This window comes from Pseudomonas sp. 7-41 (assembly GCF_021233075.1).
GTDB lineage: Bacteria > Pseudomonadota > Gammaproteobacteria > Pseudomonadales > Pseudomonadaceae > Aquipseudomonas > Aquipseudomonas veronii.
Genome location: NZ_CP089551.1, coordinates 4,754,814 through 4,811,531, shown reverse-complemented (window position 1 = coordinate 4,811,531; position 56,718 = coordinate 4,754,814). Strand labels below are relative to the sequence as shown.

The following is a 56,718-nucleotide window of genomic DNA, read 5'->3' as shown; positions in this document are numbered from 1 at the left end:
CGGCTCTGTGAGCAGTTCGGCCACCGCCGTGAGTGCCAGTTGGTAACCCAGCGCGCCCAACCCGGCGACCACGCCGGTGGCGGCTTTGGACACGTAGGAGTGATGCCGGAAGCTTTCGCGCTTCCAGATATTGCTCATGTGCGCTTCGATGATCGGGCCGTCGAACGCCAGCAGTGCATCGAGGATCGGCACCGAGCTGTAGCTCAGCCCGGCGGCGTTGATCACGATGGCGTCGGCGTTCAGGCGGGCCTCTTGAATCCAGTCCACCAGCACGCCTTCATGGTTGCTCTGGCGAAAGTCCAGGGTCAGGCCCAACTCCGCGGCGTGGCCCTGGCAACGCGCTTCGATGCTGGCGAAGCTGGCACTGCCGTAGGTGCCGTCCTTGCCCAGCCCATAGAGGTTAGCGTTGGGGCCATTGAGGAAGTACACGGTGTGGGGCATGAGGTTCTCCGGCTTATTCGGCGAGGTGCAGCACGAGGTGGGCGTCGGCCGCCTTCATACGCTCCAGTCGTCCGGCACCACGGCGATCACATCGATCTCCATCAACCACTCCGGTTGGCCGAGGCCGGAAATCACCAGCCCGGTGGAAATCGGGAACACGCCCTTGAGCCATTTGCCGACCTCCTGGTACACCGGCTCGCGGTAGCGCGGGTCGATCAGATAGGTGGTGGTCTTGACGATATGGGACAGGTCGGAACCCGCCTCCTCAAGCAGTTGCTTGACGTTTTTCATGGCCTGTTCGGCCTGGGCACGCGGGTCGCCGAGGCCGACCAGGTTGCCGTCGAAATCGGTGCCGATCTGGCCGCGCACATAGATGGTGTTACCAGCGCGCACGGCCTGGCACAGGTCGTTGTCCAGCGCCTGGTTGGGATAGGTCTGTTTGGTATTGAACATGCGGATACGGGTATGGGTGGGCATGGCGAGCGACTCGTCGGCAGCGGGATGCAATCAGCTTCACATCGGCGGTCGCCGGACGAAACCAGCATTTGTGCGGGGTAGTGCTTAGGAAAAACCGAAGCCCGTGCAGGTCATCGCCCTGCGCAGGGCCCGCGCCTATCCCGGCATGAACCCTGCAACGCGCTGGGCATACAGTCATTACCGAGGTACAGGCCTGATGCTCAGTCGTATCACTCAGCGCCAACTGGAATATTTCGTCGCGTCGGGCGAGGCCGGCAGCATCAGTGCCGCGGCTGAACGCATCCATGTTTCGTCGCCGTCGATCTCGGCGGCGATCACTCACATGGAGGCCGAGCTGGGCATCCAGCTGTTTATCCGGCATCACGCCCAGGGCATTTCGCTGACGGCCGTGGGGCGCCTGGTGATGCAAGAAGCCAAACAGATCCTGGAGCAGGTGAGCAACCTCTACACCATCGCCTCGGAGTCGTTGAACACCGTGCGCGGGCCGCTGCGCGTGGGTTGCCTGGAGTCGCTGGCGCCGATGATCACCCCCGAGCTGGTGTTTGGTTTCGGTCGTGCGTTTCCCGGTGTGCGCCTGACCCAGGCCGAAGGCAACCACGAGGAACTGCTGGAAAAACTGCGCAGTGGCGAGCTGGACATCGCCCTGACCTACGACCTGGTGACCAGCCCCGACATCGATTTCCAACCCCTGGCGCACCTGCCGCCGTATGTGATGGTCGGCGAGTACCACCCGCTGGCGAGTCTGTCGGCAGTCAGCATGCAGGACCTGGAGGCGTACCCGGTGGTGCTGCTCGACACGCCCTGGAGCCGCGACTATTTCCTCAGCCTGTTTATGCAGGCAGGCACCACGCCGAACATCATCATGCGCTCCACCAACCTCGAAACGGTGCGCGCCATGGTCGGCAACGGGATCGGTTATTCCTTCGCGAATGCGCGGCCCAAATCGAACCTGTCCCAGGACGGCAAACGCGTGATCCGCCTGCGCCTGGCGGGCGCGCACCGGCCGATGAAGCTGGGCTACGCCACGGCGAGCAACACCCAGCTGTCGCGTGTGGTGTCGGCGTTTGCCGAGCGCTGCCGCATGTTTGTGTCCGACCAGTACATCCCCGGCATGGCCCCGCCGAGCTTTTTTGACCCGCATGCGGTGCGCTCGCTCAGCAGTGTGAGCTGAATTTGCACCAAAAGGTGGCGTGTTCGGCGCGGTGAGTTCAGGCGCGCACCCTTTCGGTCAGGGCCTACAGCCTATCCAATGTGGGAGGGGGCTTGCCCCCGATTGCAGTGGGTCAGCTTGCTGATGTGTTGCTGATGCGCCGCTATCGGGGGCAAGCCCCCTCCCACATTGATTTTTGGTGGTTTCGAGGGTGGCGGCGGGCTGCGTAGGTTCTGCCTACCCAGTGGACCGGGTTTTACGAATTGACCCCAAGGGCCCGTCCCCACGACTCTGAATTCATTGACGCAGATCAACTTCTTTTTTGGGGCAGGGCAGCGCGACGATGACATTCGACTGGAATTATATGTTGGGTCTGCTGGGTGACGCCGAGTTCTGGCGCGCAACGTGGACGGTGATCAAGCTCAGCACCCTGACCTGGGTCTTGAGTATCGGTCTGGGCTTTCTGCTGGCGCTGGCCAAGCAATCCAGACATGGGCTGCTCAGCGTTCCTGCGCGTGGCTATATCTGGCTGTTCCGCAGCCTGCCGTTGTTGGTGCTGTTGATCTTTATCTACAACCTGCCGCAAGCGCTGCCCGGCACGTCGGCGATTCTGGCCGACCCGTTCTGGTCCGGCCTGTTGGCCCTGGTGATCTGCGAAACGGCGTATGTGGCCGAGATCCATCGCGGCGGTCTGCTCTCGATCCCCAAAGGCCAGGGCGAGGCAGCGCGGGCGTTGGGCTTGAAGTTTTTCGGCACCCAATGGCGCGTGGTGATCCCCCAGGCGGTGCGGGTGGCGCTGCCGTCTCTGGCCAACGAATACATCTCCATCGTCAAGCTCACCTCGCTGGTGTCGGTGATCTCGCTGACGGAAATCCTGATGGTCGGCCAGCGCCTGTATTCGCAGAACTTCCTGGTGATCGAAACCATGGCGGCGGTGGCGTTTTTCTACGTGTTTATCGTCACCGTGTTCGACTTCCTGCTCAAACGCCTGGAGCGCTTTCTCGACGTCAACCAACGCAATGTGTCGCGGGTTCCCGATGCGGCGGTGCTGGCGCTGGCCACGCAACAACGGGTTGCGCTGCAACGCCCGGCAACCACCGGGGCCCCGGCGCTGCAAGCCACGCGGCTGCACAAGGCCTACAACGACATCGAGGTGCTGGGCTCGGTCAACCTGCAGGTCCAACCCGGTGAAGTGGTGTCGGTGATCGGGCCGTCGGGGTCGGGCAAAACCACCTTGATTCGCCTGCTCAACGGCCTGGAGCAACTGGACAACGGCGAGATCAAGATCAACGGCCAGCCGTTCATCCACCTGAACAAAACCGGCGCGCAGAAACCGCAGTACGTCGAACACGCCGAGCATCGCCTGAACATCGGCATGGTGTTCCAGAGCTTCAACCTGTTCCCGCACTTGAGCGTGCTCGACAACCTGCTGATGGCGCCGAAATACCACGGCCTGGGGCGTACCGACGCGCTCAAGCAACAGGCCTACGCGCTGCTGCACAAGGTTGGCATGCTCGACCACGCCTGGAAGTACCCGCACCAACTCTCCGGCGGCCAGCAGCAACGCGTGGCCATCGCCCGCGCGTTGATGATGCGCCCGCAGATCATGCTGTTCGACGAGCCCACCTCGGCGCTCGACCCGGAGAAAGTCAACGAAGTGCTGCAAGTCATCGAAGCCTTGGCCGAGGAGGGCATCACCATGGTGATCGTCACCCACGAGATGAATTTCGCGTTCAAGGTCTCCGATCGGATCGTGTTCATGGAGAAGGGGCGTGTGGTCTGCGACGACACGCCTGCGGTATTGCGCAGCGGCCAGAACCCACGCGTGGAGGCGTTCCTCAAGGACGTCTCGCTGGCGTGACCCTCTAACGTTCAGGAAAAACAAAATGATCGAGCAACATCAAATCGAGCGGTTCCAGCGCGACGGCTACCTGGTGGTGGAAGGCGTGTTGTCGATGGACGAAGTGGCCGCGCTGCAGCACGACTTCGACCAATGGGTAGACGAAAGTCGCCGCCATGACCAGGGCTGGGGCACCACCGTGGATGGCCGCGCACGTTTCGATCTGGAGGGCGACCATCGCGCCGATCACCCGTCGCTGCGGCGGGTCAGTTCGCCCACCGAGATTTCCCCGGTGTATGAGCGCGTGGCGTTGCATTCACGCATGGCGGCGATTTCCGCGCAGTTGATCGGCGCCAGTGGCACGCGCTTTCACCACAGCAAGATCAACTCGAAGCTGCCCCGCACCGCGACCCAGGTGAAGTGGCACCAGGACTTTTTATTCACGCCCCACAGCAACGACGACATCATCACCGCCTTGCTGATGGTCAGCGAAGTGACCCCGCAAAACGGCCCGCTGAATGTGATCCCCGGCAGCCATAAAGGCCCGCTGTGGTCGCACTGGCAGAACCAGCGTTTCACCGGCGCGGTGGACGATGCCGTGGTCGCGCAACACTGTCGGCAACCGGTCGCCTGCTACGGCCCGGCCGGTTCCGTGTGCTTCATGCACACCCGGCTTTTGCATGCCTCCAGCCCTAACGAGACCGAACTGCCGCGCACCCTGTTCATCAGCGTCTACGCCGCTGAAGACGCGTTGCCATTCGGCGAAAACCCTCTGCCCAGCGCACATGCCGGCCTGCTGGTGGCCGGTGAAGAAAGTGGCTTGATACGTTCCACGGACAACCAACTGCGCTTGCCGCAGAAACCCCGTGGCGCGTCTTTCTTCGTGCAACAGGCCGGACAAGATTCTGCCACTGCCTAACCTCCCAACCCCCTTGCAGGTATTGACCATGACAGCGTTTCGTAAAAGTGTTCGTCCCCTTGCCGTGTGCCTGCTGGGCGCAGCGGTTGCGATGACCTCGTTGGCGGCTTCGGCGTTCCAGCAGGACGGCAAGATCATCGCCGGTTCCGATGTGACGTTCTTCCCCTATGAGTACATGGATAACAACAAGCCAGCGGGCTTCGATATCGAGTTCATGGACGGCCTGGGCAAGGTCATGGGGCGCAAGGTCGAGACCCTCGACACGCGTTTCCCCAATCTGATCACCGGCCTGCAGGCCGGGCGTTTCGATGTGACCAACTCGTCGATGTACATCACCGCCGAGCGGGTCAAGGTCATCGACATGATCCCCTACCTGAAAAGCGGCGAGTCGATCCTGACCCTCAAGGATAGTGCTTTCCAACCCAAGACCCCGGAAGAATTCTGCGGCCACAAGATCGGTTCCATGGGCGCTACGTCCTGGCTCGCGCAGATGAACAAACTGTCGGCCGAGTACTGCGTGGCCAAGGGCTTGAAGCCGATCCAGATCAGCGAGTACAGCACCGACCCGCAAACCACCCAGGCGTTGCTGGCCCATGCGGTCGAAGCGCAGATCACCGACGCGGCCGTGGCCCGTGGCGTGATCGACAAGCTGGGCAGCCGCGTGGTGATTTCCTCCGACGCCTTGATCTACCCGGTGCTGAACGGCTTCGGCGTGAAGAAGGGCAACGACACGGTGAAAAAAGCCTTGCTCGACGGCCTGGAGAAGTACCGCGCCACGCCGGAATACGCGGCCTTGCTCAAGAAGTACAACTTCGAGGCCCCCACCGATGCCGACCTTGCGGCGCTGATGCCCAAGTAAGCCTATTGCGCGGCCGCCGTCTTGCGGTCGCGCCCTGCGGAGACCGATCCATGGCGTTATCCCTCGAAGAACAGACGCGCATTGACCTGGCAGCGACCTTTCGCATCGTCGCCCACCTGGGTATGCACGAAGCGGTGGCCAACCACTTCAGCGCCGCCGTGTCGGCCGATGGCAAACAGTTTTTGCTCAACCCGAAGTGGAAGCACTTCTCGCGCATTCGCGCCAGCGACCTGCTGCTATTGAACGCCGATGACCCCAGCTGTGCCGACCACCCGAACGTGGATGCCACCGCCTGGTCGATCCACGGGCAGATCCACCGACTGCTGCCGCACACCCGCGCTGTGCTGCACCTGCACCCGGTCTACACCACGGCGGTGGCGTGCCTGGCCAAGCCGCACATCCCGGCGATCGACCAGAACACCGCGCGCTATTTCAACCGCGTGGCGGTCGACGAGCTCTACGGCGGCATGGCCGATACCGAAGCCGAAGGCGCGCGCCTGGTCGGCCTGCTCGACGGCAAGAGCCGCCTATTGATGGGCAACCACGGCGTGATGGTGACCGCTTCGTCCATCGGTGAAGCGTTCGACGATATCTGGACCCTGGAGCGCGCCTGCCAGATCCTCGTCACGGCGTGGTCCACCGGGCAGCCGTTGCGGGTGTTGTCCGATGAAGTGGCGGAAAAAACCGCGCGGGGCTGGGAAGGCATTACCGATTTCTCGTGCCAGCATTTTGAAGAAATGAAGCAAATGATGATCGATGCCGATGCGTCGGTGCTCGACTGAGGAAGCGCTATGACCTTTTCCGTTGTTGCCCGCTGTGCCGAGACGGGCCAGTTGGGGATCGCCATCAGTTCGTCGAGCATCGCCGTGGGCGCGCGTTGCCCGTGGCTGCGCCCCGGTGTGGGCGCGGTGGCGTCGCAGAACATCACTTTGCCGAGCCTGGGTCCGCAGATTCTCGACCTGCTGGAGCAGGGCATGACGCCGAGTGAAGCCGTGGCGGCAGTGTTCGCCGGGCAGGACCACCGCGACTATCGGCAGGTGACGGTGATCGATCGGCTGGGCCGCACCGCGCACTTCAGCGGCGCGCAGACTCTCGGCCTGCATGCCGCGCAGAGCGGCGAGCAATGTGTTGCGGCCGGGAACATGCTGGCTAATCCCGGTGTGATCGCCGCGATGGTCGGCGCGTTCGAAAACGCCTCGGGGCATCTGGCTGACCGGCTGCTCGCCGCGATGCACGCAGGCCAGGCCCTCGGCGGCGAAGCGGGGCCGGTGCATTCGGCGGCCCTGATGGTGGTCGACGATCTGCTCTGGCCCATCGTCAATCTGCGCGTGGACTGGGCCGATGCCGAGCCGATCGGCGCCCTCGATCAGTTGTGGCAGGCCTATCGCGGGCAACTGCAAGACTACCTCGACCGCGCCCTCCACCCGCACATCGCGCCGGGCTATGCGGTGCCGGGAGATGACCGATGAGCCACAGCCGTGACCTGCTGGCGCAACTGGTGCGCTTTGACACCACCAGCCGCGAATCCAACCTCGCGTTGATCGACTTCGTGCGTACTTATTTGCAGGGCCACGGCGTCGCCTGTGAACTGGTGTTCAACGAACACAAGAACAAGGCCAACCTGCTGGCGACCATCGGCCCGGCGGATGTGCCCGGCATCGTGTTGTCCGGGCATACCGATGGGGTGCCGGTGGACGGCCAGCGCTGGAGCGTGGCGCCGTTCGACCTCACCGAACAAGACGGCAAGTTGTACGGGCGTGGCACCGCCGACATGAAGGGCTATATCGCCTGTGTGTTGGCCTGTGTGCCGGCGCTGGTGCGGGCGTCGTTGCGCATGCCGGTGCATATCGCGCTGTCCTATGACGAGGAGGTGGGTTGCCTGGGCGTGCGTTCATTGATCGAACGGTTTCGCGCGCAGCCGGTCAAGCCGCTGTTGTGCGTGATCGGCGAGCCCACCGAGCTCAAGCCGGTGCTGGGGCACAAAGGCAAATTGGCCATGCGTTGCGATGTGCATGGCGCGGCGTGTCATTCGGCCTATGCGCCGTCGGGCGTCAACGCCATCGAATACGCGGCCTGCTTGATCCGGGAGCTGGTGCGGCTCGGTGAAGAACTCAAGGCGCCGCAACACCTGAACGCGGCGTTCGATCCGCCGTTTTCCACGGTGCAAACCGGGGTGATGAGCGGCGGCAAGGCGCTGAATATCGTGCCGCAGCAGTGCAGCTTCGATTTCGAAGTGCGCTCGCTGCCGGCCCAGGACCCGTGGCAGGTGGCGCACCAGTTACGGTTGTATGCCGAGCACACCCTGCTGCCGGCGATGCAGGCGGTGAGTGCGCAGTGCGCGATCGGTTTCAGTGAGTTGTCCAGCTATCCGGGGTTGGCGACTTCGTCGCAAAGCCAGGCCGCTGAGTGGGTCGCGCAGTTTTGCGGTTCGCGGGACTTCGGTACCGTCGCCTTCGGCAGCGAAGGCGGGTTGTTCGATCAGGCAGGGATTCCCACCGTGGTGTGCGGGCCGGGCAGCATGGAGCAGGGGCACAAGGCGGATGAATTCATCAGCCTGCAACAACTGGATGCCTGTGATCGAATGCTGGAGCGGGTGGTGGAGTTTGTGCGTCAATAGCCCTCGCACTGACACTCGTGGTGAAGAAGGGACCCCAGTTGAACGAACACACATTGTCCATGCGCCTGGAACGCGTGGCGGCGCATGTGCCGGCCGGGGCGCGGTTGGCGGATATCGGCTCCGACCATGGCTACCTGCCGGTGGCGTTGCTGCGCCGCGGCCTGATCGCGGCGGCGGTGGCGGGGGAGGTGGCCGCGACGCCATTCCAGGCCGCCGAACGCACCGTGCGTGAAAATGGCCTGGAGCGACATGTCAGCGTGCGCCTGGCCGATGGCCTGGCAGCCATCGAACCCGGCGACGCGATCAGTGCGATCAGCGTCTGCGGCATGGGCGGCGAGACCATCCGCGACATCCTCGACAGCGGCAAGGCCTGCCTCACCGGCCAGGAGCGCCTGATCCTGCAACCCAACGGCGGTGAACAACCGTTGCGCCAATGGCTGATGGACAACGGTTACCGCATCCTTGTCGAAGAGTTGTTGCGGGAAAACCGCTTCTACTACGAGATCATCGTCGCCGAGCGCGCCGAACCGCGGGTGTACAGTGCCGAGGAGTTGTACTTCGGCCCGCTGCACCTGCAGGCCCGCAGCCCGGACTTCCTGGCCAAGTGGCAACGCCTGCTGCGGCAAAAGCAGAAAACCCTGGCCGGTTTCGAACAGGCCCGCCAGGCGTTACCGCCGGCCAAGGTGCAAGAGGTCGCCCGGCAAGTGCAGTGGATCACCGCGTTGCTGGCGTGACCGCAGCGGGTTGATCGAACCCACTCGCTACGCGGTCGTTCCCGACGCTGAGTGCTTTCGCCCCATCTTCGCGCACGGCACACGATTTTTCGGGTGTCGCACCGCCTGTTCAGGGGGGCGCTCTCTGCGGCCCGTATCTTGCTTGAGCCTTCCCAATCAATGACATGGCACTTTGCTGTTAGTCATTTCAAGGCGTCACCCATCGTTGCCGCGTGTGGGTGGTTTTAGGGAGTAGTCGGCCATGCACAGTCTTTTGTCACCCGGTATCCGCCTGCTCGGACGTTTCGGCTTCGCACGCAAATTCCAGATTCTGTTCATTCTGTTCATTCTGCCCTTGGCCGGGAGCCTCTGGATGATCGGGCTGGACTATCGCGACAAACTCGCGGTGATTTCCAGCGAAAAGTCCGGCGTTTCTCAACTGTTGACCCTGGACGCGCTAGATGGCCAATTAACGGCCCAACGCAACCTGGCGTCGCGCTGGAAAGCGCTGGACCTGCTGCGTGAACCGACTCCTGCAGCCAAGGCGGCGATGGACCAGGTGGATGCGAACAACCCGCTCATCCTGCAAAGCCTGCAAGCCCTGGGCGACGCGCTCAAGAAACAGGGCGCGAGCGGCGATACCCTGGCCCGCTTCGATGCGTTGCAGGCAGCGGTCAAGGGGATGGATGTGCAATCCCTGCGCACCGTCGGCTGGTGGCCAGACGGCTACGACCGCTTCACCTCGGCGCTGAGCGCCATGCAAACCCTGCGTGAACAGATCACCCTCGACGCCGGCCTGATCCTCGACCCCTGGCTGGAGACTTACCTGCTGATGCAGATTTCCAGCCAGCACACGCCGGACCTGATCGAGCGTATCGGGCGCATGGCCAGTATTGGTCAGTCGTCCATCGCCTCGGGCCAGTTCACCTTGCAAAGCCGCTTGCAGATGCGCGACCTGCGCGGCCGTATCGGCGATGCGCGGGACCAGTTGATCAAGGCTGCGGCATCGCTCAAGGCCAAGCCATACGCCGGCCTGGAACCCTGGACCGCGCAGTACGACAACAGCCTGCAACAACTGGACAGCGAGCTCAAAGTGCTCGACGACGGCGTGTTTGGCGGCACCATCAAGCTCGACCCTGCCGGTTTCGAGCGCAGTGTCGACACCATGCTCGGCAGCCTGGGCGCGTTGCGCAAGCAGTCTCTCGGCTCGCTGGATGCGCGCCTGACCCATTACCACGACCGCTCCTTGCAGCAATTCATCCCCGTAGCGGCCATTTTCAGCCTGCTGGCCCTGGCGGCGCTGTACCTGTTCATGTGCCTGCAAGCCTCGATCCGCCGCAGTGCCAGCGGTATCACCACGCTGGCTGAGTCGTTGCGCGACGGCAACCTGTGTGTGGAAGTGGCTGTGGACGGTCGCGATGAGTTGGCGGCGATCAGCGCGGCGCTCAACGTGGCGGTGGTGCAACTGCGTACCAGCCTGCTGGGGGTCAATCACGAGACTCAGCAACTCGGGTCGGCGGTGCTTACGCTCAATTCGCAGTCGGGCAGTACCCTCAGCGACGTCGAAGACCAGCAACACCAGATCAGCCAGATCGCTGCGGCGGCGACGCAATTGGCCGCCACCTCCATGGGCGTCGCCAAAAGTTGTGAGCAAGCCTCCGGCAGTGCCCAACACACCCGCCGCATCGCTGAAGACAGCAGCCGCGACAGCCAGCGCACTACGGCGAGCATCCAGCAACTCAACCAGCGCCTGACCGACACCGCCAACGCCCTGGAGCAAGTGAGTCAACAGGGCCAGCAGATTCAGTCGGTGGTCGACACCATTCGAGGCATCGCCGAGCAAACCAACCTGTTGGCACTCAACGCCGCCATCGAAGCCGCGCGAGCTGGCGAACAGGGCCGGGGGTTTGCCGTGGTCGCCGATGAAGTGCGCAGCCTGTCGCAACGCACCCAGGCCTCCACCGCGCAAATCGCCGGCACCGTCGACAGCCTGCGCGCCACGGTCAGTCAGGCCGTCACACTGATGAGCGTCGCCTGTGCCCAGGCGCTGACCGACGCCGAATCCGTTACCGGGCTGGGCGCGCGGCTGGGCGAGATCGCCGGAGCCGTGCAGAACGTCACCGACACTCTGGCGCATATCGCGGCGGCGGTGGAAGAACAAGCGACGACGGCGGACGAGGTGAGCGGCAATATCCAGCAAGTGGATCAGGCGGCAGGGCGCTTGCTCGATGGCGCGCGGGCGGTGAATCAGGCAGCGGATACGTTGAGCAAGGGCAGTCGTGCGCTGAGTGACAACACCGCACGTTTCCGCCTGAGCTGAATAGGCCGCCGGGTGTAAGCCGGTCTAGTTTGTGTCCTGACTGGACTCTACTTCGAGTTTCAATCGGTCAGCCTTGCTGATGTATTTGTCCTTGGCTTTCGGCGCCAATTTGGCACTGGCCTTTTTCGCGTTGGCCTTTAATAGCTGATTGATCTTTTTACGACGGTTCATGTTGGTCTCACCCACCTGGTCAATTCTCGAATGATATCAGCTAAAAACAATGGGCCCGATTTTGACGGTGCGGTGTCATAAAATAGTGGCACAATGCCTCATTCTCAGGCATCGCAAGCACAAGGAGATGAGCCTTGCACCTATTGATCACTCGCGCCGCCTCACTCAGGGCCACGCTTCATCGCCCTGAACCCTTCAACCTGTTCACGCTGTTGCGCAGCGCTTCGGACGAGGTCCGCCTGCACTCTCGCTACCTGGCTTTTTTGCTCAACCCCAAGGGCGCCCACGCCGCGGGCGGGAAACTGCTGGAGCTGTGGCTCGCGGCGTTGAATATAGAAGGCTTCGATTGTCGCGCTGTCACGGTGGATGTCGAGTACCGCAATGTCGACATCCTGATCCGCAACGGCAAGCGCCAGGCGATCATCATTGAGAACAAGCTCAACGCCGAGGACCAGGACGCCCAGTTGCACCGTTACCTGGAAGCGCTCCAGGGCGAGGGCTACCAGACGTTCCCGCCGTTGTACCTCACCCTGGACGGGCGCGATGCCGACACGCGCAGTTGCCTGGGCATCGACTACCAACGCATCAGCTACGCCGCCGACATCCTGCCTTGGCTTGCGCAATGCCAACCTTGGGTGATCCGCGAAGCGGGCGTGCGAGAAAGCCTGCTGCAGTACATCGACCTCATCGCAAAACTGACTTTCCAGAACCAAGGACACGCCTACATGGACGCGCTCAAGCAGACGTTACGCCAGGACAACAACCTGCTCGTGGTCAAGGACCTGCAGAGAGCCTTCACCGAGACGCTCAAAGACCTGCAACTGGAACTCTGGCAAGCCGTTGCCAAGTGCGTCGAAGATAAATACCCCACGCTGCCCAAGCCCTCTGAAGCGCCCACTGCGGCGGTTATCGACCGTTACTACAGCGCGGCCAGGGATAACCGTTATTACGGCCTTCACTACGAGCTGGGCTTTATGGCGGGCTCGGTCTACATCGAGCTCAATCATCGCTTCTATTGTGGCTATTGCTGCGATGCCGAATCCCATCCTCGCGATTTCGGGCAACTGGAAATGTTGACGCTGTTGTTGGAGAACGATGGCGTCAGCGAAAATGGCTTGCTCTGGCGCTTCACCACCGAACTCAATATGAAACACCCCAGCGACGAGCACCTGATGACACTGCTTGCATCGGGGACGCGAGCGCAAGCGGCAGAGCGCATGGCAGACGACCTTTATGACCTCTGGTACAAGGCGCATGAACTCTACGGCGCAGCAGCGTCGGGCGCGGGCCGCATGGCGGTCGATCAGCCAGGCTAGGCTTGGGGCCGCGCCGCTGGACAGCTACTTGCCCTACTCAGACTCCTGAGCCTGGGTAGGGAAAAGAATTTTCAGGCGGGGGTTGACCACGTAATTTAATCCTGTATTATTTGCCTCCCGCTAACGAGCAGTTCGCTGCTGGTCTGGCTTAAGTAATTGATTTTGTTGATAAAATTAAAAGCTTTTAGGGTTGCTACTTCGAAGAGTGTGCTGTAGAGTGCGCTCCTCGGTTGAGACGAAAGATCTTAGCCAACCGCTCTTTAACAACTGAATCAAGCAATTCGTGTGGGTGCTTGTGGAGTCAGACTGATAGTCAACAAGATTATCAGCATCACAAGTTACTCCGCGAGAAATCAAAGATGTAACCAACGATTGCTGAGCCAAGTTTAGGGTTTCTTAAAAACCCAAAGATGTTTGAACTGAAGAGTTTGATCATGGCTCAGATTGAACGCTGGCGGCAGGCCTAACACATGCAAGTCGAGCGGTAGAGAGAAGCTTGCTTCTCTTGAGAGCGGCGGACGGGTGAGTAATGCCTAGGAATCTGCCTGGTAGTGGGGGATAACGTTCGGAAACGGACGCTAATACCGCATACGTCCTACGGGAGAAAGCAGGGGACCTTCGGGCCTTGCGCTATCAGATGAGCCTAGGTCGGATTAGCTAGTTGGTGAGGTAATGGCTCACCAAGGCGACGATCCGTAACTGGTCTGAGAGGATGATCAGTCACACTGGAACTGAGACACGGTCCAGACTCCTACGGGAGGCAGCAGTGGGGAATATTGGACAATGGGCGAAAGCCTGATCCAGCCATGCCGCGTGTGTGAAGAAGGTCTTCGGATTGTAAAGCACTTTAAGTTGGGAGGAAGGGCAGTTACCTAATACGTGATTGTTTTGACGTTACCGACAGAATAAGCACCGGCTAACTCTGTGCCAGCAGCCGCGGTAATACAGAGGGTGCAAGCGTTAATCGGAATTACTGGGCGTAAAGCGCGCGTAGGTGGTTAGTTAAGTTGGATGTGAAATCCCCGGGCTCAACCTGGGAACTGCATTCAAAACTGACTGACTAGAGTATGGTAGAGGGTGGTGGAATTTCCTGTGTAGCGGTGAAATGCGTAGATATAGGAAGGAACACCAGTGGCGAAGGCGACCACCTGGACTGATACTGACACTGAGGTGCGAAAGCGTGGGGAGCAAACAGGATTAGATACCCTGGTAGTCCACGCCGTAAACGATGTCAACTAGCCGTTGGGAGCCTTGAGCTCTTAGTGGCGCAGCTAACGCATTAAGTTGACCGCCTGGGGAGTACGGCCGCAAGGTTAAAACTCAAATGAATTGACGGGGGCCCGCACAAGCGGTGGAGCATGTGGTTTAATTCGAAGCAACGCGAAGAACCTTACCAGGCCTTGACATCCAATGAACTTTCTAGAGATAGATTGGTGCCTTCGGGAACATTGAGACAGGTGCTGCATGGCTGTCGTCAGCTCGTGTCGTGAGATGTTGGGTTAAGTCCCGTAACGAGCGCAACCCTTGTCCTTAGTTACCAGCACGTAATGGTGGGCACTCTAAGGAGACTGCCGGTGACAAACCGGAGGAAGGTGGGGATGACGTCAAGTCATCATGGCCCTTACGGCCTGGGCTACACACGTGCTACAATGGTCGGTACAGAGGGTTGCCAAGCCGCGAGGTGGAGCTAATCCCAGAAAACCGATCGTAGTCCGGATCGCAGTCTGCAACTCGACTGCGTGAAGTCGGAATCGCTAGTAATCGCGAATCAGAATGTCGCGGTGAATACGTTCCCGGGCCTTGTACACACCGCCCGTCACACCATGGGAGTGGGTTGCACCAGAAGTAGCTAGTCTAACCTTCGGGGGGACGGTTACCACGGTGTGATTCATGACTGGGGTGAAGTCGTAACAAGGTAGCCGTAGGGGAACCTGCGGCTGGATCACCTCCTTAATCGACGACATCAGCTGCTCCATAAGTTCCCACACGAATTGCTTGATTCATGCGTTTGTCAAAGTGCAGAGCTAAATATTCGAATCGAATAGTTAGCTCTGATCTTTTTCAGAACCGTTCTTTAAAAATTTGGGTATGTGATAGAAAGATAGACTGAACGTTACTTTCACTGGTAACGGATCAGGCTAAGGTAAAATTTGTGAGTTCTCTTAATTGAGAAATTCGAATTTTCGGCGAATGTCGTCTTCACAGTATAACCAGATTGCTTGGGGTTATATGGTCAAGTGAAGAAGCGCATACGGTGGATGCCTTGGCAGTCAGAGGCGATGAAAGACGTGGTAGCCTGCGAAAAGCTTCGGGGAGTCGGCAAACAGACTTTGATCCGGAGATGTCTGAATGGGGGAACCCAGCCATCATAAGATGGTTACCTTACACTGAATACATAGGTGTAAGGGGCGAACCAGGGGAACTGAAACATCTAAGTACCCTGAGGAAAAGAAATCAACCGAGATTCCCTTAGTAGTGGCGAGCGAACGGGGACTAGCCCTTAAGTGGCTTTGAGATTAGCGGAACGCTCTGGAAAGTGCGGCCATAGTGGGTGATAGCCCTGTACGCGAAAATCTCTTAGTCATGAAATCGAGTAGGACGGAGCACGAGAAACTTTGTCTGAATATGGGGGGACCATCCTCCAAGGCTAAATACTACTGACTGACCGATAGTGAACTAGTACCGTGAGGGAAAGGCGAAAAGAACCCCGGAGAGGGGAGTGAAATAGATCCTGAAACCGTATGCGTACAAGCAGTGGGAGCCTACTTTGTTAGGTGACTGCGTACCTTTTGTATAATGGGTCAGCGACTTATTTTCAGTGGCGAGCTTAACCGAATAGGGGAGGCGTAGCGAAAGCGAGTCTTAATAGGGCGTCTAGTCGCTGGGAATAGACCCGAAACCGGGCGATCTATCCATGGGCAGGTTGAAGGTTGGGTAACACTAACTGGAGGACCGAACCGACTACCGTTGAAAAGTTAGCGGATGACCTGTGGATCGGAGTGAAAGGCTAATCAAGCTCGGAGATAGCTGGTTCTCCTCGAAAGCTATTTAGGTAGCGCCTCATGTATCACTGTAGGGGGTAGAGCACTGTTTCGGCTAGGGGGTCATCCCGACTTACCAAACCGATGCAAACTCCGAATACCTACAAGTGCCGAGCATGGGAGACACACGGCGGGTGCTAACGTCCGTCGTGAAAAGGGAAACAACCCAGACCGTCAGCTAAGGTCCCAAAGTTATGGTTAAGTGGGAAACGATGTGGGAAGGCTTAGACAGCTAGGAGGTTGGCTTAGAAGCAGCCACCCTTTAAAGAAAGCGTAATAGCTCACTAGTCGAGTCGGCCTGCGCGGAAGATGTAACGGGGCTCAAACCATACACCGAAGCTACGGGTATCACGTAAGTGATGCGGTAGAGGAGCGTTCTGTAAGCCTGTGAAGGTGAGTTGAGAAGCTTGCTGGAGGTATCAGAAGTGCGAATGCTGACATGAGTAACGATAATGGGTGTGAAAAACACCCACGCCGAAAGACCAAGGTTTCCTGCGCAACGTTAATCGACGCAGGGTTAGTCGGTCCCTAAGGCGAGGCTGAAAAGCGTAGTCGATGGAAAACAGGTTAATATTCCTGTACTTCTGGTTATTGCGATGGAGGGACGGAGAAGGCTAGGCCAGCTTGGCGTTGGTTGTCCAAGTTTAAGGTGGTAGGCTGGAATCTTAGGTAAATCCGGGATTCTAAGGCCGAGAGCTGATGACGAGTCATCTTTTAGATGACGAAGTGGTTGATGCCATGCTTCCAAGAAAAGCTTCTAAGCTTCAGGTAACCAGGAACCGTACCCCAAACCGACACAGGTGGTTGGGTAGAGAATACCAAGGCGCTTGAGAGAACTCGGGTGAAGGAACTAGGCAAAATGGCACCGTAACTTCGGGAGAAGGTGCGCCGGTGAGGGTGAAGGACTTGCTCCGTAAGCTCATGCCGGTCGAAGATACCAGGCCGCTGCGACTGTTTATTAAAAACACAGCACTCTGCAAACACGAAAGTGGACGTATAGGGTGTGACGCCTGCCCGGTGCCGGAAGGTTAATTGATGGGGTTAGCTAACGCGAAGCTCTTGATCGAAGCCCCGGTAAACGGCGGCCGTAACTATAACGGTCCTAAGGTAGCGAAATTCCTTGTCGGGTAAGTTCCGACCTGCACGAATGGCGTAACGATGGCGGCGCTGTCTCCACCCGAGACTCAGTGAAATTGAAATCGCTGTGAAGATGCAGTGTATCCGCGGCTAGACGGAAAGACCCCGTGAACCTTTACTATAGCTTTGCACTGGACTTTGAATTTGCTTGTGTAGGATAGGTGGGAGGCTTTGAAGCGTGGACGCCAGTTCGCGTGGAGCCAACCTTGAAATACCACCCTGGCAACTTTGAGGTTCTAACTCAGGTCCGTTATCCGGATCGAGGACAGTGTATGGTGGGTAGTTTGACTGGGGCGGTCTCCTCCTAAAGAGTAACGGAGGAGTACGAAGGTGCGCTCAGACCGGTCGGAAATCGGTCGTAGAGTATAAAGGCAAAAGCGCGCTTGACTGCGAGACAGACACGTCGAGCAGGTACGAAAGTAGGTCTTAGTGATCCGGTGGTTCTGTATGGAAGGGCCATCGCTCAACGGATAAAAGGTACTCCGGGGATAACAGGCTGATACCGCCCAAGAGTTCATATCGACGGCGGTGTTTGGCACCTCGATGTCGGCTCATCACATCCTGGGGCTGAAGCCGGTCCCAAGGGTATGGCTGTTCGCCATTTAAAGTGGTACGCGAGCTGGGTTTAGAACGTCGTGAGACAGTTCGGTCCCTATCTGCCGTGGACGTTTGAGATTTGAGAGGGGCTGCTCCTAGTACGAGAGGACCGGAGTGGACGAACCTCTGGTGTTCCGGTTGTCACGCCAGTGGCATTGCCGGGTAGCTATGTTCGGAATAGATAACCGCTGAAAGCATCTAAGCGGGAAACTAGCCTCAAGATGAGATCTCACTGGGACCTTGAGTCCCCTGAAGGGCCGTCGAAGACTACGACGTTGATAGGTTGGGTGTGTAAGCGCTGTGAGGCGTTGAGCTAACCAATACTAATTGCCCGTGAGGCTTGACCATATAACACCCAAGCAATTTGCGAACTCGAAAGAGACCAGATTGCGGTGTGTGAAGACGAAATGAACCGAAAGTTCGACTCTTACAAAACACCGAAAGCTATCACATACCCAATTTGCTGAAGCGAGGCCAGCTGGCCACGACTCAGTACCCGAATTTCTTGACGACCATAGAGCATTGGAACCACCTGATCCCATCCCGAACTCAGCAGTGAAACGATGCATCGCCGATGGTAGTGTGGGGTTTCCCCATGTGAGAGTAGGTCATCGTCAAGATTAAATTCCAGAACCCCTGTTTGCTTACGCAGACAGGGGTTTTGTTTTGGGCGGTCGGAAAGGGCCACTGAATCTGTAGACACTCGATATCCGGTTTTGGGCCGAAAGCAGCCCCTTTCTCGACAAACAGGTCTACCATGCCAGCCCGGCAGTGGTCCACGCGCTACCGTCCATTTTTCATAAAGGCTTCGCAATGACCATCGACCAAATCTCCCTTCCCAAAGGTGTCGGCCCTCACGCCTCCAAACTCCTCGACGCCATCACCGGTGCCTCCACCCACGAAGAACTCAACCGTGCCGGCGGCAAAGCCGAAGGTTTTGTCTTGGGCCTCGAGTCCACCAAAGCCATCAAGAGCCAAATCGCCGAGTCGTTGTATGTGGCTTACGACGACGCGGCGAGCAATCGCGCGAGTGAGTTGAAGGGCTAGTCGTCAGCCGCCGAGGTCTTCGGACAGGTCAAGCAGCAAGGCGCGGTGGACGTGTTACAGGGCAAGACTCAATAACCATCCGAGCGCGCCGCTTCCGACAACCACCAGCCACGGTGGCAGCTTCCACACCATCAACGCCACCAGGCCGACCAGGGCCAGGCCGAAATCCCGTGCGCTGAAGATCGCACTGGTCCATACCGGCTGGTACAGCGCCGCCAGCAACAGCCCCACCACCGCTGCGTTCACGCCCGCAAGGGCGGCCTGGGTGCGCGGGCTGCGGCGCAGGCTTTCCCAGAAGGGCAGTGCGCCCAGCACCAGTAAAAACGACGGGGCGAAGATGGCCAGCAGGCAGAGCAGGCCACCGAGCCAGCCGCTCGGGGCCTGGCTCATCGACGCGCCGAGGAACGCGGCGAAGGTGAACAAGGGGCCGGGCATGGCCTGGGCGGCGCCATAGCCGGCGAGGAAGACATCGTTGCTCACCCAGCCGGTGGGCACGACTTCGGCCTGCAGCAGTGGCAGCACCACGTGGCCGCCGCCGAACACCAGCGAACCGCTGCGGTAGAACGCGTCGGTCATCGCCAGGCCCTGATTGGGGATCAGTTGGGCCAGGATCGGCAGGCCGGCCAACACCAGCACAAACAGCGACAACCACATCGCCCCCGCGCGGCGGCTGAGCGTCACGGGTAATGCATCGTGCGCGGCCGGTGGCGTGGGCTTGAACAGCAGCAGGCCCGCCAGCGCCGCCGCGCTGATCACGGCGACCTGGCCCCACGCCGAGGTTTGCAGCAGGGCCACGCACGCCGCGATCAGCATCACGGTGATGCGCGCGGCGTCGCTACACAGATTGCGCGCCATGCCCCACACGGCTTGGGCGACCACGGCGACGGCCACCACCTTAAGGCCATGCAGCGCACCCGGCGGGAGCGCCGTGCTGTGCTGGGCAATGCCCAAGGCGAACAGGATCAGCACAACGGCCGACGGCAGCGTAAACCCCAACCATGCCGCCAGCGCCCCACCGTAGCCAGCCCGCGACAGGCCCAGCGCGATACCTACCTGGCTGCTGGCCGGGCCGGGCAGGAATTGGCACAGCGCGACCAAATCCCCATAACTGCGCTCGCTCAGCCAGCGGCGCCGGGTGACGAACTCGTCGCGAAAGTAACCCAGGTGTGCGACGGGGCCGCCGAAGGAGGTGAGCCCCAAGCGCAGGAAAATCAGAAACACCGACCAGGAGCTGGCGGGGCGATCAGTCGGGGAATGGGCCAAGGTCGGCGTCTCGGTGAGGGCAATAGGGGAGCGGTGTGTCGAGGCACCTTAGCGAATTTTGATGACGTGAAGAAGAGGCCGTTACGTGAAAGCGTAACCCGCGTTGTTGTACTGTTGGCTCCCCAGGACAGGTGCCCACTGCAAAGGATTGAGCATGACATTGACCGTCGAAACCTTTCTCGAGTTGGCCATGGCCAACCCCATCAACGCCGAGATCACCGCGCGCCTGCCGGCCCTTGGTGTGAACCAGTGCATGCTGACCGCGGGCTGTCTGTTCCAGGCTGTTTGGAATCATCAGTCGAATCTGCCTGCTGACCAGGGGGTAAAGGACTACGACGTTTTTTACTTCGACCCGGACCTTTCCTGGGAGGCCGAAGACGCGGTCATTCGCGCTGCACAGCGGCTGTTCGAGGATTTGGAGGTAGAAATTGAAGTGAAGAATCAGGCGCGCGTTCACCTTTGGTATGGCCAGCGGTTTGGCCGACCGTATCCGCAGCTGCACTCCGCGCGCGCCGGGATTGATCGTTACCTGGTGGCCGGGACGTGCATCGGGCTGGATGTGGCGACGGGCGAGGTGTATGCGCCATTTGGTTTGACTGATATGGAGCAGGGCCTGCTCAGGATCAACCCGATCAATCCTGAGCCGGAGTTGTTTGCGCAGAAGGCGCGCAGCTATCAGGCGCGGTGGCCTTGGCTGAGGATTGTCGAGGATTAGCCCAGCGCACGCGGCCGTTCGGCAGGTGCTGCACGCTGATCCCATCGCCGCCTCGCCGTGCTCGACAGCGCCGACATTTGAACGGTGTTGCCGTTAAGCGCGCAGTCGCAGAATCTGCGCCCCGTCAAACGGGTCCGTCAGGTAGTGCGCCTGCACCCCGAAGGTGTCCTGCAGCCGCTGCGGCGTCAGCACGTCCTGCGGCTTGCCCAGCGCCACCAAACGCCCGCGGTCCAGCACGGCCAGGCGATCACAGGTCAGTGCCTGGTTGAGATCGTGCAGGGCGATCAGGGTCGTCACGGGTAACGCCTGCACGCCCTTGAGAATCGACAGTTGATGCTGAATATCCAGGTGGTTGGTCGGCTCATCCAACACCAGAATCTGTGGCCGTTGCGCCAGGGCGCGGGCGATGTGTACGCGTTGGCGCTCACCGCCGGAGAGGCTGCGCCAGGCGCGGTTGCTCAAGTGCATGGCGTCCACGTCGTGCAGCGCCTGGCGCACGATGCGATCGTCTGCCTCGGACCACGGGCTCAGCGCTGACAGCCACGGGGTGCGGCCCAATGCGACAGCGTCGAACACCCGAATGGCATCGTCGGTGTCGGCCTGTTGTTCCACCACGGCCAGACGTTGTGCCACGGTGCGGCGGGGCAGTTCGCCCAGGCGCTCGCCACCCAGGCGTACTTCGCCATGAGCGGGGGTACGCAACCCGGCCAACAGTTTGAGCAAGGTGGATTTACCCGAGCCGTTCGGGCCGACGATCCCGAGGGTTTCGCCGGGCGCCACCTCCAGGTGGATATCCCGCAGCAACTCGGCTTCCCGCACCTTGAAGCCCAGCCCGCTGCAGCTCAATACCGGCGCACTCATCGAGGGTTTCTCCGGCCGATCAGAATCAGTGCAAACACCGGCGCGCCGACCAGCGCAGTGACCACGCCCACCGGAATCACCTGGCCCTTGATCAAGGTGCGCGACAGTACATCCGCTGCAATCAAAAACAGCGCGCCGCCCAATGCGCTGGCCGGCAACAGGCGCGAGTGCCCGGTGCCGAGCAGCAGGCGCGCGGCATGGGGAATCACCAGCCCGACAAAACCAATGGAGCCGACAATCGACACCATCACCGCCGTGACCAATGCCGCGCAGCCCACCAGCACCCATTGCACGCGGCGTACCGGGATGCCGAGGGAGGCCGCCGAGTCGCGCCCGAAGGTGAACGCATCCAGCGCCCGACGATGCCACAGGCACACCGCCAACCCGGCGACCGCCACCGGCACCGCCAGCCACACCGACGGCCAACGCACGCCGCTGAGGTTGCCCAGCAGCCAGAACAGAATGCCGCGCGCCTGTTCGGAGCTGGCCGACTTGGTGATCAGGAACGCGGTGAGCGCATTGAACAACTGCGAGCCGGCAATGCCTGCGAGGATGATCTGCCCGGTGCCGCTGGACGAACCGCTGGCCCGTGCGAGCAATACCACCAGCGCAAACGCCGCCATCGCTCCGCCGAACGCACCGACCGACAGCGAAACCAAGCCGCCGCCGACGCCCATCAGCACCACCAGGACTGCGCCGGTCGAAGCGCCGGCGCTGATGCCCAGCAGGTAAGGATCGGCCAGGGGGTTGCGCAACAACGACTGCAAAATCACCCCGCAGGTGGCCAGCCCGGCCCCGCATGCGGCGGCGACCAGGGCGCGGGTCAGGCGGTAGTTCCACACCACGCCTTCATCGATCGGGTCCAGCACGTAGCCGGCCGCCCACAGTTTGTTGGCGAGTACCTGCAACACCACCTGCGGTGCGATGGCGGTTTCGCCGATGGCCACGCCGGCGAGCACGGCGATCAGTAGCAATGCCAGGGCGAGTAGGGTTCGTATCATTTCGGCAGGTCGTAGCCGTCGATGGCCGCAGCCAGTTGTTCAAGACCCTCGAAGGTCCGCACGCTGGCCTGCAGGGCCATGGCGTCGAGGATGATGATGCGGTTGTGTTTCACCGCGTCCATGTTGCGCGTCACCGGGTCGCTGCGCAGGAAGGCGAGCTTCTGTGCATGATCGTCGGCCGGGTAGCGGCGGCGGTCCATGCGGGCGATCACCAGCACGGTGGGGTTGGCCTTGGCGATGGTTTCCCAGCCGACGGCGGGCCATTCCTCATCGGACTGCACCACGTTGCGCAGGCCGAGCGTTTGCAGCATGAATTCGGGGACACCCTTGTGACCGGCCACGTAGGGATCGCTGGCCATCTCGGCGCTGGAAAACCACACCAGCGCGCTGGCCTGCTTGAGCCCCTTGCCTTGCACGGTGGCGACGGACTTGGCCAGGCGTGCCTTGAGTTCATCGTTGAGTTGCTGGCCGCGATCCTGCACGTCGAAAATCTCCGCCAACTGGCGGATGCCCTTGTAGATCGTGTCGATGCGGAACGGCTCCAGCCGCGTGCCGTCGGCGCCCACCCGGTTGTTCTTGGCTTCGCAGTCGGAGGGCAGCAGGTAGGTGGGGATCTTCAACTCATGAAACTGCTCGCGGGTGCCCACCACGCCTTGCGGGCCGACCACCCATTCTAGCTCGGCCGCCACCAGTTGCGGGCGCTTGGCGATCACCGACTCGAAGCTCGGTTCGTTATTGGCCAGGCGTTGGATGCCGTCGTTCAGCGCCTTGAACTGTGGCAGCACGTTGTTGAACCACAGCGACGTGCCGACCACTCTATCGCCCACGCCGAGGGCATAGAGCATTTCGGTGGCAGCCTGGCCGATGGTCACGGCGCGGGCGGGCGCTTGCGCGAAGGTCAGGCTGCTGCCGCAGTTCTCCACCGTCAGCGGGTACTGAGTGGGGGCCGCTTGGGCCAGGGCACACAGGCCCAGGCCGGTGAGCAGGGCGGTAACGCGTGGCAGCATTGGGCAATCTCCTTGGAGCCGTACCTGGAACAGGGGGTGTACGGTTCGGAAACACGCCCTCGACCGCTGCGGGTGAGGCAGGCAAGGATGTCCTTCCCGGACACCCCGCCGGTTAGTGATTTTGCTGGGCCGGCAGGTCTCCTGACTGATGCGTCGTCGCCACGCTCCGGCCTTCCCGGACGGGGTCCAGTGGCAGTGGGGGAGCGGGCTCGGCATCTACAGTTGCGGGGGCAGTTCCGATTGGCGCGGTGTACCGCGCTTCGGATTCCCTATTAGTCCCGTTTGGGAACCGGCGCGGTATGGTAGTCGATCACGGCGGGGCGATATAGCCTTAGGTCGCCCGGTTACAGACGAATATCTTCAGGGCCCTGGATCAGCGCTTCAATTCGCGTCCCCGTGGCGCGCTCTTCATTGCTGAAACCATCGTAGTCGGCCAGGTTGGCGAAGCGGATACCGGTCAAGCGTTCGATCTGAATCACGCTGCGCTGGTAGGTTCTGAGCTGGCCGAACATGAGGTCGAGCTGACCCAGCTCGCGGTTTTGGTCGATCATGTAGGCGCTGGCGCAGGGCTTGCCGTCGTCGCTGAGGTAGGCGACCACTTTCCAGAATGCTTTGGGGATTTTAACGCCCCGGTAGACGCGGTCGTCGTCCGCCAACACCGGGCCGGTAAACACCGTGGCCCGGGCTTTCCAGCGTTGTGTGTTATCGAGAATGTAGTCCTCGAGTTCCAGCCAGGTCTTCTGGTTGAACCCGCTCATCTGCGGTGAGCAGTTGGTGAAGTGGAAGGTGTCGGCATTGGCGGTGTTGGCCGCGTCGCCCCAGTTGGGGTCCTGTCGGCGCACCAGGTGACCGCGGTCCAGGCCATTGTCGGTGTAGAGCGCGTCGCCCACCTGTGCGCTGATGGGCAGGCGGCCGTCGTAGGCCCAGGCGTCGTTGCTGCGGATGATATCCACATGCTGTGCGCCATCGATATTGGCGCCCACGTAGAGTGCCAGTCGCCTCGAGCGCGACATGGTCACTGAGAAATGCGTGTAGTCCAGGCGCAGCGGCTGTACGTCAGCCAGCAGGGCTTCATCCACCGTGGGCCATGGCACCACGAAGCGGTCGAGAAACGCTTCAGCGTAGCCGCGCCGGTCCTGCAGGTCCTTGGCCGCGGTGACACGCGCAGTCGCCGCCCTGGCCTCCATGAGGCTGGGGCCGGCCGCGAGCAACGGGCGCAGATCGGCGAGCCGGGGGCGGTGCGAAAGGTCGATTTTGGTGGCGCGTGGGGGCATTGTAAGTTCCTCGCAGTCCTCGGATTAACACTACTGCAGCATAGCTTCATGACAATTTGGCCCAAGCCGCCACGGCAGGACTATTCTTGAACGGTTACCCGGACGTTCACCCCACGCCAAAATGGAGCCAGCCAATGTGTGTTCGCCAGCATCGCAACCCGATTTTCTGCCTGATCCCGCCATACATGCTCGACCAGATCGCCCGCAACGGCGATAAAGCGCAACGGGAAGTCGCGTTACGCACACGCGCCAAAGACAGCACGTTCCGTTCGTTGCGCATGGTTGCCGTACCCGCCAAAGGGGCTGCCCACATGGCCCTGCCCATGGGCGCCGAAAAACGGCGTTCGATCTACAGCGCCGAGGGCGCCGATAGCCTGCCGGGCAAGTTGATCCGTGGCGAAGGGCAGCCCGTCAGTGGTGATGTGGCGGTGGACGAGGCCTACGATGGGTTGGGCGCCACATTCGATTTTTTCGATCAGGTCTTCGACCGCAACTCGATTGACGACGCCGGTATGGCGTTGGACGCGACCGTTCATTTTGGCCAGAACTACAACAATGCATTCTGGAACTCGAGCCAGATGGTGTTTGGTGATGGCGATCAGCAACTATTCAACCGTTTCACGATAGCCCTTGATGTCATTGGCCATGAGTTGGCCCACGGTGTGACCGAGGATGAGGCCAAGCTGATGTATTTCAATCAATCCGGTGCGTTGAACGAGTCGCTGTCCGACGTGTTCGGCTCACTGATCAAGCAGTACGCGCTGCAGCAAACGGCGCAAGATGCGGATTGGTTGATCGGCAAAGGGTTGTTTACCAAGAAAATCAAAGGCACTGCGTTGCGCTCGATGAAAGCGCCGGGCACCGCGTTCGATGACAAGCTGCTGGGCAAGGACCCTCAGCCGGGGCATATGGACGATTTCGTGCAGACCTATGAGGACAACGGCGGGGTGCATATCAATTCCGGTATTCCCAACCATGCGTTCTATCAGGTAGCCACGAAGATCGGCGGGTTTGCCTGGGAGCGCGCAGGGCGTATCTGGTATGACGCTCTACGCGATGCGCGGTTGCGGCCGAACGCGGGGTTCCTGCGTTTCGCGCGCATCACCTACGACATTGCCGGTCGGCTGTACGGTGCTGGCAAGGCCGAGCACAAGGCGGTGAAGGAAGGCTGGAAAGCAGTGGGCATTAACGTCTGACAACCCGCCTGGGCGGTGAGGAACAGCCATGCAAATTTCGATCAAGGAAATTGGGGGACCCGCGTTTTTTCCGGGCCTGGCCCGACCGAACACCGTGGAACTGGAGACGCTGCCCGAGGCGGACCAGCAAGAGTTGCGGCAACTGATCGAGGCTTCACACTTCTTTCAGTTGCCGCAAAGCACCGCGCCGGAACCCGGTAATCCAGGCCAGGTGCATTACACCCTGACCGTGACCGAAGGTGAGCGCGAGCACACGGTCTGTGTGCTCGCGCCTGTGAAGTCAGAGGCGCTGGACGGGCTGGTGCAGTGCGTGCGCCGGCATATCCGCTGCTGAGCCTGCTGCGCAGCCCCGCGGGATCACGCTCCCTTGCCACAGGGGTTGCTGTGGATTATTTGCGATCCAGCCACACCGTCTGCGCATTGCAGAATTCCCGCACGCCAAAGTGCGACAACTCCCGCCCAAAGCCGCTTTTTTTCACGCCGCCAAACGCCACCCGCGGGTCGGACACGCTGAAGGCGTTGACGAAGATCCCGCCGGTTTCCAGCTGGTCGGCGATCGCGCGCGCTTTCGCCGAGTCGCGGGTGAAGATGCTCGCGGTCAGGCCGAACTCGCTGTCGTTGGCCAGGGCCACGGCGTGATCGGCGTCGCGGGCGCTGATGATGGAGGCGACGGGGCCGAACAGCTCTTGTTTGAACGAGGTCATCTGGTCGGTGACGTCGGCCAGTACGGTCGGTGCGTAGTAGTTGCCGGCGCCGGGCACTTTGTCGCCGCCCAGCAGCAGGGTCGCGCCTTCTGCCAGGGTCGCCTGGACCTGGCCGTGCAGTTCGTCGCGCAGGTCGAAGCGGGCCATCGGGCCGACGTAGGTGTGGGTCGAGGTCGGGTCGCCCATCACCAGTTGGCGGCTGGCTTCGACGAACTTGGCGGTGAAGGCGTCCACCACGCCGGCTTCGATGATCAGGCGCTTGGCTGCGGCGCAGACTTGGCCGCTGTTCTGGAAACGGCCGATCACCGCGGCCTGGACGGCGGCGTCGAGGTCAGCGTCGTTGAGCACGATGAACGGGTCGCAGCCGCCCAGTTCGAGCACGCATTTCTTCAGCGCGGCACCGGCCTGGGCGCCGATGGCCATACCGGCGCGCACGCTGCCGGTGAGGGTGACGGCGGCGATGCGTGGGTCGGCGATGGCTTTGGAAACGCCGTCCTGGGTCACGTTGAGCACTTCGAACAGGCCTTCGGCAAAGCCGGCTTTGTGGAACGCCGCTTTCATCAGGTAGGCGCTGCCCATCACGTTCGGTGCGTGTTTGAGCACGTAAGTGTTGCCGGCGAGCAGCGTCGGCACGGCGCCGCGCAGGACTTGCCAGACCGGGAAGTTCCACGGCATCACCGCGAGGATCGGGCCCAGCGGGCGGTATTCGATGTGCGCGCTGCCGTTGTCCACCAACGTCGGTTCCGCGGCGAGCATGGCTGGACCGTGGGCGGCGTACCATTCGCTGAGTTGCGCACATTTCTCGATTTCGGCGCGGGCCTGGACGATGGGTTTGCCCATTTCCAGGGTGATCATCTGCGCCATGGCTTCGGCTTGCTCACGCAGCGCGCCGGCCAGGGCCTGTAACCGCTCTGCGCGCTGGCTGAGCGGCTGGCGGCGCCAGGTGCGGAAAGCGGCGGTCGCACGGTTGAGGGTGGCGTCCAGCTGGCTCTCGTTTTCATACGGGTAACTGCCGACCGTTTCGCCGGTGGCGGGGTTGATCGAGAGGGCGTGGGTCTGGTGAGCGATAGCGTTCATGGCACCGTCCTGCTGAAGGTTTGGATTGGAATCAGCGTAAGGGGCTATATCTTTTCTGGAAAGTGAATAATATTAAGCAATACGTTCACGATTGGAGAATGATTTGGACTTGGTGCAGCTGGAAATCTTCAAGGCCGTTGCCGAGCAAGGCAGCATCAGCGCCGCCGCGCAGTTGATTCATCGGGTGCCGTCCAACCTGACCACACGCATCAAGCAACTGGAGCAGGATCTTGGCGTGGCGCTGTTTATCCGCGAGAAGAGCCGCCTGCGTCTGTCCCCGGCCGGGTGGAATTTCCTCGGCTATGCGCGGCGTATTCTCGACCTGGTACAGGAAGCCCGCGCCACGGTGGCGGGGGAGGAGCCCCAGGGCGCGTTTGCCCTCGGTTCGCTGGAAAGCACCGCAGCGGTGCGTATTCCCGCACTGCTGGCGGCATATAACCAGAAGCACGCCAAGGTCGAGCTGGACCTGAGTACCGGGCCCTCGGGCACGATGATCGAAGGCGTGTTGTCGGGGCGTCTGGCGGCGGCATTCGTCGATGGGCCGGTGTTGCATGCCACCCTGGAGGGCCTGGCGGTGTTCGAGGAGGAGATGGTGGTGATTGCACCGCTGCATCACGCGCCGATCACCCGCGGGCAGGATGTGAACGGGGAAAGCATCTATACCTTTCGCTCCAACTGTTCGTACCGCCACCACTTCGAGCGCTGGTTCGCACAGGACGGCGCGGTGCCGGGGCGGATTTTCGAGATGGAGTCCTACCACGGCATGCTTGCCTGCGTCAGCGCCGGGGCCGGCCTAGCGCTGATGCCGCGCAGCATGTTGGAAAGCATGCCGGGGTTTACCACGGTGAGTGTGTGGCCGCTGACGGACAGTTTCCGCGTCTTGCACACTTGGTTGATCTGGCGCCGAGGCACGGTGTCGCAGAGCCTGAACAGCTTCGTAAGGTTACTGGAGGAACGCGTCCTGGCAACCCCATAAAACCAATGTGGGAGGGGGCTTGCCCCTTCCACCTTTCAATCTTCATCAGCCGCCGAATTGCAGGGTACCCATCGCCAATTTGGCCATTATCGCTGTCGCACCCAATTGCACCAGCCACAGGGCCAACCCGCCGAGGAATACGCCGAGGGCCACTTGCAAGACCAGGCTTTTCTGGCGCTTGGCTTGCGGCGCGCGCGGGGTGAAGTGGTCCAGTTCGTCGCGGTCGGCACGCAGGTCCAGGTCGTCGTTTCTCATAGGGCTCTCACAGCAAAGGGGCAGTCGGGGTTCAGTCTAGGGGAGCAGGGCGTTTTCTGACAGGCATTAAAAAGGGAAGCCGTAGCTTCCCTTCGTGCAGCGCCGCCAGGTTTATAGAACCTGAACAATCGCCTTCGTTACCGCACCAATGTTCGACTGGTTCAACGCGGCCACACAGATACGCCCGGTGTCCAGCGCGTAGATGCCAAACTCGGTGCGCAGACGGGTGACTTGCTCAACGGTGAGGCCGGAGTAGGAGAACATCCCACGCTGGCGACCGACGAAGCTGAAGTCGTGGCCCGGCGCAGCCTTGGCCAGTTCGGCGACCATCTGCTCGCGCATGCCACGGATGCGCAGGCGCATCTCCGCCAGCTCGGCTTCCCACTGGGCGCGCAGCTCAGGGTTGTTCAGCACTGCGGCCACGACCGCCGCGCCGTGGGTCGGCGGGTTGGAGTAGTTGGTGCGGATCACACGCTTGACCTGGGACAGGATGCGCGCGCTTTCTTCCTTGGATTCGCTGACGATCGACAGCGCGCCCACGCGTTCGCCGTACAGGGAGAACGACTTGGAGAACGAGCTCGATACAAAGAACGTCAGGCCCGATTCCGCGAACAGGCGCACCGCGGCGGCGTCTTCGTAAATGCCATCGCCAAAACCCTGGTAGGCCATGTCGAGGAACGGCACCAGGTTTTTCGCCTTGACCACGTCCAGAACTTGTTGCCAGTCGGCCGGGCTCAGGTCGACGCCGGTCGGGTTATGGCAGCAGGCGTGCAGCACCACGATCGATTGCGGCGGCAGGGCGTTGAGGTCGGCGAGCAGGCCAGCACGGTTCACGTCGTGGGTGGCGGCGTCGTAGTAGCGGTAGGTCTGCACCGGGAAGCCGGCTTTTTCGAACAGCGCCTGGTGGTTTTCCCAGCTTGGGTCGCTGATGGCAACCACGGCATTGGGCAGCAGTTGCTTGAGGAAGTCTGCACCGATCTTCAGCGCGCCGGTGCCGCCGACCGCTTGTGCGGTGATGACGCGGCCAGCGCTCAGCAGCGGCGAGTCAGCGCCAAACAGCAGCTTTTGCACAGCCTGGTCGTAGGCCACGATCCCGTCGATCGGCAGGTAGCCACGGGCGGCGTGTTGCGCCACGCGAATGGCTTCCGCTTCGGCAACGGCACGCAAGAGTGGAATCTTCCCCTCCTCGTTGCAGTAAACGCCCACGCCAAGGTTGACCTTGGTGGTTCGTGTATCGGCGTTGAATGCTTCGTTGAGGCCCAGGATTGGATCGCGTGGTGCCATTTCGACAGCGGAGAACAGGCTCATTTTTGCGGCAGCTCTTTGGGGGAAAGGAGGGACGTGTCGCGCTCCAGCCGAATGCACTAGAGCGGTGCACAAACGGGGAGCTAGTATAGAGGCCATCACGGTCAAGGGCGACAACCGAAACGGCTTTTCGGCCAAGTTTTTCGGTTTATTTACCGACCGTCAGTCTTAATCCAACCTTGAGCGTAGACGGCAGGTCGGACGATTGCCTTGAAACCCGGCACATTCGTCACCACTTCTACAGCTATCATGGTTTTTTCCTGCAACCTGCGATGAAAATTCGCGGGTCGCTGAGCTTTTTTCGTCCTTGGTGGAGTGCAGCCGGGGGTGACTTGAAAGAGGTACGTTATGTCGGATTTCCAGCTCGTCACCCGCTTTGAACCCGCCGGCGATCAACCCGAAGCGATTCGCCAGATGGTCGAAGGCATCGAAGCGGGCCTGTCGCACCAGACGCTGCTCGGGGTGACCGGTTCGGGCAAGACGTTCAGCATCGCCAACGTGATCGCGCAGATCAACCGCCCGACCCTGGTACTGGCACCGAACAAAACCCTGGCCGCGCAGTTGTATGGCGAGTTCAAGGCGTTCTTCCCGAACAACGCGGTGGAGTACTTCGTTTCCTACTACGACTACTACCAGCCCGAAGCCTATGTGCCGTCCTCCGATACCTTTATCGAGAAGGACGCATCGATCAACGACCACATCGAGCAGATGCGTCTGTCAGCGACCAAGGCGCTGCTGGAGCGCAAGGACGCGATCATCGTCACCACGGTGTCGTGCATCTACGGTCTCGGCAGCCCGGAAACCTATCTGAAGATGGTGCTGCACGTCGACCGTGGCGACAAACTCGACCAGCGCGAACTGCTGCGTCGGCTGACGAGCTTGCAATACACGCGCAACGACATGGACTTCGCCCGCGCCACCTTCCGCGTGCGCGGCGATGTGATCGACATCTACCCGGCGGAGTCCGACCTGGAAGCGATCCGCATCGAGTTGTTCGACGATGAAGTCGAGAGCCTGTCGGCGTTCGACCCGTTGACCGGCGAAGTGATCCGCAAACTGCCGCGTTTCACCTTCTACCCCAAAAGCCACTACGTCACGCCGCGCGAAACCCTGATGGGCGCCGTCGAGGGCATCAAGGTCGAGCTGGCCGAGCGCCTGGAATACCTGCGCGCCAACAACAAGCTGGTGGAAGCCCAGCGCCTGGAACAACGCACCCGTTTCGACCTGGAGATGATCCTGGAACTGGGTTACTGCAACGGCATCGAAAACTACTCGCGCTACCTTTCGGGCCGTGAATCCGGAGCGCCGCCGCCGACGCTCTACGACTACCTGCCGGACGACGCGCTGCTGGTGATCGACGAATCCCACGTCAGCGTGCCGCAAGTCGGCGCGATGTATAAGGGCGACCGTTCGCGCAAGGAAACCCTGGTGGAATACGGCTTTCGCCTGCCGTCGGCGCTGGACAACCGGCCGATGCGCTTCGACGAATGGGAACGCATCAGCCCGCAGACCATCTTCGTCTCGGCGACGCCCGGCAATTATGAGGCTGAGCATGCGGGGCGCGTGATCGAGCAACTGGTGCGCCCGACCGGCCTGGTCGACCCGCAGATCGAAATCCGCCCGGCGTTGACCCAGGTCGACGACCTGCTCTCGGAAATCAGCAAGCGCGTGGCCCTGGAAGAGCGGGTGCTGGTCACCACGCTGACCAAGCGCATGTCCGAAGACTTGACCGACTACCTGGCCGACCACGGCGTGCGCGTGCGCTACCTGCACTCGGACATCGACACCGTGGAGCGCGTGGAGATCATCCGCGACCTGCGCCTGGGCACCTTCGATGTGCTGGTGGGGATCAACCTGCTGCGCGAAGGCCTGGACATGCCGGAAGTGTCGCTGGTGGCGATTCTGGACGCGGACAAGGAGGGCTTCCTGCGCTCCGAGCGTTCGCTGATCCAGACCATCGGCCGTGCGGCGCGTAACCTCAATGGCCGGGCGATTCTCTACGCCGACCGCATCACCGGCTCCATGGAGCGGGCGATTGGCGAGACCGAGCGCCGTCGCGACAAGCAGATCGCCTTCAACCTGGCGAACGGCATCACGCCCAAAGGCGTGTTCAAGGACGTCGCCGATATCATGGAAGGCGCCACCGTGCCCGGCTCGCGCAGCAAGAAGCGCAAAGGCATGGCCAAGGCCGCCGAGGAAAGCGCCAAGTACGAAAACGAACTGCGCTCGCCGAGCGAGATCGCCAAGCGTATCCGCCAGTTGGAAGAGAAAATGTACCAGCTGGCGCGGGATCTGGAGTTCGAAGCGGCGGCGCAAACCCGCGATGAAATCGGCAAGTTACGTGAGCGCCTGTTGGCGGTTTGATCGGTGGTGGCGGTACTGGCCTCATCGGGGGCAAGCCCCCTCCCACATTTGACCGGGTTCCAACTTTGAAATGCCGTCAAATGTGGGAGGGAGCTTGCTCCCGATAGGCGCGAAAATGTACCAGCTGGCGCGGGATCTGGAGTTCGAAGCGGCGGCGCAAACCCGCGATGAGATCGGCAAGTTGCGTGAGCGTCTGTTGGCGGTTTGATCGGTGGTGGCGGTACTGGCCTCATCGGGGGCAAGCCCCCTCCCACATTTGACCGGGTTCCAACTTTGAAATGCCGTCAAATGTGGGAGGGAGCTTGCTCCCGATAGGCGCGAAAATGTACCAGCTGGCGCGGGATCTGGAGTTCGAAGCGGCGGCGCAAACCCGCGATGAGATCGGCAAGTTGCGTGAGCGTCTGTTGGCGGTTTGATCGGTGGTGGCGGTACTGGCCTCATCGGGGGCAAGCCCCCTCCCACATTTGACCGGGTTCCAACTTTGAAATGCCGTCAAATGTGGGAGGGAGCTTGCTCCCGATAGACGCGAAAATGTACCAACTGGCGCGGGATCTGGAGTTCGAAGCGGCGGCGCAAACCCGCGATGAAATCGGCAAGTTGCGTGAGCGCCTGTTGGCGGTTTGATCGGTGGTGGCGGTACTGGCCTCATCGGGGGCAAGCCCCCTCCCACATTTGACCGGGTTCCAACTTTGAAATGCCGTCAAATGTGGGAGGGAGCTTGCTCCCGATAGGCGCGAAAATGTACCAACTGGCGCGGGATCTGGAGTTCGAAGCGGCGGCGCAAACCCGCGATGAAATCGGCAAGTTACGTGAGCGCCTGTTGGCGGTTTGATCGGTAGTGGCGGTACTGGCCTCATCGGGGGCAAGCCCCCTCCCACATTTGACCGGATTCCAACTTTGAAATGCCGTCAAATGTGGGAGGGAGCTTGCTCCCGATAGGCGCGACACGGTCTCAATGACTCCCCCCAGCCTTAAGCCCCGCCGGCAACGTCTTGGTCAACAAGATCGCGAGCATGCTTACGCCCAACGCGAACCCCACGCAGTGAAACGCATCGTTGTAGGCCATGATCTGCGCCTGCTGGTGCGTAATCTCACTGAGTTTGCCCAGCGCCGCCGTCGGGTTGCCGAACTGTTCCGTCAGCGTCGCCAGCCGCTCCGCCACCTGCGGGTTGGTCGGCACGATCGCTTCGCGTAAATAATCGAAATAGGTCTTGGTGCGCGCATCCAGCAAGGTCGCCAGCAGCGCGATACCGATGGCGCCGCCGAGGTTGCGCAGGATGTTGAACAGGCTGGAAGCCGACCCGGCGTCCTGCGGCAGGATGTAGGCCGTGGCGATCAGCGAGATGGTCACCATGATCAACGGCTGCCCGAGGGCGCGGATGATCTGGATCTGGTTGAACTGGCTGCCGGCAAAGTCCGGGTTGAGTACCCCCGAGGAAAAACTCGCCAGGCCGAACAGCCCGAAGCCTACGGCGCACAGCCATTTGGGCGACACGTATTTCATCAGCTTGGGCACCAGCGGGATCAGGAACAGCTGCGGAATGCCCATCCACATGATCACTTCGCCGATCTGCAGCGCGTTGTAGTTCTGGATCTGCGCCAGGTACAACGGCAACAGATAGATCGAGCCATACAACCCGACACCCATCCCCAGGCTGGAAATACTCGACAGGCCGAAGTTGCGATTGGCCAGGATGCCAAGGTTGATCAGCGGGTTGGGTTTGGACAGCTGCACAATCACGAAGGTGATCAGGCTCAGCAGGGCGATGCTGCCCAGGCTGACGATCAGGTTCGACTCGAGCCAGTCCTTGCGGTGGCCTTCTTCCAGAAACACCTGCAAACAGCCCAAGCCGATGGCGAGGCTGACGATGCCGGCGTAGTCGGTGCTTTTGAGCAACTCCCAGTGGGGCGCCTTTTTTTCCAGGCCGTAGAGCAGCCCGGCGATCATCAGCAGCCCGGGCGGCACGTTGATGTAGAAGATGTATTCCCAGCCCCAGTTTTCCGTGAGCCAGCCGCCGATGGTCGGGCCGATGGACGGCGCGAAGGTGGCGGTCATGGCAAACATCGCCATGCCTTTGGCGCGGTGGTGCTCGGGCAGCTTGATCAGGGTCAGGGTGAACGCCAGCGGGATCAGCGCGCCGCCGGTAAACCCCTGCAGGGCGCGGAACACGATCATGCTTTCCAGGCTCCAGGCCATGGAGCACATCAGCGAGGCGATCAGGAACCCCACCGACACCCACACCGCCAGGCGCCGTGCCGAGAGCAACTGCACCAGCCAGGCGGTAAGGGGGATCATGATGATTTCGGCCACAAGGTAGGAGGTGGAAATCCACGAGCCTTCTTCCAGGGTGGCCGACAGCGCGCCCTGGATGTCCTTGAGGGACGAGTTGGTGATCTGGATGTCGAGCACCGCCATGAAGGCGCCGAGCATCACGCTCATCACCGCGATCCAGTCGCGCCGGGTCGGTTCGCCGACCGGGCGCAGCAGTTGATCACCGGCCATCAGGCTGATCTTTGATGTTCACTTTGACCGTAACGGACATACCGGGACGGATCTTGCCCTTCAGCGGGTTATCCGCAGCAAACGTAAGTTTCACCGGAATCCGTTGAACGACTTTGGTGAAGTTGCCGGTGGCATTGTCCGGCGGCAATAGGCTGAACTGCGCCCCGGAGGCCGCGAACAGGCTGTCGACCCGCGCCTCGATCGGCGTATCGCCGTAAGCATCGAACGTCAGCTCGGCCTTTTGCCCAGGCTGCATGTGGCCGATCTGGGTTTCTTTGAAGTTGGCCTGAATCCAGATGTCCTGGTCGGGGACGATCGACAGCAGGTAGGCGCCGGCCTGTACGTATTGGCCGTTGCGCGCGGCGCGTTGGCCGACCAGGCCGCTGATGGGCGCGTGGATTTCGCTGCGGGTCAGGTTCAGCTCGGCCTGGGCCAGGTCGGTTCTGGCATTGGCGATCAGCGCGTCGAGGCGCTTGATCTCGGCATTCAGCGCGTTGACCTGCTGGCGCTGCCCCTGCAGGTCGGCCTGGGCCATGGCCACTTGGGAGCGGGCGATATGGTTGTCGGCGGAGAGGGTGGTCACCCGTTCTTCCGAGACGTAGCCGGGTTTGCGCAGGGTTTGGGCGCGGGACAGGTCGATCTGCGAGCGGCCCAGGCTGGCCTGGCTGGACGCGACTTTGGCTTCGCCGGCGGCGATCAGGCTGGCTTGCTGGGTCAACTTGCTCTGCGCCTGGGTGCGCTCGGCTTCGCGCATGGCGAGGGCGGCGTTGGCGCGGTCCACGGCGAGGTGGAAGTCGTCGTCTTCAAGCCTCACCAGCAACTGGCCTTGTTGCACGTGCTCGTTGTCGCCCACCAGCACCTCGACAATCCGCGCGCCGAGCTGGCTGGAGACACGGGTAATCTCACCCTGCACGTAGGCGTTGTCGGTGCTTTCGTAGAAGCGGCCCCTGAAGAACCAATGGGCGAAGAAACCCAGGGCGATCAGGCTCACGATCAATACGAAGATAAGCAGGCGGCGTTTCAGTGGGGCAGGCATGGGCGCGGAGTCTGTAACAAGAGGTAATGGAATATAACCAGCCAGCCAGCTGGCAAATAGCTACGGCGAGTCTCCAGGCTCAAACTTGGCCTATATGCCATGCTCGGTACGGAGGACGCTGGAGCCTAAGTGCCCATGGCTGTTACCATTCGCCCCTTGTTTCAATTTCAGTTATATCGCCCATTCGAGACCAGCCATGACCACCGTCCGCACGCGCATCGCGCCATCGCCTACCGGGGACCCCCACGTCGGCACTGCCTACATCGCCTTGTTCAACTACTGCTTTGCCAAGCAGCACGGCGGTGAATTCATCCTGCGGATCGAAGACACCGATCAACTGCGTTCGACCCGCGAGTCCGAACAGCAGATTTTCGATGCCCTGCGCTGGTTGGGCATCACCTGGTCGGAAGGCCCGGACGTCGGCGGCCCGCACGGCCCGTATCGCCAGAGCGAGCGCAGCGACATCTACAAGCAGTACACCCAGCAGTTGGTCGACATGGGCCATGCGTTCCCCTGCTTCTGCACCGCCGAAGAACTGGACCAGATGCGCGCCGAACAACAGGCCCGTGGCGAAACCCCGCGCTACGACGGCCGCGCGCTGCTGCTGTCGAAAGAAGAAGTGGCCGCGCGCCTGGCGGCCGGCGAGCCCCATGTGATCCGCATGAAGGTGCCGAGCGAAGGCGTGTGCGTGGTGCCGGACATGTTACGCGGCGACGTCGAGATCCCGTGGGACCGCATGGACATGCAAGTGCTGATGAAGACCGACGGCCTGCCGACGTACTTCCTGGCCAACGTGGTCGATGACCACCTGATGGGCATCACCCATGTGCTGCGCGGCGAAGAATGGCTGCCCTCGGCGCCGAAGCTGATCCTGCTCTACGAGTACTTCGGCTGGGAACAACCGCAGCTGTGCTACATGCCGCTGCTGCGCAACCCGGACAAGAGCAAGCTGTCCAAGCGCAAGAACCCGACCTCGGTGACCTTCTACGAGCGCATGGGCTTCATGCCCGAAGCGATGCTCAACTACCTGGGCCGCATGGGTTGGTCGATGCCGGACGAGCGCGAGAAGTTCTCGCTGCAGGAAATGGTCGATAACTTCGACCTGTCCCGCGTGTCGCTGGGCGGACCGATCTTCGATATCGAGAAGCTGTCGTGGCTCAATGGCCAGTGGCTGCGTGACCTGCCGGTGGAAGAGTTCGCCAGCCGCGTGCAGCAGTGGGCGTTGAACCCCGAGTACATGATGAAGATCGCGCCGCTGGTGCAGGGCAGGGTGGAGACGTTCAGCCAGGTCGCACCGTTGGCCAGTTTCTTCTTCGCCGGTGGCGTGAACCCGGACGTCAAACTGTTTGAGTCGAAGAAACTCTCCGCCGATCAGGTGCGCCAGTTGATGCAACTGATCCTGTGGAAGCTCGAAAGCCTGCGCCAGTGGGAGAAGGACGCCATCACCGCGACGATCCAGGCCGTGGTCGAATCCCTCGAGCTGAAATTGCGCGATGCCATGCCGTTGATGTTTGCCGCGATCACCGGGCAGGCCAGTTCGGTGTCGGTACTCGACGCGATGGAAATTCTCGGCCCGGACCTTACGCGTTTCCGTCTGCGCCAAGCCCTTGATTTGCTTGGTGGTGTGTCGAAGAAAGAAAACAAAGAGTGGGAGAAGCTGCTGGGCGCGATCGCCTGAGTCAGCGCTTGTGGCGGCCAAACCCCGGTTTTTCGGGGTTTGGTTGGTAAGTGATTGTTATCCCGGCAAAAAATTTTGGAAATTGTTGAAAATAAATTTGACACGTTCCCAAAGCGCCATTAAGATTCGCCCCGTCCTCACCGATGAGGGGCTATAGCTCAGCTGGGAGAGCGCTTGCATGGCATGCAAGAGGTCAACGGTTCGATCCCGTTTAGCTCCACCAATTTACAGGTTCAAGGTCTGGCCACACCGTCCTTGAATCGATCAGGCCTAGCTTGATCAGGTTGTACAGAAGGTTTTGTCCCCTTCGTCTAGTGGCCTAGGACACCGCCCTTTCACGGCGGTAACAGGGGTTCGAGTCCCCTAGGGGACGCCAGTTTCAACAAGCAGTTCGCAAGGTCTGCTGCGCCGCGAGGCGAAAAATCCGGGGCTATAGCTCAGCTGGGAGAGCGCTTGCATGGCATGCAAGAGGTCAACGGTTCGATCCCGTTTAGCTCCACCAATTTACAGGTTCAAGGTTTTGGCCACGCCGCCCTTGGATCGATCAGTCTCAGCCTGATCAGTTGTATAGAAGGTTTGTGTCCCCTTCGTCTAGTGGCCTAGGACACCGCCCTTTCACGGCGGTAACAGGGGTTCGAGTCCCCTAGGGGACGCCACGATTACCCGCTCTGCGGGATTTTTAAGGGTCATTCAATTATTGAATGGCCCTTTTGTTTGTCTGGCGTTTGGCCAATTCTCCCTTCCCTTGCCCCTCCGGGCTTCTGACCAATGGTCGTGCCGCTCGCTTGCGAAATATTATTATGGTTATAATATTTAACCCATGAGAGTCGGAGGCACACGATGAGCGATAAAAAAGCGCAAACCCGCGAACGTATCCTGCAAGCCGCCAGTGCCGCGTTGGTCCAGCGTGGCCCGGCCGAGCCGAGCGTTGGCGAGGTCATGGGGGCGGCGGGGCTGACTGTCGGCGGCTTCTACGCGCACTTTGAAAGCAAGGATGCGCTGATGCTGGAAGCCTTCAGCCAATTGCTGGCCCAGCGCCGTGCATCGATCGACGACATGGATGCCCAACTCACCGGCGAAGAGCGTCGTGCCCTGGTTGCGGCGTTCTACCTGTCGCGCAAGCACCGCGACTCCACGGCCAAGGCTTGCCCGATTCCGGCAACCGTGGGTGAGATGGGCCGCCTGCCGGACGCCTTTCGCGATGTCCTCAACGAACATGTGGAACTGATGGCCGCACAACTGGCCGCCAGCCCGGAAGACACTGACAAGGCCCTGGCGGACATGGCCTTGATGGTCGGTGGGCTGGCATTGGCGCGTGCCCTGGGGCCGGGTGAATTGTCCGATCGTGTGTTGCGTGCCGCCAAGTCGGCCATACGTTAAGAGGGGTTATAAAAATGGGCGCATTGACCTGGATTCGTGGCGTCAACGGCACCTTGGGGCGCCTGGCGCCGCACACGGTGGCCAACAGCATGCGGCGGGTCTTCATGACCCCGCGGGATCTGCCGCCGCGGGATTGGGAGTTGCCGCTGCTGGCGCACGCCGAGCGCGTCACCTTGCGTTTCGGCCTGTCGGCGTTGCGCTGGGGCCAGGGCCCGGCGGTGCTGCTGATGCACGGTTGGGAAGGCCGGCCCACCCAGTTCGCCAGCCTGATCACTGCGCTGGTGCAGAACGGCTATTCGGTATTCGCCCTCGATGGCCCGGCCCATGGCCGTTCGCCGGGGCGTGAAGCCCACGTACTGCTGTTTGCCCGCGCGATGCTTGAAGCGGCGGCCGAGCTGCCGCCGTTGCATGCGGTGGTCGGCCACTCCATGGGCGGCGCCAGTGCGATGCTGGCGGTGCAATTGGGGCTGCGTACCGAAGCGCTGGTGAGCATTGCCGCGCCGTCGCGCTTCCTTGATGTGCTCGGCGGGTTTGCCGGGATGGTCGGTTTGCCGTCGCGGGCGCGCTCAGCGTTTATCCAGGAAGTCGAGCTGACCCTGGGCATGCCGCTCAAGCACTTGGACGTGGCCCATTACCAGATGGACCTCCCCGGCCTGATCGTGCATGCCGAAGACGATACCTTCGTGCCGGTCAGCGCTTCCCAGGTTATCCACGACGCTTGGTTCGACAGTCGCCTGTTGCGCCTGGAGCAGGGCGGGCACCAGCGCGTGCTGGCCGATCCGCGGGTGGTCGAGGCGGTGCTGGCGCTGCTGGCGGGCAGCTGTTTACAGGCGCGCCAAACTGCCTGATACACTGCCCTGCCGACATCAATCGACAGGAGCAAGGCATGGGCTGGGATTTGGCAACGCCGTTTATCATCGATCTGCAGGTCGTCGCTGAGGACATCGACGGCCTGGGGCACGCCAATAACGCGGTGTACGTGTCCTGGCTGGAGCGTTGCGCCTGGCGCCATTCCCAGCGCCTGGGGCTGGACCTCACCGAGTACCGGCGACTGGACCGAGCCATGGCCGTGGTGCGCCATGAGATCGACTACCTGGCGGCCGCCTATGAAGGCGACGAGCTGCAACTGGCGACCTGGATCGTCGACTGGGACCAGCGCCTGAAAATGACCCGGCGTTTCCAGCTGGTACGCCCTCGCGACGGCGCGACCCTGCTGCGCGCACAAACCACCTTTGTCTGCATCGAACTGTCCAGCGGCAAGCCCAAGCGCATGCCGGCGGAGTTTCTCGACGGCTACGGCGCCGCCCTGACAGGGGGTTAACGGTCGCGGCGGGAAACCCAGTAAACTGCGCCACGATTTTTGTTGAGTGTTTTCCATGCAAATTGCTTTGGCGCCCATGGAGGGGTTGGTCGACAACATCCTGCGGGACGTGTTGACCCGCGTGGGCGGTATTGACTGGTGCGTGACCGAGTTCATCCGTGTCAACGACCGCCTGCTTACCCCGGCCTATTTCCACAAGCTCGCCCCCGAACTGCTGCACGGTGCCCACACCGCCGCTGGCGTGCCGCTGCGTGTGCAGTTGCTCGGTTCCGACCCGGTGTGCCTGGCAGAGAACGCGGCCCTGGCCTGCGAGTTGGGCTCCGAGGTGATCGACCTGAATTTCGGCTGCCCGGCCAAGACCGTCAACAAGTCCCGTGGCGGCGCGGTGCTGCTCAAGGAGCCGGAGCTGCTCAACCGCATCGTCGAGCATGTGCGTCGCGCAGTGCCGGCGCATATCCCGGTGACCGCCAAGATGCGCCTGGGCTTCGACAGCCCGGATGGCGCGCTGGTATGCGCGACGGCGCTGGCCGAGGGCGGCGCGGCGCATATCGTCGTGCATGCGCGGACCAAGACCGATGGCTACAAACCGCCGGCTCACTGGGAGTGGATTCCACGCGTGCAGGATGTGGTCAAGGTGCCAGTGTTCGCCAATGGCGATATCTGGAGCGTCGAAGACTGGAAGCGTTGCCGCGAAGTCAGCGGCGCCGAAGACATCATGCTGGGTCGCGGGCTGGTTGCGCGTCCGGATCTTGCGCGGCAGATCGCGGCGGCACGCGCCGGCGAAGACGTCGTAGCAATGACCTGGGCGCAGATGCAGCCGATGCTCCAGGATTTCTGGACCCAGTCGGTGGCCCAACTGACCGAACGCCAGGCGCCCGGCCGGCTGAAGCAGTGGTTGGCGATGCTGACGCGCAATTACCCGGAGGCCGTCGAGCTGTTCACCGCCATGCGTCGGGAGACGGATTTGGAGCAGGTGAGCCGGTTGTTGGGGATGGCCCATCCTGCCGCGTCTGAGGGGTGACCCGTCGCGCTTGAATGCGCCGCTCGTTTGTTTGAAGAAAATGCCCCGTATCGAAAGATGCGGGGCATTTTGCGTTTTTGCGCGAGGAAGTCGGGGCGAAATAACACAGCCGGATGCCGTGCAGGTTTTGGGGTTGTGTCGGTAAGTTGCCCCGAGGGTGGTTTATTAGCGTGTGTGTCCAGTCGGATCTGGCTAAGGCTACTTGGTTTGCGGTCTTTTAAAAATTAACAGGGGGAAAAGTCCGAAAGTTTGATTTGGTTTCCTTATATGAGTCGCGATTTCTGGAACTCGATAGCCTCGTATTCCACGAAAGTATCGACTGTGAAGCAGCAAGGGTTGTTTCCAGTCGATAAAAAACTCTCGCCTGCCCCGCTGATTAACCGAGGCGGGCCGTGCCAATAAGGAACTTACTGATGTCGCTATCGATTAATCATTCACCTTTGTTCAACGGCGATACAACATCCATGGAGCGGTTGTCGCCATCCATGTCGAAAACCTTCACGCAAACCGGCACATTGGGGGCCAATACGACTGTGGCTCACCCTGGCGTGCCTCGTGACCCTTTCAAGGTTTCGAACAGCAACATGACAATCGAGACAGGCGGGCTTGCACGCTTGCTTGACATGCTGGAGCAGGTTGTCAAAACCGTGCGTGAGATGTTTTCGGGGCGGAACATGGTGTCCGGCATGTTGCCTGGGGCGGATAGAACGCCCGCCATTCCAGTGGATGCAAGCAAGCTGCCGGAGAAGCCTGGACACCTCGCATTGACGGCTGATCGGCGAGGCCAGCCGGCTCTTCCGGTGTCACCCCACATGCATCAATCCGCTGCCTCCGTGATCAAGGATGCCGACAATCAGGTGCAAGTGAACGTTAACGTCGGTCATTGTCATTGCCCCGATACGAAGGCGCTGAGCGGCGAAACGAAACCGAATGCGGCAGCGGTTTTACCTCGCGTCATGCCGATGCCGGAAGCCGCTCGCAAGGTTGAAGTGGTGCCTGTGCACACGCCTACGCACACGCACACGCCTGCGCCTACGCCCATGCCTACGCACACGCCTACGCCTACGCCCATGCCTACGCACACGCACACGCCTGCGCCTACGCCCATGCCTACGCACACGCACACGCCTGCGCCTACGCCCACGCCTACGCACAAGCACACACCTACGCCGGAGGTCATGCCGGCACCCAAGCCGGGTGTGCATGCGCTTGAGGTCAAGCCGCGACCGGCCACCCCGGAAGTACCGGCGATCACGCCACAACCACAGCCACAACCACAGCCACAACCACAGCCACAACCACAACCAGATACGCCTACCCCGGATATAACCAGTCCCGGCCCGGCTGAACCTCAATCTGATATGCGCGACTGGCGGACCAGCCGCCGGCCTGCATTCAGAGCCTGACGTCAGCAACTTCCTTTATACGTATTGAACTGGATGTGCACTTCTTTGGGGCTGATGTTCCGGGAAGTGCCTGCAAGTGGAGGCCCGTATGTCATGTTGTTCAATTAATAATATTGCGCGTGTTGTGGATGTTCGTCAGGTACTTCCTGTCGATTCCATGAAAGCAAAAAATGAACAGTTTGCGCAATTAAGCGGTTTCTTGAGTGTGCCGTCTCCGGCGAGCCAGGGGGTACTGGAGCACGTGCGGGAAAACACTCATGGCGTGGCGAATAATTCAGAGCCGCTCGATAAGTTAATGACGCTGTTTACTTCGTTTTTGACTCAGCTGATTAACTTGGTCTCTGATAACAAAGAGAAGCCGCTGCCGGGAATATCCCCATCGCGGCCGGAGGTCACTACGCCTGTGGTGCCTGCGCCTGCGCCGCCAAAACCCGAGCCTGCGGCGATGATCGCGGGCCTTTCGAAGAAGCGCAACGGCGCGAAGCCCGACAATATCTGGAGCGGCTTTCGCCAAGGGCCGGATGGCAACTGCGTGACGGTATCGGCCATCAAGGCGGCGATGTACCAGTTTGGCCAAAGCCCTACGGATATTTTCAAGGAGGTGAAAAAAACCGAGCGTGGTTATCACGTGGTCATGCGCGATGACGTAACTGTCAACCTGACGGACCGGGAGCTCGCCGAAGGTGCGCGTGGGGCAAAATTTGTCGGGGCTGACAAAGAGATGCTCAAAGACGCGCAATTTCTTTTCGCGATCAGCGCCAAGCGTGCCCAGGACGAAAACAACGATGGCAGGGCGGCACGCAGTTTCGGTGCGGCGATCCGCAGCCTGAATGATGGCGAGGATGAGCGAGGGCCGGGGGAGGGGTTGAAGCGGCTGGGGCTGAGCAAGCACATGAAGAGGGTCCCCGTGCGTGAACTCGCCAAGGGGCAGTTGGGCATGTGCAATCGGGCCCGGCATTCGGTGGCGGTCATCAACGGTCGCGAAGAGCTATGGGGGCGACAGGGAAAAGCGCCCACGCACGGCGATGCCATAGCTCTGGTGCCATAGCCCTATTGGTGAATCCGTTGAATTGAAGGGCTGCGAACGGGGCAGTCAGCCCAAACCTGGCTGCCCGTTCGGCTGCTTATTTTTTACAAGCGTCAGGAACCCAGTGCATGTATATCTCCACAGCTAGCCGTTCGATGATCGAAACGGCCCAGCAGCGCGGGGCTTCTCCCGTATTTCCGGTGAAACCCGCAGGTGAAAGGCCGGCTGATATCGCTTCGGCATTCCACACGAGCGAGCGGCGCTTCGGCGAGAGTTTTGATTGCAGCAGCCACGCGGCGGTGATCAAGTTGATGATGATGACGTTCGGTCAGCGTCCAGCCGCGATGTTTAACGAGTTGCTACCCTCGGGCGATGGGTACGACGTCACGATGAAGGATGAGTTCAAGCTGCACCTGTCACGCCAGGAGTTGCAGCAGGCGTCGCAGGCTTCCCGCTTCACGGGGGCGGACAGCGGCGTGGTAAAGAATGCCAATTTCATGTTTGCCGCCTTTGTCAAACGCAAGCAACTGACCGGGGGCTATGCCACGTTCGAAGCCGCCTTGGCAAAGACGCTCGAGGGCGAGACCACCCAGCGTTGTCTGCAAGGCATGGGGGTGTTCGGCCTGTCGCAGTTCGTCCCGGTGAGCGATATGGCGGGCAAGGGCGCGGTAGGGGTGCTGGAGACCCATAACCGCGGGTCGGCGCTGGTGCGCGAGGGGGTCAGGCATGATGGCGGGACACCACGAACGGCTGATCGGGGCTATGGGTATGTCTTGTTCGATGATCAACTGCCGCCGCCGAGCAATCGCGGCGCCGCCCCTGTGGTCGCGAGCGTCCGGCCCGCGGACATCTGGAGCGGGTTTTACCAGGGGGTCGAAGGCAATTGCGTCACGGTCTCGGCGATCAAGGCGGCGATGATCCGGTTCGGGCAAGACCCGAGGGCGATCTATAAGCAGGTTCAAATCACGCCGACGGGGTTTGACGTGGTCATGCGAGATGCCTTCCGGTTGCAACTGACCCACGAGGAAGTGCGCCAGGCTGCCGCCGAGTCGAACTTTCATGGCAATAATCGACAGTTGCTGAATGCCGCGCACTTTTTGTACGCAGTCAGTGCCAAGCGCGCGCAGATCGAGAACAACGATTTTCGTGCCCGCCAGAGTTACACGACGGCTCTGCAAACCCTCAACGATGGCGAGTACCCTGGCGAAGCGCTGCGCCGCCTGGGGTTGTTTGGCTACGTGCGTGAAAGCACGGTCGCAGAGTTGGCCAACGGGGCGATCGGCACCCTGGCAGACAACTGGCATTCGGTGGCGGTGATCGATGGGGCGCTGGATTTCTATGGAAAAAAGCAGGACCTGGCCTCATCGCGCTGGATGAGTTCGGGGTTCCGGGCCCTGAAGCTGGTCTGAGCCTCAATCCAGCAAGAGCCTGAACCCTTCTATCGGTAAGGGCCGGCTGTGCAAATAGCCCTGGAACAAGTGGCAGCCCAGCTTTTGCAGGAACGCCAGTTGCTCCGGGGTTTCGACGCCTTCGGCGATCACTTCCAGGTTCAAGCTGCGCGCCATGGCCACAATGGCGCGGATGATTTCGGCGTCGTTGGGGTCGTGGGTGGCATCGCGCACGAATGACTGGTCGATCTTCAGCGCATCCACCGGCAAGCGCTTGAGGTAGGTGAGCGATGAGTAACCGGTGCCGAAGTCGTCCATCGCAAAACTCACACCGAGCTTTTTCAGGCGACGCATTTTGCTGATGGTGTCATCCAGGTTCTGGATCACGATGCCCTCAGTGATTTCCAGTTTCAGCAGGCAGTAAGGCAGTGAATGCCGCTTGAGGCTGTGCTCGACCCGTTCGACAAAGTCGTTCTGGCGGAACTGCCGGGGGCTGATGTTCACGCACAGGCTGAAATTCAGCGGGTCCACCTTGCCTTCTTTGATCAACTGCTCGAAGGCGGCGCACGCTTCATCGAGTATCCAGGTGCCGACTTCGAGGATCAGGCCGCTGTCTTCCAGCACCTTGATGAATTCGGACGGCGCTTGCGCGCCCAGTTGCGGATGCTGCCAGCGCACCAGGGCCTCGGCGCCGACGATCTTATTGCCGCGCGCGTCCACCTGGGGTTGGTAATGCACGCTGAATTCGCCGCGTGACAGGGCCAGGCGCAGGTCGGTTTCCATGCGCAGGCGTTCGCTGGCGGTTTTCTGCATGCTGTTGTGGAACATCTGCGTGGCGTTGCGCCCCGAATCCTTGGCGCGGTACAGCGCGATGTCGGCACGTTTGAGCAGGTCGGCCGGGGTCGAGCCATGATCGGGGATCAGCGCCACACCGATGCTCGGCGTGACTTGCAGGCGTTGGCCGTCGAGGAACATCGGTTCGGAGAGCAATTCACGCAGGGTGTCGGCCAGTTCCTGAACCTGGGCGCTGACTTCGGTGCGCGTGCCATCCAGGCCGCTGAGCAGCACCACGAACTCATCGCCGCCCAGGCGCGCCACGGTATCTTCCATACGCACGCTGGCTTCGAGGCGCGCGGTGACGATTTTCAGCACGGTGTCGCCCACCGGGTGGCCGAGGGAATCATTGATGTGCTTGAAGTGGTCGAGGTCGAGAAACAGCAATGCACCGCGCAGGTTATGGCGCTTGAGCAGGGCGATCTGCTGGCTCAGGCGGTCCATCAGCAGTGCGCGGTTGGGCAGGTTAGTCAGCGGGTCGTGGTAGGCCAGGTGGCGGATCTGCGCCTGGGCGTTTTTCAACAGGCTCACATCCCGCGCGGTCAGCAACAGGCAAGGGGTTTCGTTGAGGGTGATCGGCTCGACAGAAACCTCCACCGCCAGCACATCGCCGCGCTTGTTGTGCCAGAGCATTTCCAAATGGCGGATACGGCCTTTGAGTTGCAGTTCGGCCAGCAGCACCGCGCGCTGGTTTTCATCGGCCCAGATGCCGACCTGGTACAGCGTCAGGCCGATGACATCTTCGGCACGAAAACCGGTCAAGCGGCAGAACCCGTCGTTCACCTCCACATAGCGGCCGGTGTCGTGTTCGGTGATGGAAATCGCGTCGGGGCTGGAATGGAAGGCCTTGGCGAATTTTTCTTCGCTGGCCTTCAGCGCGGCCTCGGAGCGTTGCTGCTGGGTAATGTCGCGCAGGGTGGTGACGATGCACGGCTGGTCGCCGACCTTGATCATCCGGCTGGAAATCACGCAGGTCAGGGCCTGGCCGCTTTTGTGGTGCGCGATGATGGCCACGTTGTTCAGCGCTTGGTCGCGAATCACCTGTTCGATGCGTTGCAGGCGCTGGCTCGACTCGTCCCACAAGCCGATCTGTTCGGCGCTCATGTTGATCACTTCGGCGGCCGTCCAGCCAAAGGTCTGGGTGAACGCGGGGTTGATCTCGATGAACTCGCCGTTGTCCAGGCGGGTGACGCAGATCGGGTCGGGGCTGGCCTGGAACAGGCTGGCGAATTTTTCTTCGGAGGCGCTCAGGCGTTGTTCGCGCTCGACCTGGTCGGTGATGTCCAGCAGGGTGCCGGCCATGCGCAGTGGCGCGCCTTTTTCGTCGCGGTACAGGCGTGCGCGGCTTTCCAGGTAGCGCGGGCTGCCGTCTTCCAGTTGTACACGGTAAGTCAGCTGATAGTTGCCGGCCGGGCCTTCGCGCAGGGTGCGATAGGCGTTGCGCATATTCTCGCGCTCTTCCTTGGGCATGCCCTCGAAAAACGCCTCGAACGATTCATGGAACGCTTCCGCCGGCAGGCCGTGCAGTTGGGCGGCGCGGGCCGAGCCGTAGAGCATGCCGGTGGGAATGTGCCAGTCCCAGGTGCCCAATTGCGCGGAGTCCAGGGCCAGGTCCAGGCGCTCCTGGCTGTCTTTCAAGGCTTGCTCGGCGTTTTTGCGCTCGGTGGTGTCGAGAAAGGTGCTGATCAGGTAGGCCTCGCCGTCCAGCTCGACCTTCTGCGCGCAGAGCGTGCCATCGTGGATCTGCCCGTTGCTGGCACAGAATTGCACTTCCATGGTGATGGGTTCGCCCTTGCGCTGGGTGGCCCTGACCAACTGCGCACGCTGTTCAGGGTGGAGCCACAGGCCGAGGTCCAGGGTGGTGCGACCGATGGCGTCGGCGACCGGCCAGCCGAAGAGGATCTGGAAGTACTGGTTGGCTTCGCTGATCAAGCCGTCGGACTGGCGGGTGAGCAGGACCATGTTCGGGCACAAGTGAAACAGCGTGGCGAAGCGCTTTTCGGAGTGGCTGAGGGCGTGTTCCCGTTCGCGCTGGCGGGTGGTCTCGCGGATCACGCCGATCATGCGGCGCCGGCCGGTTTTGTCCGGCGCCAGGCTGCCGTTGATTTCCAGCCAGTGCTGGCTGCCATCCGGCCACTGGATGTGGTGGTGCATGGCCTGCTCGAACGGCTCGCCGGCCAGCACCGCGTGAAACGCGCGTATCACCCGGGCGCGGTCTTGCGGCGCGAGCAGGTCCAGGTACTCCAGATCCTTGGGCAACGGTTGGCGCGGGTCGAAGCCGAACAGCGCCTGGGTGCCCCGCGACCAACTGATACGCCCGGTATCGATTTCCCAGCACCATGCACCCAGCCGTGCAGCGTTAAGCGCTGCCAGCAGTTGCGGGGCGCTGTCCCAGCTTTGTTCCGCCTCTTCAGGGTCGAGGGCGTAAATGCGGGGTAGGGGTGGCATAGGGTCGACGGGATTGCGCATTATCAAAAAGCCTTGGCTCGATGGGCGTTCGGCGCGGTTTTATTCAGGCCTTGAGGCCGCACAGCTTCATGCCGGTGTCCCTGGCAGCTCGACCTGTGCATCCAAGAGGCTCATAAAAGCCCGCGCAGCGTTCGACAGTGTCCTTTCGGTATGCACGATATAGCCTAGCTGGCGACTGAGTTGTATGCCCGGCAAAGCGATACTTGTCACCTGATCGTCGAGCATGGTGCGCGGTAATACGCTCCACGCCAAGCCGATGGACACCATCATTTTGATGGTTTCCAGATAGTTCGTGCTCATCGCGATGTTCGGCGTGAGGCCCTGGGCCTCGAACAGACGGCTGACAATGTGATGGGTAAAGGTGTTGCCGCCGGGGAAAACCGCCGGGTGCCCGGCGATGTCCGCCAGGGTGACCGAGCCGTTGCGGGTCAGGCTGTGCTCCGGCGCCACCACGAAATCCAACGGGTCGTCCCACACCGGGGTGGCGCGCACCAGGTTGTGCGGCTCGGGCGCCAGGGTGATCACCGCCACTTCAGCGCGGCCATGCAGGATCTCTTCGTAGGCCACTTCCGAGTCGAGAAACTGAATATCCAGCGCCACATTGGGGTATTGCCGGGTAAAGGTGCGCAGGATCGGCGGCAGGCGATGCAGGCCGATGTGGTGGCTGGTGGCCAATGTGAGGCGCCCGCTGACTTCACCGGTGAGGTTGGTGAGGGCGCGCCGGGTGTCGTCCAGGACGTTGAGAATCTGATAGGCGCGCGGCAGCAGGGCGCGCCCGGCTTCGGTCAAGCCGACTTCACGGCCCAGGCGATCGAACAGGCGCACTTTCAGTTGCTGCTCGAGGCCGGCAATGCGTTTGCTGATGGCCGGTTGGGTCAGGTGCAGGCGCTCACCGGCGCCGGAGAAGCTGCCGGTCTCGGCGATGGCAATAAAAGCATTGAGGTTGGCCAGGTCCATTGTGGTATTCCAGTTGGTAATCCAAAGCATAAAAAATATGAATTTGAGTTATTTAATGTAGCGCCATACCATCAGCCTCACAAGCCAAAGGGTTATTGAATGTCTCAAGACCCGGGGCATAGAAAGACCGCTGATGAGGACCGACTGATGGCCGGCAAAACGCTTTACGACAAGCTTTGGGATTCCCATGAAGTGAAACGGCGCGACGATGGCTCGTCGCTGATCTATATCGACCGTCACATCATCCATGAAGTGACCTCGCCCCAAGCGTTCGAAGGCCTGCGGCTGGCCGGGCGCAAGCCTTGGCGCGTCGACTCGATCATCGCCACCCCGGATCACAACGTGCCGACCACCCCGGAGCGCAAGGGCGGGATCGACGCCATTGTCGACACCGTGTCGCGTTTGCAGGTGCAGACCCTCGACGACTACTGCGACGAATACGGCATCACCGAATTCAAGATGAATGACGTGCGCCAAGGCATCGTCCACGTGATCGGCCCGGAGCAGGGCGCGACCTTGCCCGGCATGACCGTGGTCTGCGGCGACTCCCACACCTCCACCCACGGCGCGTTCGGCGCCCTGGCCCATGGCATCGGCACCTCGGAGGTGGAACATGTGTTCGCCACCCAGTGCCTGGTCGCCAAGAAAATGAAGAACATGCTGGTGCGCGTCGAAGGCCAATTGCCTTTCGGTGTGACCGCCAAGGACATCGTGCTCGCCGTGATCGGCAAGATCGGCACCGCCGGCGGTAACGGCCATGCCATCGAATTCGCCGGCAGCGCCATTCGCGACCTGTCCATCGAAGGCCGCATGACCATCTGCAACATGTCCATCGAAGCCGGTGCCCGCGTGGGCATGGTGGCGGCGGACGAAAAAACCGTCGAGTACGTCAAAGGCCGTCCGTTCGCCCCCAAAGGCGCCGACTGGGATGCCGCCGTTGAGGCCTGGAAAGACCTGGTCTCCGACGCCGATGCCGTGTTCGACACCGTGGTGGAACTGGACGCCAGCCAGATCAAGCCGCAAGTCAGCTGGGGCACCTCGCCGGAAATGGTCTTGGCCGTCGACCAGAACGTGCCGGACCCGGCCAAGGAAGCCGACCTGGTCAAGCGCGGTTCCATCGAGCGCGCCTTGAAGTACATGGGCTTGAAAGCCAACCAGGCGATCACCGACATTCAGTTGGATCGCGTGTTCATCGGTTCCTGCACCAACTCGCGGATCGAAGACCTGCGCGCCGCGGCAGTGATCGCCAAGGGCCGCAAAGTCGCCTCGACCATCAAGCAGGCCATCGTGGTGCCGGGTTCGGGCCTGGTGAAGGCCCAGGCCGAAGCGGAAGGCCTGGACAAGATCTTCCTCGAAGCCGGTTTTGAATGGCGTGAACCGGGCTGCTCCATGTGCCTGGCGATGAACCCGGACCGCTTGGAGTCCGGCGAGCATTGCGCGTCGACCTCTAACCGTAACTTCGAAGGGCGTCAGGGCGCCGGTGGGCGTACTCACCTGGTGAGCCCGGCCATGGCCGCCGCCGCTGCCGTCAACGGTCGTTTCATCGACGTTCGCGAATTGATCTGAGGAATACCCGATGAGAGCTTTTACCCAACACACTGGTCTTGTCGCGCCGTTGGACCGTGCCAACGTGGACACTGACCAGATCATCCCCAAGCAGTTCTTGAAGTCGATCAAGCGCACCGGTTTCGGCCCCAACCTGTTCGACGAGTGGCGCTACCTGGACGTGGGCTACGCCTACCAGGACAACTCCAAGCGCCCGCTGAACAAGGACTTCGTGCTCAACGCCGAACGTTACCAGGGCGCCAGCGTGCTGCTGGCGCGGGAAAACTTCGGCTGCGGCTCCAGCCGCGAACACGCGCCGTGGGCCCTGGAAGAATATGGCTTTCGCAGCATCATCGCGCCGAGCTACGCCGACATCTTCTTCAACAACAGCTTCAAGAACGGCTTGCTGCCGATCATCTTGAGCGATGCCGAAGTGGATGAGCTGTTCAAGCAAGTGGAAGCCAACCCCGGCTACGAACTGACCGTCGACCTCGCCGCGCAGACCGTGACCCGTCCGGACGGCAAGGTGTACCACTTTGAAGTGGATGCCTTCCGCAAGCACTGCCTGCTCAACGGCCTGGACGACATCGGCCTGACCTTGCAGGACGGCGATGCGATTGCCGCGTTTGAAACCAAGCACCGGGCCAGCCAGCCTTGGTTGTTTCGCGACGCTTGATGTGATGTAGGCAGGACCGCCGCCATCGGGAGCAAGCTCCCTCCCACATTTGAACGTGTTCACACATCAACATGTGGGAGGGGGCTTGCCCCCGATGGGGTCAGTGTTAACCACACAAAACCCAGGAAACTCACCATGACCAAAGCCGCCCACACCCAAGTCGTGCAAAAACAATTCGGTGAACAGGCCTCGGCCTACCTGAGCAGTGCCGTACACGCCCAAGGTACTGAATTTGCGCTGCTCCAGGCCGAACTGGCCGGGCACGGCGCTGCGCGACTGCTGGATCTGGGCTGCGGCGCCGGTCATGTCAGTTTCCATGTGGCGCCGCTGGTAAAAGAAGTGGTGGCCTACGACCTGTCCCAGCAGATGCTCGACGTGGTCGCCGCCGCTGCCGCAGACCGTGGCCTGGGCAATATCCGCACGGTCCACGGCGCTGCTGAGCGCTTGCCGTTCGCCGATGGCGAATTCGACTTCGTGTTCAGCCGCTATTCGGCGCACCATTGGAGCGACCTCGGCCTGGCCCTGCGCGAAGTGCGCCGGGTGCTCAAGCCGGGTGGCGTGGCGGCGTTTGTCGATGTCTTGTCACCGGGCAGCCCGCTGTTGGACACTTACCTGCAAACCGTCGAAGTGCTGCGCGACACCAGTCACGTGCGCGATTACTCCGCCGCCGAATGGATGCGCCAGCTCAGCGAAGCCGGTCTGCATGTGCGCAACAGCAGCCGCCAGCGCCTGCGCCTGGAATACACCTCGTGGGTCGAGCGCATGCGTACACCAGCGCCTTTGCGTGCGGCGATTCTTGAGCTGCAACAGGCAATGGGCCAGGAAGTCCGCGATTATTACGAAATTCAAGCCGACGGCACCTTCAGCACCGACGTGCTGGTGGTTTGGGCCGAACGCTGAGTATTTTTCCCGACCTGCCCCAGGGCGGGTCGCATGATGAAATGAGGAACGCATGAGCAAGCAGATTCTGATTCTCCCAGGCGACGGTATTGGTCCGGAAATCATGGCCGAAGCGGTCAAAGTCCTGGAACTGGCCAACACCAAGTACAACCTGGGCTTCGAATTGAGCCACGACGTGATCGGCGGCGCGGCCATCGACAAGCACGGCGTGCCCCTGGCCGACGAGACCCTGGACCGCGCCCGTGCGGCCGACGCCGTGTTGCTCGGCGCCGTGGGTGGCCCGAAATGGGACAAGATCGAGCGTGACATCCGCCCTGAGCGCGGCCTGCTGAAGATCCGCGCGCAACTGGGCCTGTTCGGCAACCTGCGCCCGGCAATCCTCTACCCGCAACTGGCCGACGCGTCGAGCCTCAAGCCGGAAGTGGTGGCGGGCCTGGATATCCTGATCGTGCGCGAGCTGACCGGCGGTATCTACTTCGGCTCGCCGCGCGGTGTGCGCGAACTGCCGAATGGCGAGCGCCAGGCCTACGACACCCTGCCGTACAGCGAGAGCGAAATCCGCCGTATCGCCCGGGTCGGTTTCGACATGGCCCGCGTGCGTAGCAAGAAGATCTGCTCGGTCGATAAGGCCAACGTCCTGGCCTCCAGCCAGCTGTGGCGCGAAATCGTCGAAGAAGTCGCCAAGGACTACCCGGACGTCGAACTCAGCCACATGTACGTCGACAACGCCGCCATGCAACTGGTGCGCGCGCCGAAGCAGTTCGACGTGATCGTCACTGACAACCTGTTCGGCGACATCCTGTCCGACCAGGCGTCGATGCTCACCGGCTCCATCGGCATGCTGCCGTCGGCGTCCCTGGACACTAACAACAAGGGCATGTACGAGCCGTGCCACGGTTCGGCGCCAGACATCGCAGGCCTTGGCATCGCCAACCCGCTGGCGACCATTTTGTCGGTGTCGATGATGCTGCGTTACAGCTTCAACCTGGGCGACGCGGCGGATGCCATCGAGAAGGCCGTGAGCCTGGTGTTGGACCAGGGCTTGCGCACCGGAGACATCTGGTCGCAGGGTTGCACCAAAGTCGGTACGCAAGAAATGGGCGACGCAGTAGTCGCCGCGTTGCGGAATCTGTAATCTCTCGGGCCCGCTTGCAGTTGTTGCTGCAAGTCGGCCCACTTTTTAACAAGGTGTAGTTGCGATGAAACGTGTAGGTCTGATCGGTTGGCGCGGTATGGTCGGTTCCGTGCTCATGCAGCGGATGCTGGAAGAGCAGGATTTCGATCTTATTGAGCCGGTGTTTTTCACCACTTCGAACGTGGGTGGCCAAGGGCCGTCCGTGGGCAAGGATATTGCGCCGCTCAAGGACGCCTACAGCATTGAAGAGCTGAAAACCCTCGATGTGATTCTGACCTGCCAGGGCGGCGACTACACCAGCGAAGTGTTCCCCAAGCTGCGCGAAGCCGGCTGGCAGGGTTACTGGATCGATGCCGCGTCCAGCCTGCGCATGCAGGACGATGCGGTGATCGTGCTCGACCCGGTCAACCGCAAGGTCATCGACCAGCAACTCGACGCTGGCACCAAGAACTATATCGGCGGCAACTGCACCGTCAGCCTGATGCTGATGGGCCTGGGCGGCTTGTTCGAAGCCGGCCTGGTCGAGTGGATGAGCGCCATGACTTATCAGGCGGCGTCCGGCGCCGGCGCGCAGAACATGCGCGAACTGATCAAGCAGATGGGCGCGACCCACGCGGCGGTCGCCGATCAACTGGCCGACCCGGCCAGCGCGATCCTCGACATCGACCGCCGTGTGGCCGAAGCCATGCGCAGCGACGCTTACCCGACCGAGAACTTCGGCGTGCCGTTGGCCGGTAGCCTGATCCCGTGGATCGACAAGGAACTGCCGAACGGGCAGAGCCGTGAAGAGTGGAAGGCCCAGGCCGAGACCAACAAGATCCTCGGTCGCTTCAAGAGCCCGATCCCGGTGGACGGCATCTGCGTGCGTATCGGCGCCATGCGCTGCCACAGCCAGGCGCTGACCATCAAGCTGAACAAAGACGTACCGATCGCCGATATCGAAGGGCTGATCAGCCAGCACAACCCTTGGGTCAAGCTGGTGCCGAACAGCCGCGAAATCAGCATGCAGGAGCTGAGCCCGACCAAGGTTACCGGCACCCTGAATGTTCCGGTGGGGCGTCTGCGCAAGCTGAACATGGGCACCCAGTACCTGGGCGCGTTCACCGTCGGCGACCAGTTGCTGTGGGGCGCGGCCGAACCGCTGCGGCGCATGCTGCGGATTCTGCTGGAGCGTTGATCGCTTGAGGCACTAAGAAAAACCCGCGACTGGTGACAGGCGCGGGTTTTTTGTTGGCTTTCAGGAAGGCATCGGGAGCAAGTCGAATCGTCGCACCGCAAGGCCCAGCCCAATTGCCTCACCCCCCACCACCCGGTAAAGTGCCGCTCCCCCCGCAATGCCCGAGGCAGCTCCCATGACCCAGACCTTTGATATCGCCGTGATCGGCGCCACCGGCACCGTCGGTGAAACCCTGGTGCAGATCCTCGAAGAGCTGGCTTTCCCGGTAGGCACCTTGTACCTGCTGGCGGGCAGCAACTCCGCGGGCGCGTCGGTGCCGTTCCGTGGCAAGAACGTGCGCGTGCGGGAAGTCGATGAGTTTGACTTCAGCAAGGCGCAACTGGCGTTTTTCGCCGCCGGCCCGGCGGTGACCCTGAGCTTCGCCCCACGCGCCACGGCGGCCGGCTGTTCGGTGATCGATTTGTCGGGCGCATTGCCGGCCGCGCAAGCGCCTCAGGTGGTGCCGGAAGCCAATGCCCATGTGCTGGAGGGCTTGAAAAAGCCGTTCCAGCTCGGCAGCCCGAGCCCGTCCGCGACCAACCTCGCGGTGGTGCTGGCGCCGCTGCGTGGGATTCTGGATATCCAGCGTGTCAGCGTTACCGCCAATCTGGCGGTGTCTGCCCAGGGCCGTGAAGCGGTCAGCGAGCTGGCGCGCCAAACCGCCGAGTTGCTGAATGTGCGCCCGCTGGAGCCCAAGTTCTTTGATCGGCAGATGGCATTCAACCTGTTGGCACAAGTCGGCACGCCGGATGCCCAAGGTCATACAGCGCTGGAGAAACGTCTCGTACACGAACTGCGCGCTGTGCTGGAAACTCCTTTACTAAAGATTTCTGCGACTTGCGTTCAAGCCCCGGTGTTTTTTGGCGATAGCTTGACTGTGTCATTGCAATTGGGTTCGCCGGTCGACCTTGCCGCCGTCAACCGTGCGCTCGACGCCGCAGCGGGTATCGAGCGGGTGGAGGAGGGGGATTACCCGACAGCCGTGGGTGATGCCGTCGGCCAGGATGTAGTCTACGTCGGACGAGTGCGTGCGGGGGTGGACGATCCGGCGGAACTAAATCTGTGGTTGACGTCAGATAACGTGCGTAAAGGCGCCGCGCTGAATGCGGTGCAGCTGGCGCAGTTGTTGATAAAAGGCCTTGTGTAAAAGATACTTGGCGGCAATTTGTAGATTGATTCTAACCAGGCGCTATGCTTGGCCCCAAGCAGGAACAGTTGCGTGTCGGTGACCTATCGGCTCGCCGTGCCTTATGGCAACGGTTACCAACCTTCTCGCAGGCCGGGGAGTGTTCAAACAAAGGATGAGGCTATGGTTCAAGTTCGCAAACTGGTGTTAGCAATAGCGGCCGCCTCGGCGCTGTCCTCCGGTATGGCGCAGGCGCTGCAGCTGGGGGAGATGACCCTCAAGTCGAAGTTGAACCAGCCGTTGTCGGTGGAAATCGAATTGCTCGACGTCGGCGGCCTCACGGCCTCCGAGATCACCCCGAGCCTGGCGTCGTCCCAGGCGTTTGTCGATGCCGGCGTCGATCGCCAGGCGTTCCTCAATGACCTGACGTTCACCCCGGTGATCAACCCGGCCGGGC

General features: G+C 61.3%; 47 protein-coding genes, 4 tRNA genes, 3 rRNA genes, 3 pseudogenes and 1 riboswitch (2 of these 58 running past the window's edge). Of the genes and pseudogenes, 41 read left to right on the top strand and 16 right to left on the bottom strand.

The features are described from left to right. Both LQ249_RS21725 and LQ249_RS21720 read right to left on the bottom strand, forming a co-directional pair. Nucleotides 1–441: the 5' portion of a type II 3-dehydroquinate dehydratase gene (locus LQ249_RS21725; RefSeq protein ID WP_169865565.1), read on the bottom strand. 9 nt of this gene lie to the left of the window's left edge; only the first 441 of its 450 coding nucleotides appear in the window; it begins with the start codon at nt 439–441; the stop codon falls past the left edge of the window. A gap of 54 nt (nt 442–495) precedes the next feature. After that, entirely contained in the window at nt 496–918 is a 423-nt protein-coding gene (locus tag LQ249_RS21720) for a RidA family protein (RefSeq protein ID WP_017849372.1), read from the bottom strand. 196 nt (nt 919–1,114) lie between these two features. Here LQ249_RS21720 and LQ249_RS21715 point away from each other — a divergent pair, with 196 nt between their 5' ends. The 9 genes from LQ249_RS21715 to LQ249_RS21675 all read left to right on the top strand — a co-directional run bounded on the left by LQ249_RS21715 (nt 1,115) and on the right by LQ249_RS21675 (nt 11,336). After that, on the top strand, nt 1,115–2,089 hold the full coding sequence (locus tag LQ249_RS21715; RefSeq protein ID WP_017849371.1) for a LysR family transcriptional regulator: 975 nt from the start codon (nt 1,115–1,117) through the stop codon (nt 2,087–2,089). Between the two features lie 322 nt (nt 2,090–2,411). Beyond that, nucleotides 2,412–3,929, top strand: coding sequence for an amino acid ABC transporter permease/ATP-binding protein (locus LQ249_RS21710; RefSeq protein ID WP_046382612.1), 1,518 nt, complete (start codon nt 2,412–2,414; stop codon nt 3,927–3,929). Between the two features lie 25 nt (nt 3,930–3,954). Next, entirely contained in the window at nt 3,955–4,827 is an 873-nt protein-coding gene (locus LQ249_RS21705; protein WP_232565898.1) for a phytanoyl-CoA dioxygenase family protein, read from the top strand. Between the two features lie 28 nt (nt 4,828–4,855). Then, nucleotides 4,856–5,686: an ABC transporter substrate-binding protein gene (locus LQ249_RS21700; protein ID WP_057005960.1), complete on the top strand. Its 831-nt coding sequence runs from the start codon at nt 4,856–4,858 to the stop codon at nt 5,684–5,686. A gap of 50 nt (nt 5,687–5,736) precedes the next feature. Next, on the top strand, nt 5,737–6,468 hold the full coding sequence (locus LQ249_RS21695) for a class II aldolase and adducin N-terminal domain-containing protein (RefSeq protein ID WP_126589397.1): 732 nt from the start codon (nt 5,737–5,739) through the stop codon (nt 6,466–6,468). Between the two features lie 9 nt (nt 6,469–6,477). Next, nucleotides 6,478–7,155: a DUF1028 domain-containing protein gene (locus tag LQ249_RS21690; RefSeq protein WP_057005961.1), complete on the top strand. Its 678-nt coding sequence runs from the start codon at nt 6,478–6,480 to the stop codon at nt 7,153–7,155. Further along, complete coding sequence (argE, locus tag LQ249_RS21685; RefSeq protein ID WP_108524625.1) at nt 7,152–8,303, top strand: acetylornithine deacetylase; 1,152 nt, start codon at nt 7,152–7,154, stop codon at nt 8,301–8,303. The genes LQ249_RS21690 and argE overlap by 4 nt, the downstream gene beginning before the upstream one ends. 38 nt (nt 8,304–8,341) lie before the next feature. Next, nucleotides 8,342–9,037: a tRNA (adenine(22)-N(1))-methyltransferase gene (locus tag LQ249_RS21680; RefSeq protein WP_026140332.1), complete on the top strand. Its 696-nt coding sequence runs from the start codon at nt 8,342–8,344 to the stop codon at nt 9,035–9,037. Between the two features lie 241 nt (nt 9,038–9,278). Next, on the top strand, nt 9,279–11,336 hold the full coding sequence (locus LQ249_RS21675; RefSeq protein WP_232565897.1) for a methyl-accepting chemotaxis protein: 2,058 nt from the start codon (nt 9,279–9,281) through the stop codon (nt 11,334–11,336). Nucleotides 11,337–11,360: 24 nt separating this feature from the next. Here LQ249_RS21675 and LQ249_RS21670 read toward each other — a convergent pair whose 3' ends face one another. Next, complete coding sequence (locus tag LQ249_RS21670; protein ID WP_082107721.1) at nt 11,361–11,507, bottom strand: DUF2986 domain-containing protein; 147 nt, start codon at nt 11,505–11,507, stop codon at nt 11,361–11,363. 134 nt (nt 11,508–11,641) lie between these two features. Between LQ249_RS21670 and LQ249_RS21665 the strand changes: the two genes are divergently transcribed. The 5 genes from LQ249_RS21665 to LQ249_RS21645 all read left to right on the top strand — a co-directional run bounded on the left by LQ249_RS21665 (nt 11,642) and on the right by LQ249_RS21645 (nt 18,645). Then, nucleotides 11,642–12,823, top strand: coding sequence for a PDDEXK-like family protein (locus LQ249_RS21665; protein WP_232565896.1), 1,182 nt, complete (start codon nt 11,642–11,644; stop codon nt 12,821–12,823). Between the two features lie 416 nt (nt 12,824–13,239). After that, nucleotides 13,240–14,776, top strand: a 16S ribosomal RNA gene (locus LQ249_RS21660). A gap of 278 nt (nt 14,777–15,054) precedes the next feature. After that, nucleotides 15,055–17,946: ribosomal RNA gene (locus tag LQ249_RS21655) — 23S ribosomal RNA — on the top strand. 156 nt (nt 17,947–18,102) lie between these two features. Continuing rightward, nucleotides 18,103–18,218, top strand: a 5S ribosomal RNA gene (gene rrf, locus LQ249_RS21650). Together the 16S, 23S and 5S rRNA genes form the textbook arrangement of a ribosomal RNA operon. Nucleotides 18,219–18,411: 193 nt before the next feature. Beyond that, nucleotides 18,412–18,645 carry a hypothetical protein gene (locus tag LQ249_RS21645; protein WP_017847731.1) on the top strand — a complete coding sequence of 78 codons (234 nt, stop codon included), beginning with the start codon at nt 18,412–18,414 and terminating at the stop codon, nt 18,643–18,645. A 54-nt stretch (nt 18,646–18,699) separates the two neighbouring features. Here LQ249_RS21645 and chrA read toward each other — a convergent pair whose 3' ends face one another. Further along, nucleotides 18,700–19,908, bottom strand: a complete 1,209-nt coding sequence (chrA, locus tag LQ249_RS21640) for a chromate efflux transporter (protein WP_079444397.1) — start codon at nt 19,906–19,908, stop codon at nt 18,700–18,702. Between the two features lie 154 nt (nt 19,909–20,062). Between chrA and LQ249_RS21635 the strand changes: the two genes are divergently transcribed. Next, nucleotides 20,063–20,623, top strand: a complete 561-nt coding sequence (locus LQ249_RS21635) for a nucleotidyltransferase family protein (protein WP_046487107.1) — start codon at nt 20,063–20,065, stop codon at nt 20,621–20,623. Nucleotides 20,624–20,716: 93 nt separating this feature from the next. Here the strand turns inward: LQ249_RS21635 and LQ249_RS21630 are convergent, their stop codons facing one another. The 4 genes from LQ249_RS21630 to LQ249_RS21615 all read right to left on the bottom strand — a co-directional run bounded on the left by LQ249_RS21630 (nt 20,717) and on the right by LQ249_RS21615 (nt 24,766). Further along, nucleotides 20,717–21,484 carry an ABC transporter ATP-binding protein gene (locus LQ249_RS21630; protein ID WP_046382621.1) on the bottom strand — a complete coding sequence of 256 codons (768 nt, stop codon included), beginning with the start codon at nt 21,482–21,484 and terminating at the stop codon, nt 20,717–20,719. Next, complete coding sequence (locus tag LQ249_RS21625) at nt 21,481–22,485, bottom strand: FecCD family ABC transporter permease (protein ID WP_046382622.1); 1,005 nt, start codon at nt 22,483–22,485, stop codon at nt 21,481–21,483. The genes LQ249_RS21630 and LQ249_RS21625 overlap by 4 nt, the downstream gene beginning before the upstream one ends. After that, nucleotides 22,482–23,492, bottom strand: a complete 1,011-nt coding sequence (locus LQ249_RS21620; RefSeq protein WP_232565895.1) for an ABC transporter substrate-binding protein — start codon at nt 23,490–23,492, stop codon at nt 22,482–22,484. Before LQ249_RS21620 ends, LQ249_RS21625 begins: the two co-directional genes overlap by 4 nt. A 114-nt stretch (nt 23,493–23,606) precedes the next feature. Then, a riboswitch (cobalamin riboswitch) is annotated at nt 23,607–23,801 on the bottom strand. A 35-nt stretch (nt 23,802–23,836) separates the two neighbouring features. Continuing rightward, complete coding sequence (locus LQ249_RS21615) at nt 23,837–24,766, bottom strand: DNA/RNA non-specific endonuclease (protein WP_057005691.1); 930 nt, start codon at nt 24,764–24,766, stop codon at nt 23,837–23,839. A 134-nt stretch (nt 24,767–24,900) separates the two neighbouring features. Between LQ249_RS21615 and LQ249_RS21610 the strand changes: the two genes are divergently transcribed. Both LQ249_RS21610 and LQ249_RS21605 read left to right on the top strand, forming a co-directional pair. Next, nucleotides 24,901–25,962, top strand: a complete 1,062-nt coding sequence (locus LQ249_RS21610) for a M4 family metallopeptidase (RefSeq protein ID WP_057005690.1) — start codon at nt 24,901–24,903, stop codon at nt 25,960–25,962. Nucleotides 25,963–25,990: 28 nt separating this feature from the next. Continuing rightward, nucleotides 25,991–26,296: a protealysin inhibitor emfourin gene (locus LQ249_RS21605; RefSeq protein WP_017847723.1), complete on the top strand. Its 306-nt coding sequence runs from the start codon at nt 25,991–25,993 to the stop codon at nt 26,294–26,296. 55 nt (nt 26,297–26,351) lie between these two features. Here the strand turns inward: LQ249_RS21605 and LQ249_RS21600 are convergent, their stop codons facing one another. Beyond that, the gene (locus LQ249_RS21600) at nt 26,352–27,743 is read right to left on the bottom strand and encodes an aldehyde dehydrogenase family protein (protein WP_177030737.1); all 1,392 of its coding nucleotides are present in this window, start codon (nt 27,741–27,743) and stop codon (nt 26,352–26,354) included. A gap of 103 nt (nt 27,744–27,846) precedes the next feature. Here LQ249_RS21600 and ptrR point away from each other — a divergent pair, with 103 nt between their 5' ends. Beyond that, nucleotides 27,847–28,719 (top strand): putrescine utilization regulator PtrR, encoded by an 873-nt coding sequence (gene ptrR, locus LQ249_RS21595; RefSeq protein WP_046382626.1) that lies wholly within the window; start codon nt 27,847–27,849, stop codon nt 28,717–28,719. Nucleotides 28,720–28,764: 45 nt separating this feature from the next. Here ptrR and LQ249_RS21590 read toward each other — a convergent pair whose 3' ends face one another. Continuing rightward, entirely contained in the window at nt 28,765–28,974 is a 210-nt protein-coding gene (locus tag LQ249_RS21590) for a hypothetical protein (protein WP_017847720.1), read from the bottom strand. Between the two features lie 111 nt (nt 28,975–29,085). Next, complete coding sequence (locus LQ249_RS21585; RefSeq protein ID WP_017847719.1) at nt 29,086–30,282, bottom strand: amino acid aminotransferase; 1,197 nt, start codon at nt 30,280–30,282, stop codon at nt 29,086–29,088. 345 nt (nt 30,283–30,627) lie between these two features. On the opposite strand from LQ249_RS21585, the gene uvrB reads away from it, so the two are divergent. The 5 genes and pseudogenes from uvrB (at nt 30,628) to LQ249_RS21560 (ending at nt 33,475) form a co-directional block, all read left to right on the top strand. Then, nucleotides 30,628–32,643: an excinuclease ABC subunit UvrB gene (uvrB, locus tag LQ249_RS21580; RefSeq protein ID WP_017847718.1), complete on the top strand. Its 2,016-nt coding sequence runs from the start codon at nt 30,628–30,630 to the stop codon at nt 32,641–32,643. 109 nt (nt 32,644–32,752) lie between these two features. Next, nucleotides 32,753–32,851 (top strand): annotated as a pseudogene (locus tag LQ249_RS21575) (UvrB/UvrC motif-containing protein); the annotation flags it as partial. 109 nt (nt 32,852–32,960) lie between these two features. Further along, nucleotides 32,961–33,059, top strand: a pseudogene (locus tag LQ249_RS21570) (UvrB/UvrC motif-containing protein); the annotation flags it as partial. A gap of 109 nt (nt 33,060–33,168) precedes the next feature. Beyond that, nucleotides 33,169–33,267, top strand: a pseudogene (locus LQ249_RS21565) (UvrB/UvrC motif-containing protein); the annotation flags it as partial. A 94-nt stretch (nt 33,268–33,361) separates the two neighbouring features. Next, entirely contained in the window at nt 33,362–33,475 is a 114-nt protein-coding gene (locus LQ249_RS21560) for a UvrB/UvrC motif-containing protein (protein WP_200806989.1), read from the top strand. Nucleotides 33,476–33,595: 120 nt separating this feature from the next. On the opposite strand, the gene LQ249_RS21555 is transcribed toward LQ249_RS21560, so the two are convergent. Together LQ249_RS21555 and LQ249_RS21550 are read right to left on the bottom strand one after the other, a co-directional pair. After that, the gene (locus LQ249_RS21555; RefSeq protein ID WP_169850652.1) at nt 33,596–35,086 is read right to left on the bottom strand and encodes an MDR family MFS transporter; all 1,491 of its coding nucleotides are present in this window, start codon (nt 35,084–35,086) and stop codon (nt 33,596–33,598) included. A gap of 49 nt (nt 35,087–35,135) precedes the next feature. Continuing rightward, nucleotides 35,136–36,182 (bottom strand): HlyD family secretion protein, encoded by a 1,047-nt coding sequence (locus tag LQ249_RS21550; RefSeq protein ID WP_017847715.1) that lies wholly within the window; start codon nt 36,180–36,182, stop codon nt 35,136–35,138. Nucleotides 36,183–36,378: 196 nt separating this feature from the next. On the opposite strand from LQ249_RS21550, the gene gltX reads away from it, so the two are divergent. The 9 genes from gltX (at nt 36,379) to LQ249_RS21505 (ending at nt 41,582) form a co-directional block, all read left to right on the top strand. Continuing rightward, on the top strand, nt 36,379–37,860 hold the full coding sequence (gene gltX / locus LQ249_RS21545; RefSeq protein WP_017847714.1) for a glutamate--tRNA ligase: 1,482 nt from the start codon (nt 36,379–36,381) through the stop codon (nt 37,858–37,860). A gap of 147 nt (nt 37,861–38,007) precedes the next feature. Further along, nucleotides 38,008–38,083 (top strand) — tRNA-Ala (locus tag LQ249_RS21540). A 77-nt stretch (nt 38,084–38,160) separates the two neighbouring features. Further along, nucleotides 38,161–38,236 (top strand) — tRNA-Glu (locus tag LQ249_RS21535). Between the two features lie 50 nt (nt 38,237–38,286). After that, nucleotides 38,287–38,362: transfer RNA gene (locus tag LQ249_RS21530), tRNA-Ala, on the top strand. 78 nt (nt 38,363–38,440) lie between these two features. Beyond that, nucleotides 38,441–38,516, top strand: a tRNA-Glu gene (locus tag LQ249_RS21525). 184 nt (nt 38,517–38,700) lie between these two features. Further along, complete coding sequence (locus LQ249_RS21520) at nt 38,701–39,240, top strand: TetR/AcrR family transcriptional regulator (protein WP_046382629.1); 540 nt, start codon at nt 38,701–38,703, stop codon at nt 39,238–39,240. A gap of 14 nt (nt 39,241–39,254) precedes the next feature. Next, a complete protein-coding gene (locus tag LQ249_RS21515; protein WP_057005688.1) occupies nt 39,255–40,088 on the top strand; it encodes an alpha/beta hydrolase in 834 nt (277 codons plus the stop codon). Nucleotides 40,089–40,126: 38 nt separating this feature from the next. Further along, entirely contained in the window at nt 40,127–40,561 is a 435-nt protein-coding gene (locus tag LQ249_RS21510; protein ID WP_017847711.1) for an acyl-CoA thioesterase, read from the top strand. A gap of 55 nt (nt 40,562–40,616) precedes the next feature. Then, entirely contained in the window at nt 40,617–41,582 is a 966-nt protein-coding gene (locus LQ249_RS21505; protein ID WP_017847710.1) for a tRNA dihydrouridine synthase, read from the top strand. An 886-nt stretch (nt 41,583–42,468) separates the two neighbouring features. Here LQ249_RS21505 and LQ249_RS21500 read toward each other — a convergent pair. Continuing rightward, a complete protein-coding gene (locus tag LQ249_RS21500; protein ID WP_232565894.1) occupies nt 42,469–42,837 on the bottom strand; it encodes a hypothetical protein in 369 nt (122 codons plus the stop codon). A gap of 308 nt (nt 42,838–43,145) precedes the next feature. Between LQ249_RS21500 and LQ249_RS21495 the strand changes: the two genes are divergently transcribed. Both LQ249_RS21495 and LQ249_RS21490 read left to right on the top strand, forming a co-directional pair. After that, on the top strand, nt 43,146–44,036 hold the full coding sequence (locus LQ249_RS21495; protein ID WP_057005687.1) for a hypothetical protein: 891 nt from the start codon (nt 43,146–43,148) through the stop codon (nt 44,034–44,036). A gap of 107 nt (nt 44,037–44,143) precedes the next feature. Continuing rightward, nucleotides 44,144–45,424 carry a hypothetical protein gene (locus LQ249_RS21490; RefSeq protein WP_126589555.1) on the top strand — a complete coding sequence of 427 codons (1,281 nt, stop codon included), beginning with the start codon at nt 44,144–44,146 and terminating at the stop codon, nt 45,422–45,424. A gap of 3 nt (nt 45,425–45,427) precedes the next feature. On the opposite strand, the gene LQ249_RS21485 is transcribed toward LQ249_RS21490, so the two are convergent. Continuing rightward, complete coding sequence (locus LQ249_RS21485; protein ID WP_046382633.1) at nt 45,428–48,706, bottom strand: EAL domain-containing protein; 3,279 nt, start codon at nt 48,704–48,706, stop codon at nt 45,428–45,430. 66 nt (nt 48,707–48,772) lie between these two features. After that, the gene (locus LQ249_RS21480; RefSeq protein ID WP_017847706.1) at nt 48,773–49,663 is read right to left on the bottom strand and encodes a LysR family transcriptional regulator; all 891 of its coding nucleotides are present in this window, start codon (nt 49,661–49,663) and stop codon (nt 48,773–48,775) included. Between the two features lie 147 nt (nt 49,664–49,810). Between LQ249_RS21480 and leuC the strand changes: the two genes are divergently transcribed. The 7 genes from leuC to LQ249_RS21445 form a co-directional block, all read left to right on the top strand. Further along, nucleotides 49,811–51,229 (top strand): 3-isopropylmalate dehydratase large subunit, encoded by a 1,419-nt coding sequence (gene leuC, locus LQ249_RS21475; protein ID WP_046382634.1) that lies wholly within the window; start codon nt 49,811–49,813, stop codon nt 51,227–51,229. A gap of 10 nt (nt 51,230–51,239) precedes the next feature. Continuing rightward, nucleotides 51,240–51,884: a 3-isopropylmalate dehydratase small subunit gene (gene leuD, locus LQ249_RS21470; protein ID WP_046382635.1), complete on the top strand. Its 645-nt coding sequence runs from the start codon at nt 51,240–51,242 to the stop codon at nt 51,882–51,884. Nucleotides 51,885–52,019: 135 nt separating this feature from the next. Next, complete coding sequence (locus LQ249_RS21465; protein ID WP_046382636.1) at nt 52,020–52,784, top strand: class I SAM-dependent methyltransferase; 765 nt, start codon at nt 52,020–52,022, stop codon at nt 52,782–52,784. A gap of 52 nt (nt 52,785–52,836) precedes the next feature. Then, complete coding sequence (gene leuB / locus LQ249_RS21460) at nt 52,837–53,919, top strand: 3-isopropylmalate dehydrogenase (RefSeq protein ID WP_017847702.1); 1,083 nt, start codon at nt 52,837–52,839, stop codon at nt 53,917–53,919. A gap of 64 nt (nt 53,920–53,983) precedes the next feature. Beyond that, on the top strand, nt 53,984–55,096 hold the full coding sequence (asd, locus tag LQ249_RS21455) for an aspartate-semialdehyde dehydrogenase (RefSeq protein WP_017847701.1): 1,113 nt from the start codon (nt 53,984–53,986) through the stop codon (nt 55,094–55,096). 175 nt (nt 55,097–55,271) lie between these two features. Next, entirely contained in the window at nt 55,272–56,282 is a 1,011-nt protein-coding gene (locus LQ249_RS21450; RefSeq protein WP_017847699.1) for an aspartate-semialdehyde dehydrogenase, read from the top strand. Between the two features lie 162 nt (nt 56,283–56,444). Then, nucleotides 56,445–56,718, top strand: the 5' end (the start) of a protein-coding gene (locus LQ249_RS21445) for a FimV/HubP family polar landmark protein (protein ID WP_057005684.1). 2,279 nt of this gene lie beyond the right edge of the window; 274 of the gene's 2,553 nt are visible here — the first part of the coding sequence; it begins with the start codon at nt 56,445–56,447; its stop codon lies beyond the right edge, outside the window.

What these genes read in the sequence shown, in the direction of transcription:
- LQ249_RS21720 (WP_017849372.1), bottom strand. Translation starts at nt 918, where the DNA reads ATGCCCACCCATACCCGTATCCGCATGTTCAATACCAAACAGACCTAT.
- LQ249_RS21715 (WP_017849371.1), top strand. Translation starts at nt 1,115, where the DNA reads ATGCTCAGTCGTATCACTCAGCGCCAACTGGAATATTTCGTCGCGTCG.
- LQ249_RS21710 (WP_046382612.1), top strand. Translation starts at nt 2,412, where the DNA reads ATGACATTCGACTGGAATTATATGTTGGGTCTGCTGGGTGACGCCGAG.
- LQ249_RS21705 (WP_232565898.1), top strand. Translation starts at nt 3,955, where the DNA reads ATGATCGAGCAACATCAAATCGAGCGGTTCCAGCGCGACGGCTACCTG.
- LQ249_RS21700 (WP_057005960.1), top strand. Translation starts at nt 4,856, where the DNA reads ATGACAGCGTTTCGTAAAAGTGTTCGTCCCCTTGCCGTGTGCCTGCTG.
- LQ249_RS21695 (WP_126589397.1), top strand. Translation starts at nt 5,737, where the DNA reads ATGGCGTTATCCCTCGAAGAACAGACGCGCATTGACCTGGCAGCGACC.
- LQ249_RS21690 (WP_057005961.1), top strand. Translation starts at nt 6,478, where the DNA reads ATGACCTTTTCCGTTGTTGCCCGCTGTGCCGAGACGGGCCAGTTGGGG.
- argE (WP_108524625.1), top strand. Translation starts at nt 7,152, where the DNA reads ATGAGCCACAGCCGTGACCTGCTGGCGCAACTGGTGCGCTTTGACACC.
- LQ249_RS21675 (WP_232565897.1), top strand. Translation starts at nt 9,279, where the DNA reads ATGCACAGTCTTTTGTCACCCGGTATCCGCCTGCTCGGACGTTTCGGC.
- LQ249_RS21670 (WP_082107721.1), bottom strand. Translation starts at nt 11,507, where the DNA reads ATGAACCGTCGTAAAAAGATCAATCAGCTATTAAAGGCCAACGCGAAA.
- LQ249_RS21645 (WP_017847731.1), top strand. Translation starts at nt 18,412, where the DNA reads ATGACCATCGACCAAATCTCCCTTCCCAAAGGTGTCGGCCCTCACGCC.
- LQ249_RS21635 (WP_046487107.1), top strand. Translation starts at nt 20,063, where the DNA reads ATGACATTGACCGTCGAAACCTTTCTCGAGTTGGCCATGGCCAACCCC.
- LQ249_RS21630 (WP_046382621.1), bottom strand. Translation starts at nt 21,484, where the DNA reads ATGAGTGCGCCGGTATTGAGCTGCAGCGGGCTGGGCTTCAAGGTGCGG.
- LQ249_RS21625 (WP_046382622.1), bottom strand. Translation starts at nt 22,485, where the DNA reads ATGATACGAACCCTACTCGCCCTGGCATTGCTACTGATCGCCGTGCTC.
- LQ249_RS21620 (WP_232565895.1), bottom strand. Translation starts at nt 23,492, where the DNA reads ATGCTGCCACGCGTTACCGCCCTGCTCACCGGCCTGGGCCTGTGTGCC.
- LQ249_RS21615 (WP_057005691.1), bottom strand. Translation starts at nt 24,766, where the DNA reads ATGCCCCCACGCGCCACCAAAATCGACCTTTCGCACCGCCCCCGGCTC.
- LQ249_RS21610 (WP_057005690.1), top strand. Translation starts at nt 24,901, where the DNA reads ATGTGTGTTCGCCAGCATCGCAACCCGATTTTCTGCCTGATCCCGCCA.
- LQ249_RS21605 (WP_017847723.1), top strand. Translation starts at nt 25,991, where the DNA reads ATGCAAATTTCGATCAAGGAAATTGGGGGACCCGCGTTTTTTCCGGGC.
- LQ249_RS21600 (WP_177030737.1), bottom strand. Translation starts at nt 27,743, where the DNA reads ATGAACGCTATCGCTCACCAGACCCACGCCCTCTCGATCAACCCCGCC.
- LQ249_RS21590 (WP_017847720.1), bottom strand. Translation starts at nt 28,974, where the DNA reads ATGAGAAACGACGACCTGGACCTGCGTGCCGACCGCGACGAACTGGAC.
- LQ249_RS21585 (WP_017847719.1), bottom strand. Translation starts at nt 30,282, where the DNA reads ATGAGCCTGTTCTCCGCTGTCGAAATGGCACCACGCGATCCAATCCTG.
- uvrB (WP_017847718.1), top strand. Translation starts at nt 30,628, where the DNA reads ATGTCGGATTTCCAGCTCGTCACCCGCTTTGAACCCGCCGGCGATCAA.
- LQ249_RS21550 (WP_017847715.1), bottom strand. Translation starts at nt 36,182, where the DNA reads ATGCCTGCCCCACTGAAACGCCGCCTGCTTATCTTCGTATTGATCGTG.
- gltX (WP_017847714.1), top strand. Translation starts at nt 36,379, where the DNA reads ATGACCACCGTCCGCACGCGCATCGCGCCATCGCCTACCGGGGACCCC.
- LQ249_RS21520 (WP_046382629.1), top strand. Translation starts at nt 38,701, where the DNA reads ATGAGCGATAAAAAAGCGCAAACCCGCGAACGTATCCTGCAAGCCGCC.
- LQ249_RS21515 (WP_057005688.1), top strand. Translation starts at nt 39,255, where the DNA reads ATGGGCGCATTGACCTGGATTCGTGGCGTCAACGGCACCTTGGGGCGC.
- LQ249_RS21510 (WP_017847711.1), top strand. Translation starts at nt 40,127, where the DNA reads ATGGGCTGGGATTTGGCAACGCCGTTTATCATCGATCTGCAGGTCGTC.
- LQ249_RS21505 (WP_017847710.1), top strand. Translation starts at nt 40,617, where the DNA reads ATGCAAATTGCTTTGGCGCCCATGGAGGGGTTGGTCGACAACATCCTG.
- LQ249_RS21495 (WP_057005687.1), top strand. Translation starts at nt 43,146, where the DNA reads ATGAAAGCAAAAAATGAACAGTTTGCGCAATTAAGCGGTTTCTTGAGT.
- LQ249_RS21490 (WP_126589555.1), top strand. Translation starts at nt 44,144, where the DNA reads ATGTATATCTCCACAGCTAGCCGTTCGATGATCGAAACGGCCCAGCAG.
- LQ249_RS21485 (WP_046382633.1), bottom strand. Translation starts at nt 48,706, where the DNA reads ATGCGCAATCCCGTCGACCCTATGCCACCCCTACCCCGCATTTACGCC.
- LQ249_RS21480 (WP_017847706.1), bottom strand. Translation starts at nt 49,663, where the DNA reads ATGGACCTGGCCAACCTCAATGCTTTTATTGCCATCGCCGAGACCGGC.
- leuC (WP_046382634.1), top strand. Translation starts at nt 49,811, where the DNA reads ATGGCCGGCAAAACGCTTTACGACAAGCTTTGGGATTCCCATGAAGTG.
- leuD (WP_046382635.1), top strand. Translation starts at nt 51,240, where the DNA reads ATGAGAGCTTTTACCCAACACACTGGTCTTGTCGCGCCGTTGGACCGT.
- LQ249_RS21465 (WP_046382636.1), top strand. Translation starts at nt 52,020, where the DNA reads ATGACCAAAGCCGCCCACACCCAAGTCGTGCAAAAACAATTCGGTGAA.
- leuB (WP_017847702.1), top strand. Translation starts at nt 52,837, where the DNA reads ATGAGCAAGCAGATTCTGATTCTCCCAGGCGACGGTATTGGTCCGGAA.
- asd (WP_017847701.1), top strand. Translation starts at nt 53,984, where the DNA reads ATGAAACGTGTAGGTCTGATCGGTTGGCGCGGTATGGTCGGTTCCGTG.
- LQ249_RS21450 (WP_017847699.1), top strand. Translation starts at nt 55,272, where the DNA reads ATGACCCAGACCTTTGATATCGCCGTGATCGGCGCCACCGGCACCGTC.